Here is a 49373-nt window from a genome sequence, read left to right as displayed (position 1 = left end):
CTGCCGGCCGCCGGGCCGACCCGCAGCCGTCTCACCCAATCCAGTCCCCGCAGGTCAACACGATCCGGCCCGACTATCTTCGCTGCGACAGGTCAGCGGCCTGTCGTTATTCACGGACCGAGGGTGTCCGCCGGCACTGAACCCTGAGCGCCGAGTACCACCCCGCCGTTTCCACGGTCTGCGCCGCGCCCACGAAGGGCTGACTGGCGCGGTCGCTGCGCTCTGGACCGGGATGCTGTGTGCCGCATGCATGTTCTGCCCACCCGAAGGAGTACCCGTGCGATTCCGCACCTTCGCCGTCGCGACCCTGCTCGCCGCCGCCTCGTTCACCCAAACCGGCGCGGCCACGGCCGCTACCCCTGTCCCCACGGCGTCGCAGCGCGACGTGTCCGACGACGAAGAATGCCCCTTCCCCGGGGCCCAGCAGAAGAACGGCACGGGGTTCGACACCTGCGTCCCCGGCGGCGAATGGGTCTACCAGGACTGCCCTCCGGGAACCGCTTCCGTCCAGGGCTGGGGCGCGGCCAAATGGCACATCTGGTGCATCGTTCCCGAATGACGGGTGGTCACTCCGAGGACGCGCGGAGCCGCCGCTCACCGTTGCGGTGTTTCCCGAGGCCGGCCACCTCCGGTTCAAGCGCCCAGCATCGTCCGTAGCCGCCGCTGGGCGCCGAACCAGCTCTGCCGATACGTGCCCGAGCGTGAGCAGGAACGCCGTGGAAATCTCTGATCGATGCCAGGGGTGACGACGACGGGGAATCACGACGGGCGGGCCGGATCTTCCGGCCCGCCCGTCGCGGTTGTCGTATGCGCTCAGGGAAGCCGCTTGGCCTCCGCGACGAAGGCGGCCCAGGCCCGGTCGCTGAGGACGAGAGCCGGGCCGGTGGGGTTCTTGCTGTCGCGGACGGCGGTGCGGGTGGTGAGGCCCGCGACCTCTATGCAGTCGCCGCCTTGGCCGCTGTAGCTGCTCTTGCGCCAGGTGGTACTGGCGAGTTCGGGAGCGAGCATGGTGGATGGCTCTCTTTCTGGCGGCTACAGCCTGACTCCGATCCGGTGGATGAGGTCGTGACTGGCCACGGGCGCAATAACGGTAGGCCGCCGGAGTAGGAGGACGCGTTCTCCGTCGGCGATGATCGCGGCGACGACGAATCGGGCAATCCCGGCCTCCTGGGCGTCGAGGAGCAGGCATCGGGCGAACGAGGGGTCGGCGAAGGGGGCAGTCACGTCAGCAGCTCCTTGTGGTGGTCGCCCACCTTGCCGGCCGCTCGGACGTACTGCTCGGTGCTGGCTTCAGATCCTGGTCATGATGCCAGACGGGGAGTTTGATCGTGGGCGCGTGGGTGTGCTCGGCGACCGGGAAGCCCACGGCCCTGTAGCGGCGGTGGGCGTGCGGGTTGCCGGGGGCACCTGCGCCGGGTGCTGGTACTCCGCTGCCGCTGTAGCTTCTTTTGCGATGATCGCTGCGGTCGGTGTTGAACGCACATCACAACCCGGCCGTACGCGCGGGGTCAGGAGTCACAGCTGCCGCGCTTGCATCCGTTGCGGCCGGGTCTCCTGCAGCCACGTCAGGTCATCGAGCACGCTGTCCACTCGTCCGCGCAGGCCCCGCAGATGCGCCGGGCACCCGTGCCCGCCGCCCGTGAACCGGCGTGTGATCGGCGCCAAGTCCCGGTCTGTACCGCAGGTGACGCAACTCGGAGTCTGCGTCATCGGCATTCCTCGCGCAGCGGGTTGCCGGGGGCGGGAGTGACACGGAGGAGAGACGTGGTGATCGCGCGATAGCCACGGTGGTCCGGGTTGCGCCCGGTGTGGCGCAGTGCCCAGTCCTCCGGCGAGGTCCGGTTTTCGGACGCCTCCGACGATTCGTGGCACGTGGTGCATTCGGTCTCGTGCACCGGGTCCGACGCGCCGGGCTCGCGGTCGACAGTGATCGCCCAGTCCGCCAGACGGAGCACGGAACGGGGGCTCATGCGGGCCGCTCCGTCCTCGGCCCGAGGATGACTGCGGTCGATGCCACCAGGGCTGCACGCAGTTTCACAGGGTCGGTGACGACGCGCTCGGCTGTGGGTTCCCGCAGCCAGTGCAGGCCACCGTTGTTGGCGTTCAGGGGCGGCACGGTCACGTACGTCGTGACCCCGCAGGGGACCGTGCCCTGGACGGCCCAGCCGTCCGACGTGCCGACAGTGGTGAGGAAGTACAGGATCCGGGACCAGGAGTCACTGATCACGGCACCGCAGCCGTCGCTCATTGCCTCCACGGCCGACCGGCCGAGGCTGTAGGGGACGCGCACCGCATCCCAGTGCTCTCCGGCTCCGACCGTCCACACCGTGCCGTCCGGCGGGAGCCAGGGCAGGCCGGCTGCAGCCGTGACGTCAGGCAGGCAGCCGCAGGTGACGATTGGCCAGACACGGTTCCTCCCGGCCAGAGTCACCGTGCCGGCGGCGTACAGCGCCGAAGCCACGGACCCGCAGCCGAAACACGCCTCGCCGTGTAACCGGGCCAGGCTGATCGACTCGTTGATGACGGTGGAGGGCTTGGCTTCCGACTCGCTCACGACTGGTCCCATCTGCTCGTTTCGTCGACAGGGCAGATCATGGGCTGCTGCACGCGGCACAAGTACCCCGACGAGGGGTACCTCGCATCAGTCGGCGTGGCACCACTCCGCGAAGTTCGTCAGCGTCTCCGAGTCCGCGCGCTTCAGGCGCCGCAGGGTGGCCGCGTCTTCCCGCACCCAGGGGTGTTCCCGCGTGTGCTGCGGGGCGATCCGGCGTGCGACCTTCAGGGACTCGAAGGCATCGTCGCCGCGCCCGCCCCACAACTGTGCGCGGGCGAGTTCGATCCAGAAGCCGGACCGGCGCTCAGCCGGAAGCGTCGCGGGCGGCGTCCATTCGCGGGCCACGTCGAAGGCTCGCTGAACGTGTCCGTCGCCGAGGCTGACGGCGACGGACACCTCGTGAATGCGGACACTGTCCGGCCCGAACGCCGTGCCCTGGTAAACGCCCTCCCGTACGCGGTCGCCGAGAGCGCGGGCTTCCTTGAGGTGTTTGTCAGCGGTGTCTCCCTGGCAGGCGCGGCCGGCGATGACGGCAGCCCGCATGTGCAGTGCCCCGCGGGCAGCGATGGCCGGAGGTCCCGAGGCCGGTGGGCAGGCGTCGATGGCCTGCTCCAGGGCGTGAAGCCCGGCCGTGTGGGCGCGGGCGGCGAAGAACGTCTCGGTGCGCACGTACCCCACCGCGGCCGCGAGCAGCGGATCCTGAGCGCCAGGTGCAGTCCATCGCATGAGTTCGACCAAACGAGCGGACAAGTCCCGGGCCTGGTACTTGTAGGCGACGGCGTCAGCTGAGCGGTACGCGGTGACGAGCAGTCCTGCCATCTCCTGAGCCTCCAAGAGCGGTGCGGAGGCGGTGGCGCGGGAGAGTTCGGCCAGCAGGTCCGGTACTTCGCGGGCGATCTGCAAGTACTGGGCGGACAGGCGCCACGCTGTCGTCCGGGCGACTGAAGTGCGCAGCTCCGCCAGGGAGCGAACCGGTCCGTCGTCCGGCATGTCGTAGGTCGCGATCGACGCCGACAGCGCGGGCAGCGCGTCCCGGATGCGGGTGGAGACATGCTCGCGGTCCGCGACGAGGCGCGACGGGTCGACGCCGAGTGCCGCAGCGATGGAGTCGAGGGTGTCGTCGGTGACGCCTCGTTCTCCACGCTCGATCTTACGGATGGTGCCGAGGGCGACGTTGGCGCGGTCAGCGAGTTGCTGCTGCGTCATTTTCGGGCGGGCGATCCTGCGGTAGTAGGCGATGCGTCGGCCTACCGCGGCCGGTGAAATGGACGGCACAAGGCGAACCTACTCGTCGATTCCCGGCTTGGCGGACGGACTGCCCTCTCTGAACTCTCAGGTGGAGCAGTTGGTTTGCATCACTCGGTCACGAGGTCTGCGAGCTTGGTGAGCGAGGAGATCGACCAGTCTGCCGCCGCGCGCACCTCAGGGTCGTCGGCCCACCAGTACCCCCAGGGGCCACGCCGCAGGTGGGCAGTTCGCAGGCCGGCCGCCTTGGCCGGGAAGACGTCGTTCGCGGGGTGGTCGCCGACGTACAGGGTGTTCCCTGCGGGGGCGCCGGACACGTCGAGGACGCGGGCGAAGAATTCCTTCGACGGTTTGGCGCAGCCCCACTGCTCGGACGTTGCGATGAGGTCCACGGGCAGGTCCAGCGACTGGAGCAACTCGCCCGCGCGAAGGGTCTGGTTGCCCGCGATGACGACCCTGAGGCCGAGCTCGCGCAGCGCGGCGAGCCCAGGCCGTACGTCTGCGTAGAGGTCGGTCTCGTCCAGGAACTCGCCCTTGCCGGCGGCCTCGCGGGCGGCGTACTCGGCGGCGATGTCGATTCCCGGCTTCAGGAGGCGGAGAGCGCCGGCGTTGTCGTAGCCCTGGCTGACAACCGCGCCTACGAGTGCGGAAAGGGTGTGTCCGGGTACGCCCAGCCAGCCGGCCCAGGAGGCCCAGTAACGGTCATCTCGTACGAGGGTCTCGCCGATGTCGAACACGATCGTCTCAATCACGGCGCGACCCTACGGCCGGCGCGCCGCGCCGGAAGAACGCCGACCACGCCGTACGCGGATATGCCCCCAACTGCTCCGGCGCCTGGAAGCCGTCGAGGCAGGTCTGAATCATCCAGTCCCGGCCGATCACCTCGTGCGACCAATCCGCGGCGAGCACCCGCGGCATCAGCGGTGCGATCAACGCGAGCCAGGGCTGGCTGGCGTACTCGTTCCGCATCAGGTGCCGCTCGCTGCGGAACTGGCGGCCTTCCTCCGGCGCGACCCGCAGGACCACCGGTTCCGCCCGCCCGGCCAGCGTCACGCGGTAGACATTGTTGTACATCCCTGTGCCCAGCTCGGCTGCCGAGGCAGCCACGGCCGCTGGCCCGAAGACACGGCGACAGGTCTGCCCAATCTCCCGAGCGGTCAGTGACTGCTTGAACGCTCCCGAGGCGCGCTCAATCGGCTGGAAATCCATGCCGCTCAGAATGCTCTGCTCGGCGGCCGCTCGTCACATCCATCGCGTACAACGACACGGCGGATACGAGTCCGTCTTCGACGTCCTCGACGGGCCGACGAGCAAGGGGGCCTGCATAGCCTCACCGGCGACGGCATCCTTCATGTCAGCTCCTGCTCGACTGCGGTGCTTGAATGGACCGTCGTTCCTGATCCGGCAAGGAGATGCACTGTGCCCCTGGTGTCTGTCGTGATGCCCGTGTACAACTCGGCCGCGACGTTGAGCGCAGCGGTCCGGTCGGTGCTCACACAGACCCATAGCGATCTGGAACTGCTGGTCACCGACGACCAGTCCTCCGATGGCTCCATGGACCTGCTCCGCCAGTTTGCCGCCCAGGACAAGCGTGTCCTGCCGGAGTCGGCGCCCGAGCGGGGTGGTGCAGGCCGGGCCCGCAACCTCGCGATCGAGCGGGCCCGCGGGGACTACATCGCCTTCCTCGACAGCGACGACATGTGGCTGCCGGAGAAGACCGAGAAACAGCTCGCCTTCGCTGCCGAGGCGACTGCGCCTTTGACGTTCACCTCGTACTTCAAGATGGACGCCGACTACGACGGCGAGAGCACCGACTGGGTTCCGAACGGGCGGGTGGTCCGTGCGCGGGCGCACGTGGACTACCGCGCGATGCTGATCCAGGACCACATCGGTGCTCTCACCGCCATGTACGACCGCAAAGCCCTGGGCACGAGGCTGATGCCGGAGATGCGCAAGCGCCAGGACTACGCCCTGTGGCTGTCGATCATGCGGGACGGCGCTGACGCCCGGGGCCTTGCCGAGCCGCTTGCGGTGTACAGGGCCCACCAAGCAGGGTCGCTGTCCTCCAACAAGCTGTCGCTCGTCCCGTACAACTGGAACTTGTACCGCGAGCACGAGCATCTGTCGGTCCCACGGTCGACGCGGGCACTGGCCGGCGCCGTGTGGCAGTCGCTGCGCAACTCGCGCATCTGACTCCGAGCACGGGCCCGGGAGCCGGGTGCGCGGCAACCTCTGAGCGATGCCGGGATACGAAGACGGGCGGACCGGATTCTTCCGGCCCGCCCGTCGCGGTTGTCACGGCCGGCGTGCGCTCAGCGGAGCCGCTTGGCCTCCGCGACGAAGGCGGCCCAGGCCCGGTCGCTGAGGACGAGAGCCGGGCCGGTGGGGTTCTTGCTGTCGCGGACGGCGGTGCGGGTGGTGAGGCCCGCGACCTCTATGCAGTCGCCGCCTTGGCCGCTGTAGCTGCTCTTGCGCCAGGTGGTACTGGCGAGTTCGGGAGCGAGCATGGTGGATACCTCTTTCTGTCGGCTACAGCTTGAGTCTGATCCGGTGGATGAGGTCACGGCTCTCCACGGGGCTCAGCGCGGCCGATCTCAATGAGTCGAACGCGAGCGTATATCGGCCCGTTTCGTCGGGTGCCTGCCGATCACCTGGTCACTGTGCCGGCGCCCGAGCCGTCGGCGCCGCCGGACCGGGTGCTCGTAGAGGACGCGTCCGACTGCCCGGCGGTGCACGAAACGGAGTGCACCACGTGCGGCGAGGGCCCGGAACCCACCGTGTGCCAGGACGTTGCCGTACGGCACCTGTGGTGCGCCGAGCACGTGGTCCGTGCGGGGCACACCGGGTTCCTGGCCCTGCGCGTGGGGCTGCTGCGCGCGGTCGCGGTGTACGAGGTCCGCCGCTGACGCGCCGTTCGCCAAGCCATGAGGGCGGCTGGTCAGCCGAGCACACCCGCGTCGATGCCCGTCCTTTTCACGCATGCGTCTTCGGTGGCCAGCAGGGTGACCACGCCCTTCTGGATGTCCATGTGCGACGCCACCATGGACCAGCCGCGCTGTTTGAGGACCACCCGGGTCTCGCCGACGGCGTCCGCGCCTTTGAGGTCCTTCCGGGGCGGCCGCCAGTCGCGCTCGCGGAGCTCGCTCACCAGCTTTTCGAATCGGGTGAGGTCAACGGGCGTAGTTTTGGTACCGAAGCCCTTGAACGCGACGGCGCACGACATCAGCGAGTCGTCCGTCCGTTCCTCGGCCGAGCGGGCGAAATCCGGAGCGTTGTTCGGAACGCCCGCGTTCGCGGCCGAGGAGTCGAGGTCCGCGCGCACGACCTTCTCGGGGAGAGGGCCCGTGCCCTTGGGGCGGGGCGCCGCCGGCGCCGAAGCGGCGGCCGCTCCGGTGCCGGTGTCGCTCGTGCCGCAGCCGGTGACCCCGAGTGCGATGACCGCTATCGCCATGGCAGCCCACTTCGTCGTGCTCACAGTCGTCCGATCCCCAAGTCGCGGGGACGGATGGGCCCCTGCGTTCGAGGGAGGAGTGTGTCACGGCGTACCGGCGAGTGGCCTCAGGCCTGCGCCAGCGTTCCTCCCCTCCGCCACCCCTGTGCCGCAGGTCTCTATGAGGCCGTGCAGCAGGCCGGGCTCCTTCGCCGTCAAGAGGGGGACAGGAAGGGAGGAGTGCTGTGGGTCTGGCAACCCAATGAAGTGCGCTGCTGTCCGAGGCGGCCCGGCCCGACGTGCCTGACCGGTCGGCCCCGGCGCGGGCGCCCACGGATCCGGGGACGGGTTTTCACGCCTTCGTCGCCGCCCGCTCGGGCGCCTTGTTCTGGGGCGCGCTGGTCCTGACCGGGAGCCGGGAGGCGGCCGAGGATCTGGTCCAGGAGACGCTGGAACGTACCTGCCGTCGCTGGCGCACCATCGCCGACAAGGACGCGCCGGACGCGTACGTGCGGCGCATCATGGTCAATGTCATTCTCGTTCGCTGCGGCAATCGCTGCCTTCCGCCGCGTAGCGGAGGAAAACGCTTGTGTCGACGGTCCATTCGCCGACCGTGACGATATCGCCGAACGCGTACTCCATCGTGTTGGCGTAACGGGCGTCGTCTCCGCTGCCGGTCGGCTTCCAGTGGTGCAGGACGATTCCGGCGCGCGGGTCGACGATCAGATAGTGGGGAATGCCCATGGCGGGGTAGTCGCGCATCTTGCCCACGTAGTCGTTCTCGGGGTTGGAGCGCGAGACGATCTCGGCGGCAAGGAGAACGTCCGCCGGGTCGATGCCCTGCTCGTCCCCCTCCTCAAGCACCGATTCAGGGATCACGATCACATCGGGGCGTCGCAGAATCCCGAGCACTTGCTCCTCGACGTCTCCGCCGGTGTGAGCGACCACGCCATCGGGCAGTTGGGCGTCGAGCTGTCTGCGCAGACGCAGCGCGGCGAGCTCGTGTCGCTTCACGGGCGACATCATCATGACGATCTCGCCGTGGCTGATCTCCGGGTACTCCAGACCGGGAGGCACGGTGATTTCTGCGGCGAATTTGCGCAAATGACCGTACACGGTGTCGTTCATGCATTTGATGATAGGGGCCGTGAGGGTCTCAGCGGCCGGGGCGAGGCGGGCGGACGGATGGGAGGGCCGAACCATCCGCGCCGCCTTGGGCGGGGCGACCTTCCCGGACGTCAGTGGCCGGCCGAGGCCCCCGCGGCGGACGGCTTGGCCGCGGAAGCCGTCGATGACGCGGTTGCCGCCGGTGCACCCGCCGCGCCCGCCGCCCCCTGCTCCCGGGGAGTGGGGGACGGGGCCGGTGCCTGCGGAGGGTCGGCCCGCGGCGGTGCCGGAGCCTGTGGGGGTGCCGGCGGCGGTGCGGGCCGCATGTCCTGCGGGCCGCCCGCCGGCGGCAGGCCGATGGTGTCCAGGGCCTCCTGCGACCTCGGGGCGTCCAGCGGCGAGAACTGCGGGTTGGTGCGCAGCGCCTCCTCCAGATTGCGGCGGGCCGGACCGAAGTCGCGCAACGCGCGCTGGACCATGCCCAGGTGGTACGCGTACGACGCGTTCCGGCCGCCCGAGTCGACCGCCTTCCGCGCGTACTCCAGGGCCGAGTCCGAGTCGCCCGAGCGGTGCAGCGCCCAGCCCAGCGCATCGGCCACCGCCGCGCTGTGGTGCCCCCGGTCCCACTCCGCCCGCAGCTGCTCCGCCGCCGCGTCCGCGTCGCCGTGGGCGGCCTCGAAGCGGCCGAGGAGCAGGGTCTCGTCCACGCCCTGGGTCCCGGCGCGGGACAGCGCCTTGCGCAGCCGCGTGTACTGGTTGACGGAGTCGCCGTCCAGGCCGAGTGACTCGTACAGCTCGCCCAGCTCCAGCATGTACTCCGGCCGGGGGGACTTCGCCAGCGCCGCCTGGTAGTCCCGCTGGGCCTCGTCGGTGCGGCCGAGGGCCGCCAGCGCACGGGCCCGGCCGGCGAGGGAGGCGTGGTGGGCGCGGTCGGTGCGCAGCGCCGCCCCGTACTGGGCGACGGCCTCCTCCGGCTCGCCCCGCTCCCAGGCCAGCTCGCCCAGCCGGGAGAGGCAGGCCGCCTTCTCCGCTGGTGTCTTCGCCCGGTTCGCGGCGTCCTGGGCGGTGGCGAGCGCGTCCTCGCGCCAGCCCCGGTCGCGGTACATCTCCGCGGTCCGGCCCAGCGACGGGACGCCCGCCCGCAGCGCCGCGTACTTCTCCACCGCCGCGGTCGACGACTTGAGGTCGCCGAGGCCGTTGTACGCGTCGATCAGCTCCGGGTACACCGTCCACTGCTTCGGCTGCCGGCGCCGTACCGTCTCGCCCCACTTCTTCGCCGTCACGAAGTCGTGCCGGGCGTTGGCGAGCGAGGCGAGGCCGACCCAGGCCGCCTCGTTCCCCCGGTCGCCCGGCTGCACGTTCAGCGACCGCTTCAGCGCCTGCTCGGCCCGGGTGTAGTACGCCGCGTCCGCCGCCCGCCGCCCCCACTCCACGTACGCGGAGCCCAGCACCGCCCACGACTGCGCGTCCGACGGGTGGGTGCCCACCCACGCCTGCCGGTCCCCGATGAGCGCCGTCAGATCGGAGAGCGAGGCGGGGGAGCCTGCCGCCGTCGCGGTCATCGCCCGGGACACCGGACCGGACACCGGCGGCGCCGCGTCCTTGTCCTCGTCGGGCACGGCGACCACCGCACCCGTCACCAGTACCGCACCCGCCACCACACCGAACGCGGCCCGGCGCAGGGACGTGCGCAGCGAGGCGGGCGGCGGCTCGGCCAGGGAGGCGGGGTCCGGCGGCAGGCGCGGAGGGGATTCGCAGGGCGGGGCGTAGTCGGTGTCGGGGGAGTGGTCCGGCCCGGGGGCCGCCGGGGTCTGCTGCGGAGTGACGTCCATGCCGATCACTCTGCGTCAGTATGAAGATCGCACCGCGTCTTGGGATGGCTGGCGCATACGGGTTCACACCAATGGGCCCGGGTGCCAGTCTTGGATCATGGACGATCTTCGCGAACTACTGCGTGCGGGGCTCCCGGCCGAGGCCCTGATCACCGACCCGGACATCACCGCCTCCTACGCCAACGACATGGCGAGCTTCTGCGACGCGGGCGCCCCGGCCGTCGTCGCACTCCCCCGCACCGTCGAACAGGTCCAGCACATCATGCGCACCGCCACGGCACTGCGCGTCCCGGTCGTCCCGCAGGGCGCCCGCACGGGTCTGTCGGGCGCCGCCAACGCCTCCGACGGCTGCATCGTGCTCTCCCTGATCAAGATGGACCGCATCCTGGAGATCAGCCCCGTCGACCGGATCGCCGTGGTGGAACCGGGCGTCATCAACGCGGTGCTGTCCCGCGCGGTCGACGAGCACGGGCTGTACTACCCGCCGGACCCCTCCAGCTGGGAGATGTGCACCATCGGCGGCAACATCGGGACCGCCTCCGGCGGCCTGTGCTGCGTCAAGTACGGGGTCACCGCCGAATACGTCCTCGGCCTCGACGTCGTCCTCGCGGACGGGCGCCTCCTCAGCACCGGCCGCCGCACCGCGAAGGGCGTCGCCGGCTACGACCTCACCCGGCTCCTCGTCGGCTCCGAGGGCAGCCTCGGGATCGTCGTCAAGGCCGTGCTCGCGCTCAAGCCGAAGCCGCCCCGGCAGCTCGCCCTGGCCGCCGAGTTCCCCAGCGCGGCCACTGCCTGCGACGCGGTCTGCGCGATCATGGAGCGGGGTCACACCCCGTCACTCCTCGAACTGATGGACCGTACGACAGTCCGTGCCGTCAACAGGATGGCGAACATGGGCCTCCCCGACTCCACCGAGGCACTCCTGCTCGCCGCCTTCGACACGCCGGACCCCGCAGCCGATCTCGCCGCCGTCGCCGAGCTGTGCACGGCCGCGGGCGCCACCGAGGTCGTCCCGGCCGAGGACGCGGCCGAGTCCGAGCTGCTGCTCCAGGCCCGGCGGATGTCGCTCACCGCCCTGGAGACCGTCAAGTCCGCCACGATGATCGACGACGTGTGCGTACCGCGCTCCAAGCTCGGCGCCATGCTGGAGGGCACCGCGGCCGTCGCGGAGAAGTACGACCTCACCATCGGCGTCTGCGCCCACGCGGGCGACGGCAACACCCACCCCGTCGTCTGCTTCGACCACACCGACGCCGACGAGTCCCGGCGGGCCCGCGAGTCCTTCGACGAGATCATGGCGCTCGGCCTCGAACTCGGCGGCACGATCACCGGCGAACACGGCGTGGGCGTACTCAAGAAGGAGTGGCTGGCCCGCGAACTCGGCGAGGTGAGCGTGGAACTGCACCGGGGCATCAAGCAGGCCTTCGACCCGCTGGGGCTGCTCAACCCGGGCAAGGTGTTCTGACCGCGGCGGGCCCTCCTGGACTCCCCACACGCGACGCCGCCTCCGCGCGCCACCGCGTTCACCGCCGCGCTCGCTCACTGCTCCCCGTCCTGCGACTCGTCCGACGGCCAGGGATCGCTCATCCACAGGTCGTCGGCCGGCAGCGGCGCCAGCAGCTCGGCGAGGCCCTCGTCGATGCCGAGCCGCTCGGACTCCGTGCCCGGCGGAACCACCCGCAGCGTCCGCTCCATCCAGGCGGCCACCGCGGCGGACGGCACCTCCAGCAGGGCGTTGCCGTCGGGCGAGGTCAGCGCCACGCAGATGATGCCGCGCCCGTCGACCTTGGTGGGCCAGATCCGCACGTCCCCGTGCCCGCACGGCCGGAACACGCCCTCCACCAGCAGATCGCGGGCGAACGTCCAGTACACGGGGGTGTCCGAGCCGATGTGGAAGGTGATGTGCACGGCGTACGGGTCCTGGGTGCGATACGTCAGCCGGGCCGGCACAGGGATGCTGCGCTCGGGCGACAGGACCAGCTTGAGCTCCAGTTCGCGTTCCACCACGGTGTGCATGAGGCGTCCTTTCGATGCCTGTGAGCCGGTCGCACGACCGGCCTTCACAGGGAGAGAGCGCCCTCCCCGTCATCCATTACGCGACTTCGGGGAAAAAAGTTTGGCGTGACCGGAAAGTGGCCCAAACCCCCGGACCGGCCCGGGGGTACGCGGGTGTCTGATAGATGTGGACCCTTGTATTGGGACCGCCCGCCCCCCATCGCCGGTCGGTCCAAGGCCTCGAAGAGATACGGGACCACGGTGATGAGCGCCCCAACCCCGGCACCCGGTGACGAACGCCCCCGCGAGGGGTACTACCCCGACCCGTCCATTCCCGGCTACGTCCGGTACTGGAACGGCGCTTCGTGGGTCCCCGGTACGAGCAGGCCCGCCCCGCAGAGAGGCGAGGCGATGCCGTCGGCGCCCGCCCCGGAGCCGGCCGAACCGCGACGGCCCGAACCGGCCCCGGTGGACGAGACCGGTCCGATGTTCTTCGACGAGGAGCCGCAGGGCGGCGGCCGCCCCGGACCGTCGCACGCCTGGCAGGCCGACGTCTCCCGGCAGAACGGCTTCGGCGGCGAGCGCGACCGCCGGGTCTCCTGGGGCGGCGGACAGCCCGCGCACCAGGGCGAACCGCCGGCGCCGAGCCCTGACCCGCGTACGCCCGCGGCCAGTTCCCCGGCAGCCGGTACGCCCGCGGACCGCTCCCCGGCGGTCCGCGCCTCCGGCGACCGTCTGCCGGCCGTCCGCCCCGGCGCCGACCTCGTTCCCGCGGACCCGCGCCGGCCCGTGCGGCCGGACCCGGACCGCGGTCCGGTGCCGGGCATGAGGGACGGCGGTGGCGACGGGGCCGAGAACACCGTCGCCATCCGGGCCGCCCGCCCCGACCGCTCCGGCGGCGACCGCGACGCGGGGCGTCCGCCCGCCGACGGCACGGTCTCGATCCGCGCCCTGGGGCCCGGCCGCCGGCCGCCCGCCCCGCGCGACGCGGAACAGCGGCCCGCCGAACAGCCGTCCGCCGACGGCACCCTGTCGATCCGCGCGATCGGGCCCGCCGTCTCCGCGTCGGCCCCGCAGGCCTCCGCGCCCGCCGCGCCGGCCCCGTCCCGGGCCTCCGCGCCCGCTCCGGGCCCCGCGCGACAGGATCCGGCCACCCAGGACCCGGCCCGGCTCAACGGCCCGCACACGCGCGGCCCCGGCGGCGGCACCTCCTGGGCCCAGCAGGCCCAGCAGGCCCAGCAGCCCCCGCAGCAGGCCAGGCCCGAACAGCCCGCCCTGCCGCAGGCGCCCGCGCGGCAGCAACAGGCCGCGTTCCCCCAGCAGTCCCGGGCACCCCAGCAGTCCCAGGCCCCTCACCAGCCCCAAGGGCCGCAGCAGTCCCAGGGAGCCCGGCCCGACCAGCCCGTCGTGCCCTGGAAGCCCCCGGTCACCGACCACTTCCAGCAGCTCGCGGCGGACCGGGCGGCAGCCCGGCCGGCCGCGCTCGGCAAGCGGTTCGCCGCCCGGCTCATCGACACCGCGGTGCTGGCCGCGCTCGTCGGCGCCGTCGCCCTCCCCCTCGCGACGCGGGCCACGGACCACCTCAACGAGAAGATCGACGCGGCCAGGCTGTCCGGCGAGACGGTCACCGTCTGGCTGCTGGACTCCACCACGGCCGGCCTGGCCGCCGGGGTCCTCGCCGCTTTCCTGGTGCTGGGCGTCCTCCTGGAGGCGCTGCCGACCGCGAAGTGGGGCCGTACGCTCGGCAAGAAGCTCTGCGGACTCGATGTACGGGACATCGAGTCCGGCTCGGCGCCCGCCTTCGGCGCCGCCCTGCGCCGCTGGCTGGTCTACGGCGTGCTGGGCGTCCTGGCGATCGGCGTGGTCAACGTGCTGTGGTGCCTGATCGACAAGCCGTGGCGCCAGTGCTGGCACGACAAGGCGGCCCGCACCTTCGTGGCCGGCTGAGCGGGACGTACTTCCTCGGCCGGCGGAGGAGGGCGGTGCGCTCGCGGCCGCCGGGGAGACCCGCACGGCTGACGGCTCATCGGGTGAGGGGCCGTCGGACGGTTTCCGTTCCCCCGAAAGCACCTCAGCCCTTGCGCGCGCCGGTGCGGCGGGGTGCACTGCCCCCATGAGCAACGATCAGCCGACGTCCGGTCAGCCGCCAGAGGACGACCCGTTCCTCAAGAAGCCGCACGAGCCCCAGCCGCCGTCATCGGGTTCGCCCTACGGAAGTGCGCCGCCGCCCCCGCCGTACGACCCCGGCCCCTACGGCGGAGGCCACTTCGGTGCGGCGGATCCGCTGGCGGGCATGCCGCCGCTCGCCGAGCCCGGCAAGCGCATCCTGGCCCGGCTGATCGACTTCCTGATCATCTCGATCCCGCTGTACCTGATCTCGCTGCCCTGGGGCGGCGCGGTGGAGGTCTCGAACGACAACAACGGCAACGACGGCGTCGGCGACCTCTTCGCCCAGACGTACAGCGGCCACCAGCTGCTCTGGTCGCTGATCGGCCTGGTGATCTACGTCGGGTACGACACGTACTTCACGCACAAGGACGGCCGCACGCCCGGCAAGCGGCTGCTGAAGCTGCGGGTCGCGATGCTCAACGACGGCAGTGTGCCGGACACCGGGAGTTCGTTCCTGCGGGCCGTGGTGCTGTGGCTGCCGGCGCTGCTGTGCTGCCCGTGCCTGTGGTGGCTGATCAACATCGTGCTGATGTTCACGGACAAGCCGTACCGGCAGGGCCTGCAGGACAAGGCGGCCAAGACGGTGGTGGTGACGACCGCCGACCGGAGCAGGGTCTGAGCGAGGCGCGGAGCGGTTCGCTCGGGCCGGGGCAGACCTGGTCCGGCCGGGAGGGCGTGTCGGCACTCTCCCGGCTCCGCCGGTCGCGTCGGCCGTCAGCGGCGCAGTGAGTGCTCGCCCGCTCGCGCGGAGGTGCGCGCGGCCGGGATCGTGCGCTGCACGTGGCCCCGAGGGCTTCCCTCGGGCTCGGTGGCGGGGCGGGTCTCCTGGGGTGTGGACACCGCGGCCCCCGTCGCCGTCCTCCGGCGCGCCGGTGCGGGCACGGTGACGGCCACCAGCAGGCCGAGCGCGAGCGCGGCCGTACAGACCGCGGCGATGCCGAGGCCCGAACTCGTCTGGGACAGCAGCAGCATGGCGAGGGTCGAGAAGACGACGGTGACCGAACCGTAGGAGAACTGTGCGGCAGTAGGACGCGGCATGGCGTTATCCGTCCTCGGGGCGTCGGATGGGCGGTCTCTCAACACGGGTCGCACTGTCAAGCGACTCTACGACGGTGGATGCCCTCGTGGAACGGGTAGTAAGCATGAGCTAACCCACAGTGCCGGTGCACGGGGGGCGCACGGAGTCATTCTCCGCGCCAAAGAACCCCTTCGGCGCGCCGGTTGGGTGGGGTGCGGTCGTCCGGATAGCGGAAAGATGCTCCTGCATAGTGCACTTGGTCTGTTCAAGTCAAGGTCTGTCTTTTCTCACGTAACTCCGGTCGAATGTCGTCACTTGTGACGCGTTTCCGCGCGCGGCCCTTCCACACCCCCAGGCCGCAGTCGCGGGCGCCGGGGAGGACTGCATCACGTGATCATTAAGAGACGGGCGCTTCGCACCGGAGCGGTTGTCGTGGCCATGGCCGCGACCGCCGCCACCGCATCCGCCTTCGCCACCGCCCAGGCCGATGACAAGGCGTCAGGCACCGCTGCCTCCGCTGTCGACCGCCGGGACCCGGGGTCGAACGAGGGCAACGCGCACAACCTGGAGGGCCCGTTCAGCAAGCAGCAGGACGCTCAGCGTCAGGCCGCCATGGAACAGGTCATATCCGGCGACAAGAAGGTCTCCGCGCGCGGCGGCTCCAATGTCGTCAAGCTGGACGACAAGAAGTACGTCGAGCTCGGCCGTGAGAAGACCGACAAGATCTTCACCATCCTGGTGGAGTTCGGCGACAAGGTCGACAGCACGACCACGTACGACCCGGACGGCGAGGGCCCCAAGCCCCCCGTCCCGAAGTACGGCGGCACGCCCGGACCGGCGCACAACAAGATAGCCAAGCCGGACCCGAAGAAGGACAACAGCACCGCCTGGCAGGCCGATTACAACCAGGCCCACTTCCAGGACCTGTACTTCGGCACGGGCGCCGGCAAGGACTCGCTCAAGACGTACTACGAGAAGACGTCCTCCGGGCGCTACTCGGTGGACGGCGAGGTCTCCGACTGGGTCAAGGTCCCGTACAACGAGGCGCGCTACGGTTCCAACTACTGCGGCTCGACCAACTGCGCCAACGCCTGGGACATGGTCAAGGACGGCGTGAACGCCTGGGCCGCCGACCAGAAGGCCAAGGGCCGTACGCCCGCGCAGATCAAGACCGATCTCGCCCAGTACGACCAGTGGGACCGCTACGACTACGACAACGACGGCGACTTCAACGAGCCGGACGGCTACATCGACCACTTCCAGGTCGTGCACGCCGGCGAGGACGAGTCGGCAGGCGGCGGCGTCGAGGGCACCAACGCCATCTGGGCGCACCGCTGGTACGCCTACGGCACGGACGCCGGCGCGACCGGACCGGCCCAGAACAAGGCCGGCGGCACCCAGATCGGTGACACCGGCATCTGGGTCGGCGACTACACCGCGCAGCCCGAGAACGGCGGCCTGGGCGTCTTCGCCCACGAGTACGGCCACGACCTCGGTCTGCCGGACCTCTACGACACCACCAACACCGCCGAGAACTCGGTCGGTTTCTGGTCCCTGATGTCGGCGGGTTCCTGGCTCGGCACCGGTAAGAACAGCATCGGTGACCTGCCCGGCGACATGACCGCCTGGGACAAGCTCCAGCTGGGCTGGCTCAACTACGCCGAGGCCAAGGCCGCGACGAAGTCGACCCACAAGCTGGGCGTCTCCGAGTACAACACCAAGGACAAGCAGGCGCTCGTCGTCACGCTGCCCGACAAGGCCGTCACCACCGCCGTCACGGAGCCCGCGGAGGGCACCAAGCAGTGGTGGAGCGACATGGGTGACAACCTCAGCAACACCCTGTCCCGCCCGGTCGACCTCACCGGCAAGTCCAAGGCCTCCCTCGACCTCGCCGGCTGGTGGGACATCGAGAAGGACTACGACTACCTGTACACCGAGGTCTCCGAGAACGGCGGCACCAGCTGGACCGCGCTCGACGGCACCGCCGACGGCAAGGCGATCCCGCGCGACGCCAGTGACAAGCCGGCCCTGACCGACGTCTCCGGCAAGTACCAGAAGCTCTCGTTCCCGCTGGACGCCTACGCGGGCAAGAAGATCGACATCCGCTTCCGCTACGCCACCGACGGCGGCGCGGGCGGCATCGGCTTCGCGGCCGACACCATCGCGGTCAACGCGGACGGTGCCGCGCTCTTCACGGACAACGCCGAGGGTGACGACAACGGCTGGACCGCCAAGGGCTTCTCGCGGGTCGGCAAGTCGTTCACCAAGGACTACCCGCAGTACTACCTCGCGGAGAACCGCCAGTACGTCAGCTACGACAAGACCCTCAAGGTCGGCCCGTACAACTTCGGGTTCTCCAAAACCCGTCCGGACTGGGTCGAGCACTTCCCGTACCAGAACGGTCTGCTCGTCTGGCTCTGGGACACCTCCCAGAAGGACAACAACGTCTCGGTCCACCCGGGCCAGGGCCTGATCCTGCCGGTCGACGCGCACGCCAAGCCGCTGAAGTGGTCTGACGGCACCGTCATCCGCAACAAGATCCAGCCCTTCGACGCCCCGTTCAGCTGGTACCCCACCGACGGATTCACGCTCCACCTCGGTGACGTGGCCACGAAGATCAAGCCGCAGCTCGGCGTGCCGGTCTTCGACGACCACAAGGGAACCTACTGGTACAAGGAGAACAAGACCGGAAGCGTGCAGGTCGCTGACACCAACACCAGGATTTCGATCATCAGCGAGCCGCTCAGCGGCTCCACGATGACCGTCCAGGTTGGCGCCTCGCACAAGTAATTCGGTATCACCGCAGGTCAGAGCATGATCGGCCGTCGCCCTCTAGCGGGCGGCGGCCGATCGTGTTTAGGTGCCTCTTGTTCCGATTCTTATTGACACAACGTCTCACGGGGGAGCGCGGAGTATGGCAGGCGGAGGATTCAGCAAGTTGCCGAACGGGAGTGTGGTCGTCGCGATCACGCTGCCGAGTCCGGCGCAGAGCGTGGGGCCGGACACACCGGTCCGCGTCCTGGTGCACGCGGCCAACCGGGCCCGCGCACTGACCCGGCTGCGCAATCTGGGACTGCGTGCCGTGTACCTCCGCGGCAACGCCGAGCCACCCACCCCGGACGAGATCACCGCCGTCCTGCACCACCCGGACGGCGTGCTGTGGCGCGCGAGACCCGAGCGGGCCCAGGAACTCTGGCACCCGATCCGGGCGCTCCTGAGGCCCGCCCTGCCGGCCCGGCAGAGCTGACCCGGCCCCGCTTACGCCACGGGCTTGCCGGCGAGCGTCACGCCCGCCTCACGGAGCTCCGTGAGCGCCCGCTCCGTGGTCGCCTCGGCGACGCCCGCGGTCAGATCCAGCAGTACGTGCGTGGCGAAGCCCTCGCGGACCGCGTCCAGCGCGGTGGCCCGGACGCAGTGGTCGGTCGCGATACCGACGACGTCGACCGCGGTCACCCCGCGGTCGCGCAGCCACTCGGCCAGCCCCACACCGTTCTCGTCCAGGCCCTCGAAGCCGCTGTACGCGGCGGCGTACGCACCCTTGTCGAAGACCGTGTCGATGGCGCCGGAGGCGACCGCGGGCGCGAAATTGGGGTGGAAGCCCACACCCTCCGTACCGGCCACACAGTGCGGCGGCCAGGAGTGCTCGAAGTCCGGCGCCGACGAGAAGTGGCCGCCGGGGTCGATGTGGTGGTCACGGGTGGCCACCACGTGCCGGTAGCCGGGCTGGGCCTCGCCGATCAGGTCCGTGATGGCGGCGGCGACATCGGCACCCCCCGCCACCGCGAGGCTCCCGCCCTCACAGAAGTCGTTCTGAACGTCCACGACGATCAACGCGCGGTGCATGGCGGGTGTCCTTCGGTGGGGGAGGGAACAGCGGAACGGCGGTTACGGGGGTGACAGCGAGCCTAAGGGCTGTCCCGAACCGGCCTTAGGGAGAGTGTGGCCCCATCCGGGCCGGCGCGTCCCGGTCGACCTCACCGTCAGGCCCGTCCGGCGATGGAGGACAGAGCGGCCACCGGGCGCCCCCGCATCCCCGCACCGCCCCGGAACCCGCCTCCTCACACGTACTCCGTGGGAATCACCGGCTCGCCCCGCGACAGCTGCATCGCGGACATCGGCAGCCCCGCCCGCGACGCGATGTGCCGCTCCCGGGCCGCGTCCAGCGGCTCCCGCGCGACCACCTCACCGGCCCTGACCAGCTCCACCAGCAGCTGCCGGCCGGCCAGCTCCGGCGGCACCGGACCGGTCCCGATCACCTCGGCCTCGGCCACCCCGTCCTCGTCCAGCCGGCGCGCCGCCCACTTGCGGCCGCCGATCGAGGTCTTCGCGCCCAGCGACTTCTTGGCCACCGGCCGCAGCGGGTCCGCCGGATCGGCGGACGCGGCCCGCGCCACCAGCTTGTAGACCATCGAGCAGGTGGGCTGCCCGCTGCCGGTCACCAGCTGCGTGCCCACCCCGTACGCGTCCACCGGCGCGGCGGCCAGCGAGGCGATGGCGTACTCGTCCAGGTCCGAGGTCACCACGATCTTCGTGCCCGTCGCGCCCAGCTCGTCGAGCTGCTGGCGCACCCGGTGCGCGACCAGCAGCAGGTCGCCGGAGTCGATCCGGACCGCCCCCAGCTCGGTCCCGGCCACCTCGACGGCCGTACGGACCGCCGCCGTCACGTCGTACGTGTCGACCAGCAGCGTCGTGTCGCGCCCCAGCGAGTCGACCTGGGCCCGGAACGCGTCGCGCTCGGAGTCGTGCAGCAGGGTGAAGGCGTGGGCGCTCGTCCCGACGGTCGGGATGTTGTAGCGGAAGCCCGCGGCGAGGTCGGACGTGGTGTCGAAACCGCCGATGTACGCGGCACGGGCCGAGGCCACCGCCGACAGCTCATGGGTGCGCCGCGCACCCATCTCGATCAGCCCGCGCCCGCCCGCCGCCGACGACATCCGCGAGGCGGCGGCGGCGATCGCCGAGTCGTGGTTGAGGATCGACAGGATCACCGTCTCCAGCAGCACGCACTCGGCGAAGGAGCCCTCGACCCGCAGGATCGGCGAGCCGGGGAAGTACACCTCGCCCTCCGGATAACCCCAGACGTCCCCGCTGAAGCGGTAATCGGCCAGATAGTCGAGCGTCGGCCCGTCGACGACGTTCTGGTCGCGCAGGAAGGCGAGCATCTCGTCGTCGAAGTGGAAGTTCTCGACCGCGTCCAGCACCCGCCCGATGCCCGCGACGACGCCGTAGCGCCGCCCCTCGGGCAGCCGGCGGGTGAACGCCTCGAAGACCGAGCGCCGGTCGGCGGTGCCGGCCTTCAGCGCGGCCTGCACCATCGTGAGCTCGTACTGGTCGGTGAAGAGCGCTGTCGAGGGCACACCGACCCGTCGCCCAAGGTCCGCAGAGTTCATGCCGGGGATGCTACCCCTATTTCGTCAAAGTGACGAGATGGGGGTGCCGTGCCCGGCGCGGTGCCGGGGTCGTTTGTGCGATGCCCCCTCCCAAGTGGCAGCATGGGGTAGGTGAGCGTCGCCCCCGTAGAGATCGAACGTCCCGAATCGGCCGAGGAGAACCTCGTTGTCCCCGAGCCCGACGTCCCCTGGGTGACGCTGGTCCACAACGACCCGGTCAACCTCATGAGCTATGTGACCTATGTCTTCCAGGCCTACTTCGGCTATTCCAAGGACAAGGCCCACAAGCTCATGCTCGACGTCCATCAGAAGGGCCGCGCCGTCGTCTCCAGCGGAAGCCGCGAGGAGATGGAACGCGACGTCCAGGCGATGCACGGCTACGGGCTGTGGGCCACACTCACCCAGGACCGCAACTAGCACCCCACCCCCGCCCCGCCCGACCACCATCGGAGAGAACCCATGGCCGGCCACTTCGAGGCCACCCCCGGCGGCGGCGCGGCCGTCGCGCTCGACGAGGTGGAGATCGCGATCCTGCGCTCCCTCGCCGTCCAGCTGCTGGAGCTCATCGGCCCCGGCGACGAACCCGCCGAGGGCGAGGACCCGCTCGCCGCGCTCTTCGCCGAGGGCCCCAGCGAACCGCCCGCCGACCCCGCCCTGGCCCGCCTCTTCCCCGAGGCCTACGGCGACAAGGACGACGAACTGCGCGCCGCTTCCGCCGAGTTCCGCCGCTTCACCGAGAACGACCTGCGCACCCGCAAGCGCGACGACGCCCTCGTCGTCGTACGCACCCTGGACGGGCTCACTCCCGCCGGGGACGGCGCCGTGCTCCGGCTCACCGCCGAGGAGTGCCGCAGCTGGCTGGGGTCCCTCAACGACCTGCGGCTGACCATCGGCGCCCGGCTGGAGGTCTCCGACGAGGACGGCGGCGAGGAGGGTTCCCTCTACCGGCTCCCCGACAGCGATCCGCGCAAGCCCATGGTCATGGCCTATCTCTGGCTGGGCGCGCTCCAGGAAACGCTCATCGAGACCCTGATGCCGTAACGCGGCTCCGCCGCGTGGCCGCTCAGGAGCCGCACTCCGTGTTCGCTCAATGGACGCTCAAATCCGAATAACGATCACGTCACCTGATCGGCCTTCTTTGCAGTGAGCTGAACCCCTTGTCCACTTTTTCCTGTGGTGTGCGCCACGAACTTCCCGTTTGATCGTCGTTGTGACCGTGATAAATCTTCACGACCACTCGGGCACGCCACCCCTGTTCCCGAGGGCGCTATCGGCCGGTGACCACCGGCGGCACTCCATCCGTATCCGGGGGGATCAGGACCTGATCCGCGGCCGCAAGGCGCGGATCAGCGTGGAGAAAGGCGCACCACATGACATCGGCGAAGGTCGAAGAAGGACAGGAAGAACCGCAGGCCGCAGCAGCGGACGCACGCGCGGCCGAGGGCTACCAGCGCGCCCTTGGGGCACGCCAGATCCAGATGATCGCGATCGGCGGCGCCATTGGCACCGGCCTCTTCCTCGGCGCCGGCAAGGCCATCTCCAAGGCCGGCCCCAGCCTCGTCCTGGCCTATGCCATCGCGGGCCTGGTGATCTTCTTCATCATGCGGGCCCTGGGCGAACTCCTCATGTACCGCCCGGTCTCGGGCTCCTTCTCGGAGTACGCCCGCGAATTCATCGGGCCCTTCGCCGGCTTTGTCACCGGCTGGACGTACTGGCTGTTCTGGGTCGTCACCGGAATCACCGAAGTCACCGCGGCAGCCCAGTACATGACCTTCTGGTTCGACATTCCGCAATGGGTGTCCGCACTGATCTTCACGATCATTCTGTACGGCGTGAACCTGATCTCCGTGAAGGTCTTCGGCGAACTCGAATTCTGGTTCTCGATGGTCAAGGTCACCGCCATCGTCGGCATGATCCTCATCTGCGCCGGAATCCTCACCCTCGGCTTCTCCGACGCCGGTGACTCCGCGTCCGTCACCCACCTCTGGGCCGACGGCGGCTTCTTCCCGCACGGCATCTCGGGCACCCTGATGACCCTGCAGATCGTGATGTTCGCCTTCCTCGCCGTCGAACTCGTCGGCGTCACCGCGGGCGAGTCCAAGGACCCGAAGAGCGTCCTGCCCAAGGCGATCAACACCGTGCCGTGGCGCATCGCCGTCTTCTACGTCGGCGCCCTCGTCATGATCCTCTCGGTGGTCCCCTGGACCGAGTTCCAGCCGGGCGTCTCGCCCTTCGTCGCCGCGTTCCAGAAGATGGGCCTCGGCCTCGGCGCGGGCATCGTCAACTTCGTCGTCCTCACCGCGGCGCTCTCCTCCTGCAACTCCGGCATGTACTCCACCGGCCGCATGCTGCGCGACCTCGCGCTCAACGGACAGGGCCCGAAGGCCTTCACCCGGCTGACCAGGAGCGGCACCCCGCTCGTCGGCACCACCGTCTCGGCCGCCCTCATGCTCGTCGGCGTCTGGATCAACTACCAGTGGCCCGGGGACGCCTTCACCTACGTCGTCTCCTTCGCCACCATCTCCGGCATGTGGGCCTGGATCATGATCCTGATCAGCCAGCTCCGCTACCGCCGGCTGGCCGACCGCGGAGTCCTCCCGCAGTCCGCCTTCCGGGCCCCCGGAGCCCCGTACACCAGCGTCTTCGCCCTCGCCTTCATCGGCATGGTCATCGTGATGATGGGCATCGACAAGGAGGCCAGGATCTCGCTGTACTGCGCGCCCCTGTGGGCCCTGATCCTCGGCGTCTCGTACGTGGTGCTCAAGGCCCGCAACCCTGGGAACAAGGCCTTCGCCGGCCGCTGAGACCACCGGCGCCTCCCCTGCCGGGCAGCCGCCCCAAGGGTCGCGTCCACGATACGGGCCCCCGCGTACCGCTCCTCGGTACGCGGGGGCCCGTCGTCCTATCCTGGGCGCCATGCTGACCATCACCCAGGCGCTGTACGACCAGATCGTCGCGCACTCCCGCGCCGACCACCCCGACGAGGCGTGCGGCGTGGTCGCCGGGCCGGCCGGAACGGACCGCGCCGAACGCTTCATCCCCATGCTCAACGCGGCCCGCTCGCCCACGTTCTACGAATTCGACTCCGCCGATCTCCTCAAGCTCTACCGCGACATGGACGACCGCGACGAGGAACCCGTGATCGTCTACCACTCGCACACGGCGACCGAGGCCTACCCCTCCCGCACCGACGTCACGTACGCCAACGAACCCGGCGCCCACTACGTCCTCGTGTCGACCGCCGACGCGGACGACGCGGGCCCCTTCCAGTTCCGCTCGTACCGCATCGTGGACGGCGAGATCACCGAGGAGGACGTCGAGATCGTCGACGCCCACAGCGCCGCCTGACCCCGGCCACCGGGACCCGCTTCAGCGGCCGGACAGGGCCGCCACCGCGGCCCTGTCCACCTGTCGAACGCCCACCATCCATCAGCTGAGATCACATTCCGGATTCCGGACCGGGAATCGATACGATGAGCGCATGGTTCTCCATGACGTGAGCGACAAGACGCCGGGCACGCTGCTCGTGGCGCGCCTGCACGTCGATCTGTGCCGGCTCTCCAGTGCGATCTGTACGAACCATCGGACCGCCGGCCGCGAGGCCTGAGCCGGGCCGAGGCCCGGCGCCGCCCCGGCCGGGCGCCACCCACTCACGTACCACCCTGCGCGGGGGCACAGCCGCGCGTCCCACGCCCACCGCCACCACTCCGCTTCGACAGGAGCCCACGCCATGGCCATCGAGGTCCGCATCCCGACCATCCTCCGCACCTACACCGACGGCGCCAAGGCCGTCGAGGCCAACGGAGAGACCCTCGCCGACCTCTTCAAGGACCTGGAGACCCGCCACGCGGGCATCCGTGAGCGCATCGTCGACGGCGAGGAGCTCCGCCGCTTCGTGAACGTGTACCTCAACGACGAGGACGTCCGCTTCCTCGACGGCATCTCCACCAAGCTCAGCGACGGCGACAGCATCACCATCCTCCCGGCCGTCGCCGGCGGCATGAACTGATGCGCTACGACAGCCCGCTCGCCGCAGTGGGCAACACCCCGCTCGTCCGCCTGCCGCGGCTGTCACCGTCGGACGACGTGCGCATCTGGGCCAAGCTGGAGGACCGCAACCCCACCGGCTCGATCAAGGACCGCCCCGCGCTCCACATGGTCGAGCAGGCGGAGAAGGACGGCCGGCTCACCCCCGGCTGCACCATCCTCGAACCCACCAGCGGCAACACCGGCATCTCGCTCGCCATGGCGGCCACGCTCAAGGGCTACCGCATCGTCTGCGTCATGCCGGAGAACACCTCGCAGGAACGGCGCGACCTGCTCACCATGTGGGGCGCAGAGATCATCTCCTCCCCGGCGGCCGGCGGCTCCAACACCGCCGTCCGCGTCGCCAAGGAGCTGTCGGCGCAGCACCCCGACTGGGTGATGCTCTACCAGTACGGCAACCCGGACAACGCGGGCGCCCACTACGCCACCACCGGCCCGGAGATCCTCGCCGACCTCCCGTCGATCACCCACTTCGTGGCGGGCCTCGGCACGACGGGCACGCTCATGGGCGTGGGCCGCTATCTGCGCGAGAACGTCGACGGCATCAAGATCGTCGCGGCCGAGCCGCGCTACGACGACCTGGTCTACGGCCTGCGCAACCTCGACGAGGGCTTCGTCCCCGAGCTCTACGACGCCTCGGTCCTCACGACCCGCTTCTCCGTCGGCTCCGCCGACGCCGTCACCCGCACCCGCGAGCTCCTCCAGCAGGAGGGCATCTTCGCGGGCGTCTCCACCGGCGCCGCGCTGCACGCCGCGATCGGCGTCGGCAACAAGGCGGTCAAGGCCGCCGGCGCACCGGCCGACATCGTCTTCGTCGTCGCCGACGGCGGCTGGAAGTACCTGTCCACGGGCGTGTACACGGCGCCCACGACGGAGGCCGCGATCGAGACCCTGCAGGGCCAGCTCTGGGCGTAGGCCCGCCCGCCGCACCCACCCCGGACGCCGGGGGCCCGGACCACACTGGTCCCGGCCCCCGGCGTCCGTCGTTCCCGGGGGCGCCGCCCGCCGCGGGCGACCCACTCGGCGCCCCCTTCCATCGAACCGGTGACAGCGCAGGTGAGTTCCCCCACAACGGCAGGCCCCGGAGGAGCGACCAGGTCTTTCGCGCCTTACGCTCAACAAACCGCTCCACGAACCGCACGAACCCTCCCCGTTCCCACGCCTCGGAGGTTCACGCTCCATGAAGCTCACCGTCGTCGGATGCTCCGGCTCGTTCCCGTCCGCGGGATCGGCATGCTCGAGCTACCTCGTAGAGGCCGACGGCTTCCGGCTGCTCCTCGACATGGGCAACGGCGCCCTCGGCGAGCTGCAGCGCCATGTCGGTCTCTACGACCTCGACGCCATTTTCCTCAGCCACCTCCATGCCGATCACTGCATCGACATGTGCGCGTACTTCGTCGTCCGCTACTACCCGCACGACGGCGGACGCCCGGCGCCCATCCCGGTCTACGGTCCCGACGGCACGGAGCAGCGGCTCACCACCGCCCACGCCGACACCCCGTCCGACCACGCGATGGGCGAGGTCTTCGACTTCCACACGCTGAAGCCCGGTTCGTTCGAGATCGGCCCCTTCTCCGTCCGTACGGAGAAGCTCCGCCACCCCGTCGAGACGTTCGGCATCCGCATCGAGCACGGCGGCAGGTCGCTCACGTACTCGGGGGACACCGGCATCTGCGAGGCCCTGGACGAGCTGGCCGAGGGCGTCGACCTCTTCCTCTGCGAGGCGTCGTTCGTCCACGGCAAGGAGGACATCCCGGACCTCCACCTCAACGGCCGCGAGGCAGGCGAGCTCGCCGCCCGCGCCGGGGTGGGGCGCCTGGTCCTCACCCACATCCCGCCGTGGACCGACGCCGGCCGCAACCTGTGCGACGCCCGCGAGGTCTTCGACGGCCCGACGGAGCTGGCGGTCCCGGGCGCGGTCTACGAGATCTGACGCGTCCCGCGTACCTACCTCACGTACGACGGAGCCCTCACCTTCCCGGCGGGAAGGTGAGGGCTCCGTCATGTGTACGGGACGGGCCGACGGCTTACGCCTTCGTCAGGTCCTCGACCTCTTCCTCGGGCTCACGGCCCGGGGTGGTGAGGTTGAACTTGCTGATGGCGAAGCGGAAGAGCACGTAGTAGAGCGCTCCGAAGACGAGACCGATCGGGATGATCAGCCACGGCTTCGTCGCCAGGTTCCAGTTCAGCGCGTAGTCGATGAAGCCCGCCGAGAACGTGAACCCGGCGTGCACGCCGAGCGCCCAGGTGACGGCCATCGAGATGGCGGTCAGGACGGCGTGGATCGCGTAGAGCAGCGGCGCGATGAACATGAACGAGAACTCGATCGGCTCGGTCACACCGGTGACGAACGAGGTCAGCGCGAGGGAGACCATCATGCCCATCACGGCCTTGCGGCGCTCGGGGCGAGCGGCGTGGGCGATGGCGATGGCGGCGGCCGGGAGGCCGAACATCATGATCGGGAAGAAGCCCGACATGAACTGACCGGCGGTCGGGTCACCGGCGAAGAACCGGTTCAGGTCACCGTGCACGACGGCGCCCGTGGCGTCGGTGAAGTCACCCAGCTGGAACCAGGAGACGGTGTTGACGAACTGGTGCATGCCGACGGGGATCAGCGCGCGGTTGATCAGGCCGAACAGGCCGGCGCCGAAGGAGCCGAGGCCGGTCATCCACTCGCCGAAGTTGGCTATGCCGTCACCGATGGGCTCCCAGACCAGGCCGAAGAACACACCGAAGATCACGCCGACGAAGGCCATGATGATCGGGACGAGGCGGCGGCCGTTGAAGAAGCCGAGCCAGTCGACCAGCTTGGTGCGGTGGAACTTCTGCCACAGGATCGCCGTGACGAGACCCATCAGGATGCCGCCGAGGACACCTGGGTTGTTGTAGGTCGCCGCGGTGTCCGCGCCCTTCTGGATCACCGCTTCGGTGACCGGGAAGGCCTTCAGGACGTTGCTGTAGACCAGGAAGCCGACGAGGCCGGCCAGCGCGGTGGAGCCGTCCGACTTCTTGGCGAAGCCGATGGCGACACCGATGCAGAAGAGCATCGGAAGGTTGTCGAAGACCGCGCTGCCCGCGGTGGCGAACACGGAGGCGACTTTGTGCCAGCCGAGGCCGTCGTCACCGAAGACGTCGGGCTGGCCGAGACGGAGCAGAATGCCCGCGGCCGGCAGCACGGCGATCGGCAGCTGGAGGCTGCGTCCCACCTTCTGCAGGCCCTGGAACAGGCCGGAGCCCCGCTTCTTCGCGGGGGCCGCCGTGGCGGTGGCCGTACTCATCAACTTCCTCCAGTAGGCAAGGCGCCGCCAGGGACAGATTTTTTGGTGGGCGACGACTCGAGAAACGTGGCAGAACGCCACGTGGTCTGGACCACTCAGTGGTGTAGACCAGTTTTAGCACGGTGAGGGTTAGATAAGGAACCTGCAATTTCCGACTACTTCGCAGTAGCCATCGCCCACGCACGGTGACATGCCGAAGGCCCCCGGACCGAGTGGTCCGAGGGCCTTGGCCGGCCGGGGATATGACCCCGTTCGACGGCTACTTCGTGAGGTTGCTCTCGATTTCTTCCTCCATCTCGTCGGGCTCACGGCCCGGGGTCTGGAGGTTGAACCTGGTGATCGCGAACCGGAAGATCACGTAGTACAGCGCGGCGAACGCCAGGCCGATCGGGATGATCAGCCAGGGTTTGGTGGCCAGGCTCCAGTTGATGACGTAGTCGATCAGGCCCGCCGAGAAGCTGAAGCCGTCCTTCACGCCGAGCGCCCACGAGAGCGCCATCGACACACCCGTCAGCACCGCGTGGATCGCGTACAGCACGGGCGCGACGAACAGGAACGAGTACTCGAGCGGCTCCGTGATCCCCGTCACGAACGACGTCAGGCCGACCGACACCATCAACCCGCCGACCGCCTTGCGGCGATGCGGCTTCGCGCAGTGGTAGATCGCCAGCGCCGCCGCCGGCAGGGCGAACATCATGATCGGGAAGAAGCCCGTGGTGAACTGACCGGCCGTCGGGTCACCCGCCAGGAACCGGTTGATGTCACCGTGCACGACCGTACCGTCCGCCTTGGTGAAGTCGCCGAACTGGAACCAGACGAACGTGTTCAGGAACTGGTGCATACCGATCACCAGCAAGGCGCGGTTGGCCACACCGAAGATGCCCGACCCCAGCCAGTTCAGGTCCACCAGCCACTTCGAGAAGCTCGTCAGACCGTCACCGATCGGCTGCCACAGCCACGCGCACAACGCCGCGAAGAGCAGGGCCACGAACGCCATGATGATCGGGACGAGCCGCCGGCCGTTGAAGAACCCCAGCCAGTCCACCAGCTTGACCCGGTGGAACCGCTGCCAGAACCAGGCCGACATCAGCCCCATCACGATCCCGCCGAACACCCCCGGGTTCTGGTACGCGGCCGCCGTCACCTCCGCGCCTTCCGTGACACACGTACCGAACCAGGTGCCGCCCGACACGAACGTCGAACCGCCTTCGCAGTCCACCGGGAAGGCGTGCAGCACCGCGTAGTAGACGAGGAACCCCGTCACCGCCGCCAGAGCGGTCGAACCGTCCGACTTCTTCGCCATACCGATCGCGACACCGACACAGAACAACAGGGGAAGACCGAGCCCCGAGTCGAGCAGCGCACCACCGGCGGCCGCGAACACCTTCGCGACATTGGTCCAGCCCAGGCCGTCGTCACCGAAGACGTCCGGCTGGCCGAGCCGGTTGAGAATGCCCGCCGCCGGCAGCACGGCGATCGGCAGCTGAAGACTTCGCCCCATCTTCTGGAGGCCCTGGAACAGGCCGTTCCACCACTGCTTCTGTGGGATCGCTGCGCTGCTGGAGCTCATCGGCGTCCTCCCGGAACAAAGCGCAATTGGGGGTCGTTGCAGACTGGTGTAGACCAGTTGCGGTACGGTGCGGAGCCCGCCCGGAAGACAGGGCGCCGGTGATCGTCATCATTGGTGACGGCTCGGCTGCTCGCTCGCGAAGTTGGGCCAACCGTGCGTTACCGTGACGAAACGGACCCATGGTGGGCCGTCACATGTACGTGAAGAACCAGGGAGAAGGCCATGGCCAGCAAGGCTGAGAAGATCGTCGCCGGGCTCGGCGGAATCGACAACATCGAAGAGGTCGAAGGCTGCATCACCCGCCTCCGTACCGAGGTCATCGACCCGAGCAAGGTCGACGAAGCCGCGCTCAAGGCCGCCGGCGCCCACGGCGTCGTCAAGATGGGCACCGCGATCCAGGTCGTCATCGGCACCGACGCCGACCCCATCGCCGCGGACATCGAAGACATGATGTGACCCACCGCTGAACCCGTACGGGCCCACCGGCCCGGACACCCCGCAGGCCCCGCCCCCACCAGGACGGGGCCTGCGGCGCGCCCACCGGCAGACCCCCCCCGCGCGCACCGGAACAGCCCACTCCCCGCACCGCGACGGCCCACTCCCCGCACCCGATAAAGTCGACGCCATGTCTCGTATCGACGGCCGCACCCCCGACCAGCTCCGCCCCGTCACCATCGAACGCGGATGGAGCAAGCACGCCGAAGGATCCGTACTCGTCTCCTTCGGCGACACCAAAGTCTTCTGCACCGCCTCCGTCGCCGAAGGCGTCCCGCGCTGGCGCAAGGGCAGCGGTGAAGGCTGGGTCACCGCCGAGTACTCCATGCTGCCCCGCTCCACCAACACCCGCGGCGACCGCGAATCCGTACGCGGCAAGATCGGCGGCCGCACGCACGAGATCAGCCGCCTCATCGGCCGCTCCCTGCGCGCCGTCATCGACTACAAGGCCCTCGGCGAGAACACCATCGTCCTGGACTGCGACGTCCTCCAGGCCGACGGCGGCACCCGCACCGCCGCCATCACCGGCGCCTACGTCGCCCTCGCCGACGCCGTCGCCTGGGGCCAGGCCAAGAAGATCATCAAGCACGGCCGCAAGCCGCTGACCGGCACCGTCTCCGCCATCAGCGTCGGCATCGTCGACGGCACCCCCCTCCTCGACCTCTGCTACGAGGAGGACGTCCGCGCCGAGACCGACATGAACGTCGTCTGCACCGGCGACGGCCGCTTCGTCGAGATCCAGGGAACCGCCGAGGCCGAACCCTTCGACCGCGACGAACTCAACGCCCTCCTCGACCTCGCCACCGCGGGCTGCGTCGACCTCACCGCGTTCCAGAACGACGCCCTCACCCGCACCCTCGGCGCCTGACGCGCGCGTCGGCCACGGACGCGGGTCCGGGTAAAGAAGCAACCAAGTACCCACTCCACAGCGTCGATACGAGTACGGGCGCACGGGTCGAACCGTGCGCCCGTCCGCGTATCCGCACCCGGGGAGGGCACACCATGGCCGCGCGACACCGACGCCACCGCACCGCACTGGCCATCACCACCGCACTGCTCACCGCCACCGCCGCAGCCGGCTGCGGCGCCCTCGACAAGGCGATCGACTGCGTGCAGACCGCCGACGCCATCGCCACCAGCGTGGACAACCTCCAGCAGGCCGTCTCCAACGCCTCGAACGACCCCAGCCAGGCATCCGAAGCCCTCGACGACATCGAGAAGGAACTCGGGGACCTCGGCGACAAGACCGACAACGCCGACCTCGGCAAGGCCGTCGGCGACCTCAGGGACGGCGTCGGCAACGTCCGCGACTCCATCGACAAGGGCGACGAGACCCCCGACATCACCCCGGTCACCGACGCGGCCAAGGAGATCGGCAAGGTCTGCACCCCGTAACCCCCGACGGCACGGGCGGCGATAATCGAGACATGACCCGCCTCATCCTCGCCACCCGCAACGCCGGGAAGATCACCGAACTCCACGCGATCCTCGCCGACGCAGGCCTCACCCACGAACTCGTCGGCGCGGACGCGTACCCGGAGATCCCCGACGTCAAGGAAACCGGCGTCACCTTCGCCGAGAACGCCCTCCTCAAGGCCCACGCCCTCGCACGGGCCACCGGCCACCCCGCCATCGCCGACGACTCCGGCCTCTGCGTCGACGTGCTCGGCGGCGCCCCCGGCATCTTCTCGGCCCGCTGGGCCGGCACCCACGGCGACGACCGGGCCAACCTGGACCTGCTCCTGGCCCAGCTCTCCGACATCGACGCCCCCCACCGCGCCGCCCACTTCGCCTGCGCCGCCGCCCTCGCGCTCCCCGACGGCACGGAACGCGTGGTCGAGGGCCGCCTCCTGGGCACCCTGCGCCACACCCCGTCCGGCACCCACGGCTTCGGCTACGACCCGATCCTCCAGCCGGAGGGCGAGACCCGGACCTGCGCGGAACTGACCCCGGCGGAGAAGAACGCGATCAGCCACCGCGGACTGGCGTTCCGGGCACTGGTGCCGGTGGTGCGGGCGCTTGTGGGGTGACCTCGCTGAAACGCTGAGGGCCCGGTTCGCGTCAACGCGAACCGGGCCCTCAGATATGGATCCGTGCGGCCGGTGGGATTCGAACCCACACAGGATTTCTCCCAGATGCCCCTAAAACACCCGCCGATACCAGTTGGGCTACGGCCGCATACCCGCATCCATCGTAGCGGGCCGGGGTGTTCGTGGCATAGAGAGGTCGCCGCGCGGCGACTCGGAGCCGGCGGTCTTCTTCCGGCACCAGGTTTCTGTGAGCGCGTGGCAGTTGGGGCAGAGGTAGCGAAGGTTCTCGGCTCGGTTGTCGAGCCAGTCACCGTTGATGTGATCGATCTGAAGCGTGAAGGACTGCCTCAGCCACTTGCCCCGGTTGCCGCAGGACTCGCAGCGGTACGCGACGCCGATCTCCTGCAGGGCGCGGTGAAGCCTCTCCCGGTTCGTGCGTACCGACCCCCGCGGTCTGATCACCAAGGTCGTCGGTGCGATTGCCCTGGGCTCACGCACCTGAGCCGAAGCCCAAGGGCGTCGTGTGAAGTGGCTCGTGTCGAGCTTCAGCTGAAGAATCTTGCGCCGTACGCGTCGGTGGTTCGTGTCCTTGACCTCAAGACCGAGTGCGCGCATGACGTCCGCGTAACTGGTGGCTCGCGGAACGGCGTCCCGCAGGGCGTCCTCCGGGACCGCGAGGCGTGCGTTGCGGAAGTGTCCGGTATCGATCCCTCTCCTGCGTAGCAGGCTCGCCAGTGCTGAGCGTGACTGACTGTCGTCGCCCATTCCAAGGTCGCGTGCCACTCCGCGGATGCTGTCGGCGGTGCGCGTGGCCGTCTCCAGCTCCGCCGGGGTGAACATCAGATCCATGTGCGGACGGTTCATGCCAGGGAAGTGGCTGACATCGATTCCCGCGGCTGTGATGCGGCGGCTCAGGTGCGAGAGCGTGCCACTGGCTGGGGCTGCACCGAGCTTGGTGACGACCTCGCGCAGTGACGAGGACGACGCGACGGCGGCGGCAATGGCCGCGTCCGGGTACTTTCGCCACGGACTGCGCTGCTTGAAGTGGGATGTGTCCAGGCGGTGCAGGGCTACCTTCTCCTGCAGTACGCGCCGCTGGCCGCCGTTCTTCTTGAGCCCGAGCCGACGCATCAGATCTGTCCAGTTCTCGGACTCGGCGACGGCAGGGGCGAGCCTCCCCGGTTCGTAGACGTCAGACATGACCCTCCCCTGCGAACGGGTGGCCGAAGCCTTGGTGCCCGACGGTGCGCTCGGCACCCTCCGGCAGCTCACGCGTATACCGAACCGACACGTCCCCTCCGCGTCCGGCCGCGCGTTCGCGGCCTCGTACGGGACAACGAACCGTTTATCGGAGGGACACGTCCGATATCCGACAAGATGCGGAATGGCCCGCCCCGCTTCAGCGACGGCTGAAGCGAAGCGGGCCATCCGTGCGCCGCACTCCCCGAGGAACGGGATCAGAACTTCGGGTCGGGTGTCTGGTTCGCGACCAGTTCCTCCGCTTCCTCGGTCGTCTCCACCGAGGGCGGCGAGCCGTCCAGGGGCTTGTTCGCCGTCTCCTTCATGCAGGCCACGGCGATCACGCCGACCACGGCCGCGCCCATCGCGTAGTACGCCGGCATCAGGTTGGTGCCGGACACGCTGATCAGGGCCGTGATGACGAACGGGGTCGTACCGCCGAAGATCGACGCCGACAGGTTGTAGCCCACCGACAGGGAGCCGTAGCGGACCTGGGTGGGGAACAGGGCCGGGAGGGCGGCGGACATGGTGCCGAGCATGCAGACCAGGGAGAGGCCCAGCATCAGCATGCCGATGGTGACGGCCGGGATGCTGCCCTGCCGGATGAGCAGGAACGCGGGGAGGGAGAGGACCAGGAAGCCGAGCATGCCGGTCATCAGGAGCGGCTTGCGGCCGAAGCGGTCGGAGAGCTTGCCGACCTGGCTGATGATCAGCATCAGGAAGAGCATGACGCCGAGCAGGATGAGCAGTCCGTGGGTCTCGCTGTAGCCGAGCTCGTCGGAGAGGTACGTCGGCATGTACGACAGCAGCATGTAGTCGGTGATGTTGTACGCGCCGACCAGGCAGATGCAGAGGATCAGCGTCGGCCAGTAGTCGCGGAAGATCTTGCCGAGGTCGCCCTTGGCGCTCGTCTCGACGCCGTCCGCCGCCTCGGAGGCGTGTGCCGTGCCGCCCTCCAGCTTCTGGAAGGCCGGGGTCTCGTCGAGGCGCAGCCGCAGGTAGAGGCCGACGAGGCCGAGCGGGCCGGCGACGAGGAAGGGGATGCGCCAGCCCCAGGTCTCCATCTGGCCGGTGTCCAGGAGCGCGTAGAGCAGGGTGACCAGTCCCGAGGCCCCGACGTAGCCGGCGAGGGTGCCGAATTCGAGGAAGCTGCCGAAGTAGCCGCGTCGCTTGTCGGGGGCGTACTCGGCGATGAAGGTGGAGGCGCCGCCGTACTCGCCGCCGGTGGAGAAGCCCTGGAGCATCCGGAAGAAGATGAGCAGGACCGGGGCCCATACGCCGATGGTGCCGTGGGAGGGGATGAGCCCGATCGCGAAGGTGCCGATCGCCATCATGATCATGGTGAGGGCGAGGATCTTCTTGCGGCCGACCTTGTCGCCCATGGGGCCGAAGAACATGCCACCGAGGGGGCGGACGAGGAAGGCGACGGCGAAGGTCGCGAAGGAGGAGAGGAGCTGGGTGGTGTCGTTCCCGGACGGGAAGAAGACGTGCCCCAGGGTGGCGGCCATGTAGGAGTAGATGCCGAAGTCGAACCACTCCATGGCGTTGCCGAGCGAGGCCGCTTTGACGGCTCGCTTGACGGCCTGGTCGTCCGTGACGGTGATGTCCGTCCGGCGCAGCTTGGGGTTCTTGCGCTTGCGGATGGCCCGGAAGAGAGCGGGGTGGCGTTTGACCGCTTCGGGATCGGCCGCCTGGTGGGGGTCGGAGGCCGCCATGGCCGGGTCCTTTCCTCGGTGGGTGTTCCAGGGAAGGCTTCTGCGCGGTCATGGCGGTCGCAAACCGAATCGGCGAGAGATTGGGATGTCCATCACATTTTTTCGGCCGTTCGGCCTAATCCGCGGTGGTCAGATGCCGAGGTCCCTGATGATCTTGGCGACGTGGCCGGTGGCCTTGACGTTGTAGAACGCGTGCTCGACCTTGCCCTGTTCGTCCACGACGATCGTGGAGCGGATGACTCCCGTCACCGTTTTGCCGTAGAGCTTCTTCTCGCCGAAGGCGCCGTAGGCCTCCAGGGTTTCCTTGGACGGGTCGCCGACGAGGGTGACCTTGAGGTTCTCCTTCTCGCGGAACTTGGCGAGCTTCTCGGGCTTGTCGGGGGAGACGCCGATGACGTCGTATCCGGCGCCGGCCAGGAGGTCGAGGTTGTCGGTGAAGTCGCAGGCCTGCTTGGTGCAGCCGGGGGTGAGGGCGGCGGGGTAGAAGTAGACGATGACTTTGCGGCCCTTGTGGTCGGCGAGCGCGATGTCCTTGCCGTCGGCGTCGGGAAGGGTGAAGGCGGGGGCGGTGTCGCCGGGCTGGAGTCGCTCGCTCATGGTTCTCCTCGTTGGTACGTGGGGTCTACGGGACCGAGAGTAATGGGGGTGCCGCCGGGTGCGGGAGCGGCTGAGCTGACAGACTGTCGATGAAGGTTTACCGGACGAGGACCACGGAGGCGGCGCAGTGTCGGATGCCAGGAGCCCTGCGCAGATCGAGGCGGACATCATCACCAGGCGTGAGCAGCTCGCGGTGGTGCTCGATGAGATCGGGGTGCGGGTGCACCCGAAGACGATCATTGGTGATGTGAAGGCGAAGGCCGCGGAGGCCGTGGACCGGACGGCCGGGCGGGCGTTCGTCGCGGTGAACCGGACGGTGTCGGACGTGCGGGCCCAGTTCGTGACGGAGGACGGCGCGCCGCGGCTGGAGCGGGTGATCCCGGTGGCGCTGCTCGCGGTGGGCGTGGTGGGTCTGCTCACCGTGTCGGCGCGGCGGCGGGGGAAGTAGTCGTCGCGCGTCGCGGGGTGCCCCCTCGGGCGTGCGGTGGTGGGTCGGCCAGGTAGGTTGCGGGGCGTGAGCGAGAACGCGGACGACAAGCTGCCCATCCGGATGCTGCATGACCGTGTGCTGGTCCGGTCCGATTCGCCCGAGGGCGAGCGGCGTTCCGGCGGGGGCATTCTGATCCCGGCGACGGCTGCGGTCGGTCGCCGGCTGGCGTGGGCCGTGGTGGTCGCGGTGGGTCAGAACGTGCGGTCGGTGGAGCCGGGGGACCGGGTGCTGTACGACCCGGAGGACCGTGCCGAGGTCGAGGTGCGGGGGGTGGCGTACGTGCTGATGCGGGAGCGGGATCTGCATGCGGTGGCCGCGGACCGGTTCGAGGGCTCGGTGGATTCGACGGGTCTGTACTTGTAGTCCGTCGGTGCCGGCGCCCTGTGGTCCGTCGGCGCCTGTCGTTCGTTGGCGTGACCGTGGTGGCGTGGCCTGGTGACCGTTGTCACCAGGCCTTTTGCACGTTCTTTGCTACGGTGGTGGGACCCCGACGAGACGCGCCGTACCGGGCTTCCGCAAAGACGACGCACCCCGTTTTTTCACGTGTTCTGTGTCGTCGGAGGTGCTGTCATGGCGTGGGTTCTGTTGCTGGTCGCCGGTCTGCTGGAAGTGGCCTGGTCGATCGGGATGAAGTACACCGAGGGGTTCACCCGGCTGTGGCCGAGTGTGTTCACGGGTCTCGGGATCGTCGCGAGCATGGTGTTGCTGTCCCAGGCGGCGCGGACGCTGCCCATCGGTACGGCCTACGGCGTGTGGGTGGGCATCGGTGCGGCGGGTGCGGCGGTGCTGGGCATGGTGGTGCTGCACGAGCCGGTGACGGCGGCCCGGATCTTCTTCGTGTGTCTGCTGCTGGTGGCCGTCGTGGGTCTGAAGGCGACGTCGGGTCACTGACGGGCCGGGGCGGCCGTGCCCGCCCCGGGCCGCTTTCGGGGGTGCGCCTCTGCAGGCGGCTACGGACGGCCCGGGGCGCGGGTGCCGCGGGCGCCTTCGAGGACGCCGCCGTTGGTGCCGCCGTTGTCCCCTCCTCCGCTGTCGCCGCCCCCGGTGTCGGTACCGCCGTCCGTGCCGCCGTTCGTGTCCCCGCCCGTGTCCCCGCCCGTGCCGCCGTCGGCGCTGCCCCCGGTGTCGGTGCCGCCGGTGGGGGTGCCGGTGGTGGCGGGCGGGCTGTCCGGGGCGGACGGGGTGGTGGGCGGCGTGGTGGAGGGGGTGCCCGGGGCGGTGCTGGAGGGTGACCGGGTCGGCTGCCCGGTGCTGTTGCCGGGTGCGGTGCTCTCCTCGCCGGGGAGTTCGGTGTCGTCGGCGCCGCTCTCCAGGTCGAGGTCGAATTTCTTGACGGGGGTGCCGCGCAGGGCGGCGCCGGTGTACTGGGCCCAGGTCTGCGCGGGAGCGCCGCCGCCGTTGATGCGGGGCAGTCCGAGGGTGTTGTAGAGCGGTTTCTGTACGCCGGTGGTGGGGTCCTGGCCCATGACGGCGATGACGGTGGCGAGGTTCGGGGTGTAGCCGGCGAACCAGGCGGCCTTGTCCTCCTCCGCGGTGCCGGTCTTGCCGGCGGCGGGGCGGCCGGCGGCCTGGGCGGCGGTTCCGGTGCCGCCGTCGACGACGCTCTGGAGGATCGAGGTGGTGGTGTCGGCCGCCTGGCGGTCGACGGCCTGCTTGGTGCCGCGGCCGGGGAGCTTGACGGCCGTGCCGTCCTTGGTGACCTTGACGACGAGGGTGTGGGCGCCGTGCTTGCCGTGGGCGGCGAGGGTGGCGTAGGCGTCGGTCATGTCGAGGACGCTGGCGGTGGCGGGGCCGAGCGCGATCGAGGGGGACGCCGTGAGGTCGGGGGTGTTCTTGGGGATGCCGAGGTCCACGGCGGTCTGCCGGACCTTGCCGGGGCCGACGTCCTCGGCCATCTGGGCGTAGACGGCGTTGATGGACTTGTCGGTGGCGGTGCGGACGGTGACGGGCCCGTAGCTGACGTCGTCCTCGTTGGCCGGGGCGTATCCGGTGGGTCCGTCGGGGCCCTGGACCATGCGTTTGTTGGTGCCGTCGTAGATGGTGCCGGGGGTGATGCGCCGGCCGTCCCGGGTGGTGGAGTCGTTGGTGACGGCGGAGGTGAAGACGAACGGCTTGAAGGTGGAGCCGACCTGGTAGTCGGTGCGGGTCGCGTTGTTCACGTACTGCTTGGTGTAGTCGATGCCGCCGTACATGGCGACGACGTGGCCGGTCGCGGGGTCGATGGAGGCGCCGCCGACGCGGACGTTGCGGTCGCCCGCGCGCTGCTCGCTCGTCTTGGACATGACGTTGTCGTCGACGGCTTCGACGAGGGCGTCCTGCTTCTTCCGCTGCAGTGTGGTGGTGATCCGGTAGCCGCGGGTGGCGAGGGTCTTCTCGTCGAGGATGTCGTTCTGGACGAGGTAGTCCTCGACGGCCTGGACGATGTAGCCGCGTTGGCCGGAGAGGCTGTTGGCGGGCTTGACCCGGCCGGGGACGGGGAAGGTCATGGCGGCGCGTTGGCCGGCGCCGAGCCAGTCCTCCTTGACCATGCCGTCGAGTACGTAGTTCCAGCGGGCGACGGCCGCGCTCTTGTTCTCGGGGCGGGTGACGACGTCGTAGGCGCTGGGCGCGTTGAGCAGGGAGGCGAGGTAGGCGCCCTCGGCGGTGGTGATGTCGCCGACGTCCTTGCTGTAGTAGGCCTGGGCGGCGGCCTGGATGCCGTAGGCGTTGCGGCCGAAGTAGCTGGTGTTGAGGTACCCCTCGAAGATCTGGTCCTTGGATTCCTCGCGGTTGAGCTTGATCGCGATGAAGAATTCCTTGATCTTGCGGCCGACGGTCTGTTCCTGGCCCAGGTAGTAGTTCTTGACGTACTGCTGGGTGATCGTCGAGCCGCCCTGTGTGCCCTTGCCGGTGAGGGTGTTCCAGCCGGCCCGGAACATCGCCTTGATGTCGACGGCGCGTTCGGAGTAGAAGTCGCGGTCCTCCGCGGCGAGGACCGCGTGCTGGACGGTGCGGGGGACCTGGGCGAGTCTGATGCTCTCCCGGTTGATCTCGCCGTCGCGGGCGATGACGCCGCCGTCCTCGTAGAGGTAGACGTTGGACTGGGCGGTGGCGCTGGCGTTGGCGGAGGGGATGTCGACGAGCTGGTAGCCGGCGATGAAGCCGCCGATCAGGACCAGGGCGAGGAGGAGGATGCCGCCGAGCACCATCCGCCAGGTGGGCAGGGCGCGGCGCCAGCCCTTGCGCTTGGGGCGTTTGGGCTTCTTCTGCTTCTTGCCGGTGGTGGTGTCGGTGGCCGGGGCGCCCTGTTCTCCGGCGGCGGCGTCGGCAGGCAGGTCTCTGGGGTTCCAGCCCCGGGGGTCGGGGTCCCCGCTCCGCTGCTGTGGCTCGTCGCTCATGTCGGTGCAGACTCCTCGGCCGCGGTCAGTTCCCCCATAGTGCACTTTTCTCCGGAATAAGCACCGGATCGACCCCCGAAAAGCGGTCGCGGCGGCCGCCCCGGCTGCACTAGGCTCGTGCGCTTTGGTGTCCACGGCCGATGTGGCGCCCGAGTGCCGGGGGGTGGAATGCTGTGCGGCTCTATGCGGTGGTGGCGGCGGGCGGGTTCCGGCGCTATGCCACGTACCGGATCGCGACGGTTGCGGGGGTGTTCACCAACACCGTCTTCGGTTTCATCATGGCGTACACGTACACCGCGCTGTGGGACGAGCGTCCGCAGCTCGGTGGCTACGACATGGCGCAGGCGCTCACGTACGTGTGGCTGGGGCAGGCGCTGCTGATGACGTGCTCGATGATGGGCGGCGGTTTCGAGGACGAGCTGATCGAGCGGATCCGTACCGGGGATGTCGCGGTCGATCTCTACCGGCCGATCGATCTCCAACTGTGGTGGATGGCGGGGGATCTGGGGCGTGCGGCGTTCCATCTGCTGGGGCGCGGGATCGTGCCGATGCTGCTGGGTTCGCTCGCGTTCGATCTGGCGCTGCCCACGTCGCCGGGGATCTGGCCGGCGTTCCTGGTCGCGGTGGCGCTGGGGGTCGTGGTGAGTTTCGCGATCCGCTATCTGGTCGCGCTGTCCGCGTTCTGGCTGATGGACGGGGCGGGTGCGGCGCAGATCGCGTTCCTGGCGGGGATGTTCTTCTCGGGGCTGCTGCTGCCGCTGAACCTGTTCCCGGGGCTGCTGGGCGAGGTGGCGCGGGCGTTGCCGTGGTCGGCGCTGCTCCAGGTGCCGGCCGATGTGTTCCTGGGCAAGCACACGGGGTGGGGGCTGGTGCGGGCGTACGGCTTCCAGGCCGGCTGGGCGCTGGTGTTGCTGCTGGCGGGGCGGCTGTTGCAGTCGGCGGCGACGCGGAGGGTGGTGGTCCAGGGTGGCTGAGCCGGTGGCGGTGGACGTGGAGGGCGGGCCCGCGGTGGTGTTCGCGCCGCGCTCGCGGGTGGTCGAGGGGTTCCGGGCGTACGGGCTGATCGCGGCGATGTGGCTGCGCTCGACGATGGCGTACCGGGCGTCGTTCGTGATGACGGCGGTCGGTAATTTCGCGGCGACGGCGTTCGACTTCGTCGCGATCATGCTGATGTTCTCGCACGTGGACGTGCTGGGTGGTTACACGCTGGCGGAGATCGCCCTGCTGTACGGGGCCGCGGGGACGGCGTTCGGCCTGGCGGATCTGGCGATGGGGTCGATGGACCGGCTGGGCCGGCGGGTGCGGGACGGGACGCTGGACACGCTGCTGGTGCGGCCGGTTCCGGTGATCGCGCAGGTGGCGGCGGACCGGTTCGCGCTGCGCAGGCTCGGGCGGATCACGCAGGGGCTGCTGGTGCTCGGCTACGCGCTGGTGACCCTGGACATCGAGTGGACGGTTCTGAAGGTGGTGATGGTGCCGCTGATGCTGCTGAGCGGGGCGGCGATCTTCGGGGCGGTGTTCGTGGTCGGGGCGGCGTTCCAGTTCTTCGCGCAGGACGCCTCTGAGGTGCAGAACTCCTTCACGTACGGGGGCAACACGCTGCTCCAGTACCCGCCGACGGTCTTCGCCAAGGATCTGGTGCGCGGGGTGACGTTCGTCGTGCCGCTGGCGTTCGTGAACTGGCTGCCGGCGCTGTACGTGCTGGGCCGGGAGTATCCGCTGGGCCTGCCGCAGTGGGTGGCGTTCCTGCCGCCGGTGGTGGCGGCCGGGTGCTGGGCGGTCGCGGGTCTGGCGTGGCGCGCGGGTCTGCGGTCGTACCGGAGTACGGGAAGTTGACGGACAGCGAGCGGGACGGGGCAACGGACATGGGCGCGGGCAAGGGCAGCGGAAGCGGCAGCGGGAGTGACGCCGACTCCAGCACCGACAGCGACAGCGGTTTCATCGAGCTGAACGGGCTGGAGAAGGTCTTCGACGTCCGCCGCCGGACGGGCTTCATGCGCAGCGAGCGCCGTGAGGTGCGGGCCGTCGACGGCATCAGCTTCCGGGTGGCGCGCGGTGAGATGGTCGGCTACATCGGCCCGAACGGGGCGGGGAAGTCGACGACGATCAAGATGCTGACGGGCATCCTCACCCCGAGCGGCGGTTCGCTGCGGGTGGCGGGCATCGATCCCTCCCGGGAGCGTACGAGGCTGGCGCACCGGATCGGTGTGGTCTTCGGGCAGCGCACCACGCTCTGGTGGGACCTGCCGCTGCGCGACTCGTACCGGCTGGTCCACCGGATGTACCGGGTCCCCGACGCCCGCTTCCGGGCCAACATGGACCGTTGTATCGAACTCCTCGATCTGAAGGACCTGTTGGACGTCCCGGTGCGTCAGCTCTCGCTGGGGCAGCGGATGCGCGGGGACATCGCGGCGGCGCTGCTGCACGATCCGGAGGTGCTGTACCTCGACGAGCCGACGATCGGCCTCGATGTGGTGTCGAAGGCCAAGGTGCGTGGATTCCTGCGGGACTTGAACGCGGAGCACGGTACGACAGTGCTGCTCACGACCCATGATCTGACGGACATCGAGCAGTTGTGCAAGCGGGTGATGGTGATCGACCACGGCCGTCTGATGTACGACGGGGCACTGTCCGGTCTGCACGAGGTGGGGGAGAGCGAGCGGACGCTGGTGGTCGATCTGGAGCGTGAACTCCCGCCGATCCGGCTGGAGTCGGATCCCGGGGTGCGTACGGTGAAGGTGGAGGGGCCGCGGCAGTGGCTGGCGTTCCCGGCGTCCGCGTCGGCGGCGCCGCTGGTGGCGCGGATCGCCGCGGAGTACCCGATGGTGGATCTTTCGGTGCGGGAGCCGGACATCGAGGCCGTGATCGCGAAGATGTACGCGTCGGGCACGGGCACATGGGTCGGTGACGGAGGCCCGCGCGTTCAATAGGCTGCGCGGTATGACTAGTGAACTTCCCGACATGCGTGCCTCCGACGCCGAGCGTGAACGCATCGCCGAGATTCTGCGCGAGGCGGTGGCGGAGGGCCGGCTGGAGATGGAGGAGTTCGACCAGCGTCTCGACGCCACCTACAAGGCCCGCACGCACGGGGAGCTGGAACCGATCGTCCGCGACCTTCCGGCCGTCGGTGCGGCGGTGGCGCCGGTGGCCGCGGGGCAGGCCCGGACCGGTTCGCTGGCCCGCTGGTCGGAGCGGGTGGGCAAGCCCGCGACGTCGGGCGGCGCCTTCGCGTTCTGGGGCGGGTTCCGCCGCCGGGGCAACTGGACGGTGGGCCGGAAGTTCACCGCGTTCGCGATGTGGGGCGGCGGTGAGATCGATCTGCGCGAGGCGGACTTCGAGGACCGCGAGGTGGTCATCCGCTGCTTCGCGATCATGGGCGGCATGCAGGTGACGGTCCCGCCGGACCTGAACGTCGAGGTCCGGGGCGTCGGCATCATGGGCGGATTCGGGGAGAACACGAAGGACGAGGGCATCCCGGCACCGGATTCCCCCCGGGTCCGGATCACCGGTTTCGCGCTGATGGGCGGCGTCGGTGTGGAGCGCAAGCGGAGCAAGGCGGAGAAGCAGCGGCTGCGGGAGGCGGAGCGCTCGCGCGGCCGGCTGGAGAAGGGCGACCGGCTGAAAAAAGGCAACCCCGGCAAGTGACGGAGCGCCCGCCCCCGACGAGGCGTCCGCCCCGCCCGACAGTCCCTCAGAGCGCGTCGGACGAAGGCCGGACGCGTACCAGGTCGGCCAGGTCCACCAGGGAGCCCAGCCGCTGGTAGCCCGCGTCGTTCAGGTGGAGGTGGTCACCGGAGTCGTAGGCGGGGTGCAGCCGGTCCGGGTGGGCCGGGTCGCGCATGTCGCGGTCGAAGTCGAGGACCCGGTCGAAGACCCCGCCGGCCCGGATCGTCTCGTTGACCCGGTCGCGTACGGCGTTCTGTGCGGGGGTCCAGCTGCGGTAGCCGTCGTACGGCATCAGGGTGGCGCCGATGACCCGCAGTCCGCGTGCGTGCGCCCGCTCCGTCAGGGTGCGCAGGGCGTCGGTGATCCGCTGCGGGTCCTTCTCCTGGGGGAAGCCCTGCACGTCGTTGATGCCGAGGGCGATGATGACGGTCTTCGCGCCGGTGACGCCGAGCACATCGCGCTCGAAGCGGTCGAGCGCGCGCGGCCCGATGCCGTGGCGCAGGATGCGGTTGCCGCCGATGCCCTGGTTCACCACCGCGTACCGGCCGTTCAGCCGGTCGGAGAGGACGTCGGGCCAGCGGCTGTTCGCGTCGGTGGTGGAGCCGGTGCCCGCGGTCAGCGAGTCGCCGAGCGCGACGACGGTCCCGGTGGCGGTCGGGCTGTGCACGTCCACGCCGGTGAGGTAGCGCCAGGCGGTGCTGCGCCAGGTGCCGCGACCGGTCTCCACGTAGGAGCTCTGGTGGCTGTTGGGGTGCACGGTGACCGGGCCGCGGGCGGTGGGGGTGCGCAGGGTGACGACGAGGTCGGCGTCGGCGGCGACCGGGACGACGACGGGGTCGCTGACGATGCTCCGGCCCGCGCCGACGGTGGTGGCCGGGGCGCCGCCGAACGTCACCGGGCGGGTGTTCACGGTGACGTTGTCGATCAGCAGCGGCCGCGTACCGAAGAGGTTGGAGAGGGTGACGCGGGCCGCGTTGCCGCCGATGCTGGTGTGCACGACGTTGCGGATGGTGCGGTGGATCAGGTCCTCGCCGTGGTTCGGGTCGGCCGCTCCGAGGACGGGTGCGGCCGCCCAGGTGGCGAGCCAGAGCCCGGAGGAGTGGGCCGGTGCCGCGGGCGTCCTGGCCGTGCCCTGCGGCCCGGTGGCGGCGGCGGACGCCTTCGCCCGGGACCCGGAGAACAGCAGCGAGCCGGTGAACGCCACGACGGCGGCGAGCGCGGCGGTGCCGGCCACGAGAGCGATGAGCAGGGCGTACCCCTGGCGCCTGGGCATGGGCGGTGTGTCTCCTCTGTTCGTGGACCGGTTCCATGATGCGGCAGGGCGCGGGGAACTCAACGTGCGGCCCGGGAGTAGGTCAGGCAAGGACAATGCGTACGGGGTGTCGGGGGGCGATGCGTACGCGGACGGGTGGAGCGGATGGAACCGATCGAAGGCAGCGGACCCGGCGAGCGGGGAGCCGGTGCGCAGGCACGCGAGGGCGCGGGGGGCGGCGGCGCGGGTAGCCGCCGCTCCGCCTCCCTGGCCTCGTTCTCGTACACCGCCGCGGACGAGGAGAAGCGTCGCGGCGTACGCCGTATGAAGACCACGGCCACCGGCCTCCTTCTGCTGGTCGCGCTCGTGTACGTCCTCGCCACCTGGGCGAAGAACGAGGGGGTGGGCGGCTGGCCGGGCTTCGTCGCCGCGGCCGCCGAGGCGGGCATGGTGGGTGCGCTGGCCGACTGGTTCGCCGTCACGGCGCTCTTCAAGCGTCCGCTCGGTCTGCCGATTCCGCACACCGCCATCATTCCCACCAAGAAGGACCAGCTCGGGGCCTCACTCGGTTCCTTTGTCGGCGAGAACTTTCTGTCGGGCGGTGTCGTACGGGACCGGATCCACTCCCTCGGCATCGGCGGCAGGCTCGGTGCGTGGCTCGCCGAACCGGAGCACGCGGACCGGGTCACCGCCGAGCTCTCGACCGCGCTGCGCGGTGCGCTGACGGTGCTGCGCGACTCGGATGTGCAGGCCGTGGTGGGTGAGGCGATCACCCGGCGGGCGAACGCGGCGGAGATCGGCCCGAGCCTCGGCAAGATGCTGGAGAAGGTCGTCTCCGACGGCGGCCACCGCAAGGTGGTGGACCTGGTCTGTGTCCGGGCTCACGACTGGCTGGTGCTGCACGGCGACTCCGTGATGGACGCGGTGCAGGGCGGTGCGCCGGGCTGGACCCCGCGGTTCGTCGACAAGCGGGTGGGAGAGCGGGTCTACAAGGAGCTGCTGCGCTTCATTACGGAGATGCGCGACATGCCGGGGCACCCGGCGCGCGGCTCGATCGACACGTTCCTGACGGACTTCGCGGCCGACCTCCAGACGGACTCGGAGACCCGGGCCCGGGTGGAACGGCTGAAGTCGGAGGTCCTGGGGCGCGGCGAGGTCCAGGACGTCATCGCGTCCGCCTGGTCCTCGGTCCGCACGATGGTCATCGCGGCGGCCGAGGACGAGCAGAGCGAACTGCGCCTGCGCGCCCGTGCCTCCCTGATGTCCCTGGGCGCCCGCCTGGCGACGGACGGCCGCCTCCAGGCGAAACTGGAGGGCTGGCTGGAGGACGCGGCGGTCTACGTCGTGACGACGTACCGGACGGAGATCACCTCGCTGATCAGCGACACGGTGGCCGGCTGGGACGCGGACCAGACATCAAAGAAGATCGAGGCGCACATCGGCCGCGACCTGCAGTTCATCCGTATCAACGGCACGGTGGTGGGCGCGCTGGCCGGGCTGGCGATCTACACGGTGTCCCGGGCACTGGGCGGGTAACCGGCGCATTCCCCCCGGGGCCGCGCCGGTACCGGAACGGCTCACCGGCCGGACCGGTGAGCCGTCAAGAAGGATCACGGCCAATTCCGGTGAGCCGCGCGCCCGAGGATCCGAATAATGTCGCCCATCGACGGGCAGGCGTCGTCGCGATCGTGCCAAACTGGGAATGCACAGGGGGTCGCCGACGGCTCCGGCATTCCCCCGCGAACACGGCGTGCCGGTAACGGGTACGGGGGTACCGTCATTTTGTCATTGTTCTCGGAAGGGATCTTCACTCCGCACGCACTTCTCGACGAACGCGCTATCGATATTCTCTCGGCGGCGACACAGCGCTGCGCGGGCACGGTCCGTCCGAGTGACATCCTCCACGCCGCGATCGAATCCGGCGACCAGGGCGTTCTGTCGGTCCTCGCGCTCACGCTCGACGAGGGCGCCCGGCCGCGCCATCTGCTGGAGACCATCGCGGTGTACAACCCGGGGAGCCGGGGCGGCGGAGACTTCGATTTCGACGGACGGCGTGAACGGTTCGCGGCCCAGACGCTGGCCGCTCTGGACGGCTTCGCCGCGGAGTTCGCGCAGGACGAGGACCGGCTGCGCCCGGTCTGCCTCGAACTGCTCATCGCCTGGGTGCTGGACCATCCCGACCCCGGCGACCAGCAGTTCCTGCGGATCCTCGACACGGCGGCCGCCGCCCGGACCCTGCGCGACCAGGTCCGCGTCAGCACCGAACCGCCCCCCGCCCTCCTGGACGACACCGGCCGGCTGCGCTCCGAGGAGTTCTCTGCGGACGCCTGGGCGGTTCTGGAGCAGGCGGCGGCCCGCGCGGGCGAGCTGGGGTACGACCGGCTGCTGCCGCCGCACTGCTTCCTCGCCCTGCTCGGCGAGACGGAGGGGCTGACCGAGCGGCTCGTCCGGCTCCAGATCCCCCCGCAGCTCGGCCTGGCGAAGGTCGCGGAGCTGCTGAGCGGCGCCTTCCGGCTGTCCCAGCACGGCAAGGACGCGCCACCGCTGCACCGTGACGGCCTCGGGGAGCCGCAGCTCGACCTGCTCCGGCGCGCCCAGCGGGCGGCCGTGGTGTGGGGCGCCGAGCTGGTCGACACCCCGCATCTGCTCGACGCCCTGCTGGAGGACCCACCGCCCAGGCTGGCCTCGGTGTTCGAGGCCGAACCGCTCCGGGTGGACCTCGCCCGGATGCGCGAGCTGCTCGCCCAGGCCGTCAGGGAGGCACGCGCCACGGGCCCCCGCGAGGTCTCCTTCCGCCTCCCGCCGGAGTTACCGCCCGCCGAGGACCTGACCTGGCTGGCGCGGACCCGGGGGATCGCCCCCGCCCGGCACCTGGACCGCTACTTCGACACGCTGGGCCGGGCCCTGCACCGTACGACCGGCAACCACGTGCTGATCACCGGGGCCACCGGGGTCGGCACCACCACCCTGGTGCGCGAACTGGCCAGGCGCGCGGCGGCCGGAGAGCTGCCCTTCCTGCGGCGCAAACGCCTGCTGCACGTCGACTGCCGCGACGTGCCGGACACCGAGAGCGGCGCCAGACTCGCCCGGATCATCGCCCACGTGGCCGGGCGCACCGATCTCATCGTGTGCCTGGACGGACTGGGAGCCATGCTCCGCGGACCCGGTGGCACCGACCACGTACCCGCCCTGCGCAGCGCGCTGAAGGAGCGCCGGATCCACCTCGTCGGGGTGCTGTCCGGCCAGGAGTACGACGACCTGCTGGCCGCCGACCACGCCCTGCGTGAACTCACCACCCGTATCGACGTGACCGAGCCGGACCGTGCCTGCGCGCGGGACATGGTCCGCCAGGCGGCGGACGCGCTGGAGGCCGAGTTCAGGACCGAGGTCGAGGACCGCGCCGTCGACCGGGCGGTCGTGATGTCCGGGGACTACATCCTCAACCAGCGGCTGCCGCTCGCCGCCGTCAAGGTGCTCCGCCGGGCCTGCGAGGACCTGGACTACCGCCGTACGCAGCTCGGCGACACCCGGGCCGCGGTGAACACCGAGGACGTGGTGCGGGTCATCGCCGAGGTGTCGGGCGTGCCGGCCGGGCAGATCGCCGGCACGGGCGGCGAACGGACCGACTTCGCCCAGGCGCTGGGCGGTTCCGTCTTCGGGCAGCGGGAAGCGGTCGAGGTGGTCGCGAGCGAGCTGCGCCGGATCAAGTCGGGCCTGGCCGGGGCGAGCGGCGGCCCCGCCTCCGTGATGCTGTTCGCCGGGCTGACCGGGACGGGCAAGACCGAACTGGCGAAGACCGTCGCCAGCTTCTACTCCTCCTCCAAACGCCTGCAGACCTACCCCATGGAGAACTTCTCCGAGGCGCACAGCGTGTCGGGCATCATCGGCTCCCCGCCGGGATACATCGGCTACGAGCGCGGCGGCCGCCTCATCAACGAGCTGAACGCCGACCCGTACTGCGTCTTCCTGCTCGACGAGGCGGAGAAGGCGCACCCCGAGGTCTGGCGGCCCTTCCTCAACCTCTTCGACGAGGGCTGGATCGTCGACCAGCGCGGCGTCAAGGCCCACGGCGACCGGGCGATATTCATCCTCACCAGCAATGCGGGCCAGGAGATCATTTCCCGGATGACCAGGGAGGGGCGGTCCGACGAGGAGATCGTCGCCCGGGTGAAGGAGACATTGCCGCAGATCGGGAACCGCTCGCAGGGCGGGCCTGTCTTCTCTCCCGAGTTCCTGGCGCGTATCCGCCGGATCATCGTGTTCCGCCCGCTCGATCTGGACGCGATGACCGGAATCTGCCGCAGGCTGGTCGACCGGCAGCGTGAATTCTGGCTGGACAAAAGGGAGAAGGAGTTGATCGTCCCCGATTCGCTGATCCTCTACACCGCCGATCGCGGACATCTGATGAACGAGAGATCGGGCGGCAAGGAGGGCGGCCGCATCATCGCGAAGATCCTTTCCGACCTGGTCGAGAATCCCATTCTTCTCGAACAGGAGCGCCGGGAAGAGGAGTTCCGGACGTGCGCCCGCATCGAGCTCGACTTCCGCCCCGTCGGCCCCGACGGCGGACCCCGGACCGACGTCCGCTTCACCCCCGCCGCCGCCCCCGGGACGGGGCCGGATCATGAGTGACGGAGCCGGGACCGATCTGCGGTCCTTCGAGGGCCGGGTGATCAACGACCGCTATCTGCTGACCAAATGGATCGGCGGCGGCGCGTTCGGCGCGGTCTTCCTCAGCGAGCAGCGCATCCTCGGCCTCCCCGTCCGGCGGGTCGCCTGCAAGATCTCCCGGGACGCGGGGATGACCGAGACCGACGCCCAGGAGAAGTTCGCCGACATCCTGCGGCTCGCCGAGGCGATGGACGGCATGACCGACTCCG

53 protein-coding genes, 1 tRNA gene and 1 riboswitch (1 of these 55 running past the window's edge) are annotated in these 49373 nt (G+C 69.9%); of the genes, 31 read left to right on the top strand and 23 right to left on the bottom strand.

Going from position 1 to position 49373, the window contains the following annotated elements; genetic code table 11:
- The first annotated feature begins 277 nt into the window (after positions 1–277).
- Positions 278–559 (top strand): hypothetical protein, encoded by a 282-nt coding sequence (locus ACIQM0_RS04245; protein ID WP_401283336.1) that lies wholly within the window; start codon positions 278–280, stop codon positions 557–559.
- 254 nt (positions 560–813) lie between these two features.
- Here the strand turns inward: ACIQM0_RS04245 and ACIQM0_RS04240 are convergent, their stop codons facing one another.
- The 7 genes from ACIQM0_RS04240 to ACIQM0_RS04210 form a co-directional block, all read right to left on the bottom strand.
- Entirely contained in the window at positions 814–1008 is a 195-nt protein-coding gene (locus tag ACIQM0_RS04240; RefSeq protein WP_401283334.1) for a DUF397 domain-containing protein, read from the bottom strand.
- A gap of 24 nt (positions 1009–1032) precedes the next feature.
- Positions 1033–1224 (bottom strand): hypothetical protein, encoded by a 192-nt coding sequence (locus ACIQM0_RS04235; RefSeq protein ID WP_401283332.1) that lies wholly within the window; start codon positions 1222–1224, stop codon positions 1033–1035.
- A gap of 482 nt (positions 1225–1706) precedes the next feature.
- Positions 1707–1970 carry a hypothetical protein gene (locus ACIQM0_RS04230; protein ID WP_401283330.1) on the bottom strand — a complete coding sequence of 88 codons (264 nt, stop codon included), beginning with the start codon at positions 1968–1970 and terminating at the stop codon, positions 1707–1709.
- Positions 1967–2554 carry a hypothetical protein gene (locus tag ACIQM0_RS04225; RefSeq protein ID WP_401283328.1) on the bottom strand — a complete coding sequence of 196 codons (588 nt, stop codon included), beginning with the start codon at positions 2552–2554 and terminating at the stop codon, positions 1967–1969. Before ACIQM0_RS04225 ends, ACIQM0_RS04230 begins: the two co-directional genes overlap by 4 nt.
- 87 nt (positions 2555–2641) lie before the next feature.
- The gene (locus ACIQM0_RS04220; RefSeq protein WP_401283327.1) at positions 2642–3829 is read right to left on the bottom strand and encodes a helix-turn-helix domain-containing protein; all 1188 of its coding nucleotides are present in this window, start codon (positions 3827–3829) and stop codon (positions 2642–2644) included.
- Positions 3830–3909: 80 nt separating this feature from the next.
- The gene (locus ACIQM0_RS04215; RefSeq protein WP_401283418.1) at positions 3910–4548 is read right to left on the bottom strand and encodes an HAD family hydrolase; all 639 of its coding nucleotides are present in this window, start codon (positions 4546–4548) and stop codon (positions 3910–3912) included.
- Complete coding sequence (locus ACIQM0_RS04210; RefSeq protein ID WP_401283325.1) at positions 4544–5008, bottom strand: phosphotransferase family protein; 465 nt, start codon at positions 5006–5008, stop codon at positions 4544–4546. The genes ACIQM0_RS04215 and ACIQM0_RS04210 overlap by 5 nt, the downstream gene beginning before the upstream one ends.
- A gap of 210 nt (positions 5009–5218) precedes the next feature.
- Here ACIQM0_RS04210 and ACIQM0_RS04205 point away from each other — a divergent pair, with 210 nt between their 5' ends.
- Positions 5219–5992: a glycosyltransferase family 2 protein gene (locus ACIQM0_RS04205; RefSeq protein WP_401283323.1), complete on the top strand. Its 774-nt coding sequence runs from the start codon at positions 5219–5221 to the stop codon at positions 5990–5992.
- 119 nt (positions 5993–6111) lie between these two features.
- On the opposite strand, the gene ACIQM0_RS04200 is transcribed toward ACIQM0_RS04205, so the two are convergent.
- Complete coding sequence (locus ACIQM0_RS04200; RefSeq protein WP_401283321.1) at positions 6112–6306, bottom strand: DUF397 domain-containing protein; 195 nt, start codon at positions 6304–6306, stop codon at positions 6112–6114.
- 129 nt (positions 6307–6435) lie between these two features.
- On the opposite strand from ACIQM0_RS04200, the gene ACIQM0_RS04195 reads away from it, so the two are divergent.
- A complete protein-coding gene (locus ACIQM0_RS04195) occupies positions 6436–6705 on the top strand; it encodes a hypothetical protein (RefSeq protein ID WP_401283319.1) in 270 nt (89 codons plus the stop codon).
- Between the two features lie 32 nt (positions 6706–6737).
- Here ACIQM0_RS04195 and ACIQM0_RS04190 read toward each other — a convergent pair whose 3' ends face one another.
- Positions 6738–7274, bottom strand: coding sequence for a hypothetical protein (locus tag ACIQM0_RS04190; RefSeq protein WP_401283317.1), 537 nt, complete (start codon positions 7272–7274; stop codon positions 6738–6740).
- A 254-nt stretch (positions 7275–7528) separates the two neighbouring features.
- Here ACIQM0_RS04190 and ACIQM0_RS04185 point away from each other — a divergent pair, with 254 nt between their 5' ends.
- Positions 7529–7846: a sigma factor gene (locus ACIQM0_RS04185; RefSeq protein ID WP_401283315.1), complete on the top strand. Its 318-nt coding sequence runs from the start codon at positions 7529–7531 to the stop codon at positions 7844–7846.
- On the opposite strand, the gene ACIQM0_RS04180 is transcribed toward ACIQM0_RS04185, so the two are convergent.
- Both ACIQM0_RS04180 and ACIQM0_RS04175 read right to left on the bottom strand, forming a co-directional pair.
- Positions 7761–8357: a Uma2 family endonuclease gene (locus tag ACIQM0_RS04180; protein WP_401283313.1), complete on the bottom strand. Its 597-nt coding sequence runs from the start codon at positions 8355–8357 to the stop codon at positions 7761–7763. The two genes, ACIQM0_RS04185 and ACIQM0_RS04180, sit on opposite strands and share 86 nt — an antisense overlap.
- A gap of 110 nt (positions 8358–8467) precedes the next feature.
- Positions 8468–10168, bottom strand: coding sequence for a tetratricopeptide repeat protein (locus tag ACIQM0_RS04175; protein WP_401283311.1), 1701 nt, complete (start codon positions 10166–10168; stop codon positions 8468–8470).
- Between the two features lie 97 nt (positions 10169–10265).
- Here ACIQM0_RS04175 and ACIQM0_RS04170 point away from each other — a divergent pair, with 97 nt between their 5' ends.
- Positions 10266–11633 carry an FAD-binding oxidoreductase gene (locus ACIQM0_RS04170; RefSeq protein WP_401283309.1) on the top strand — a complete coding sequence of 456 codons (1368 nt, stop codon included), beginning with the start codon at positions 10266–10268 and terminating at the stop codon, positions 11631–11633.
- Between the two features lie 74 nt (positions 11634–11707).
- Here ACIQM0_RS04170 and ACIQM0_RS04165 read toward each other — a convergent pair whose 3' ends face one another.
- On the bottom strand, positions 11708–12184 hold the full coding sequence (locus ACIQM0_RS04165; protein WP_401283307.1) for an SsgA family sporulation/cell division regulator: 477 nt from the start codon (positions 12182–12184) through the stop codon (positions 11708–11710).
- Positions 12185–12427: 243 nt separating this feature from the next.
- Here ACIQM0_RS04165 and ACIQM0_RS04160 point away from each other — a divergent pair, with 243 nt between their 5' ends.
- Both ACIQM0_RS04160 and ACIQM0_RS04155 read left to right on the top strand, forming a co-directional pair.
- Positions 12428–14110, top strand: coding sequence for an RDD family protein (locus tag ACIQM0_RS04160; RefSeq protein ID WP_401283305.1), 1683 nt, complete (start codon positions 12428–12430; stop codon positions 14108–14110).
- A 166-nt stretch (positions 14111–14276) separates the two neighbouring features.
- Positions 14277–14951, top strand: a complete 675-nt coding sequence (locus tag ACIQM0_RS04155; protein ID WP_401283303.1) for an RDD family protein — start codon at positions 14277–14279, stop codon at positions 14949–14951.
- Positions 14952–15046: 95 nt separating this feature from the next.
- Here the strand turns inward: ACIQM0_RS04155 and ACIQM0_RS04150 are convergent, their stop codons facing one another.
- A complete protein-coding gene (locus ACIQM0_RS04150) occupies positions 15047–15370 on the bottom strand; it encodes a hypothetical protein (RefSeq protein ID WP_401283301.1) in 324 nt (107 codons plus the stop codon).
- Between the two features lie 370 nt (positions 15371–15740).
- On the opposite strand from ACIQM0_RS04150, the gene ACIQM0_RS04145 reads away from it, so the two are divergent.
- Both ACIQM0_RS04145 and ACIQM0_RS04140 read left to right on the top strand, forming a co-directional pair.
- Positions 15741–18140: an immune inhibitor A domain-containing protein gene (locus tag ACIQM0_RS04145; protein WP_401283299.1), complete on the top strand. Its 2400-nt coding sequence runs from the start codon at positions 15741–15743 to the stop codon at positions 18138–18140.
- Positions 18141–18264: 124 nt separating this feature from the next.
- A complete protein-coding gene (locus ACIQM0_RS04140; RefSeq protein WP_363073393.1) occupies positions 18265–18597 on the top strand; it encodes a hypothetical protein in 333 nt (110 codons plus the stop codon).
- Positions 18598–18608: 11 nt separating this feature from the next.
- Here the strand turns inward: ACIQM0_RS04140 and ACIQM0_RS04135 are convergent, their stop codons facing one another.
- Positions 18609–19193 carry an isochorismatase family protein gene (locus ACIQM0_RS04135; RefSeq protein WP_363030247.1) on the bottom strand — a complete coding sequence of 195 codons (585 nt, stop codon included), beginning with the start codon at positions 19191–19193 and terminating at the stop codon, positions 18609–18611.
- A gap of 215 nt (positions 19194–19408) precedes the next feature.
- On the bottom strand, positions 19409–20737 hold the full coding sequence (locus tag ACIQM0_RS04130; RefSeq protein ID WP_401283297.1) for a nicotinate phosphoribosyltransferase: 1329 nt from the start codon (positions 20735–20737) through the stop codon (positions 19409–19411).
- Between the two features lie 111 nt (positions 20738–20848).
- Here ACIQM0_RS04130 and clpS point away from each other — a divergent pair, with 111 nt between their 5' ends.
- From clpS to ACIQM0_RS04090, 8 genes are all read left to right on the top strand, one after another.
- Positions 20849–21154, top strand: coding sequence for an ATP-dependent Clp protease adapter ClpS (clpS, locus tag ACIQM0_RS04125; RefSeq protein WP_018555894.1), 306 nt, complete (start codon positions 20849–20851; stop codon positions 21152–21154).
- 42 nt (positions 21155–21196) lie between these two features.
- Positions 21197–21778: a DUF2017 domain-containing protein gene (locus tag ACIQM0_RS04120; RefSeq protein WP_363030242.1), complete on the top strand. Its 582-nt coding sequence runs from the start codon at positions 21197–21199 to the stop codon at positions 21776–21778.
- 329 nt (positions 21779–22107) lie between these two features.
- The gene (locus ACIQM0_RS04115; protein WP_401283294.1) at positions 22108–23541 is read left to right on the top strand and encodes an amino acid permease; all 1434 of its coding nucleotides are present in this window, start codon (positions 22108–22110) and stop codon (positions 23539–23541) included.
- Positions 23542–23653: 112 nt separating this feature from the next.
- Entirely contained in the window at positions 23654–24085 is a 432-nt protein-coding gene (locus ACIQM0_RS04110) for a M67 family metallopeptidase (protein WP_363030239.1), read from the top strand.
- A 133-nt stretch (positions 24086–24218) separates the two neighbouring features.
- Positions 24219–24344 (top strand): putative leader peptide, encoded by a 126-nt coding sequence (locus tag ACIQM0_RS04105; RefSeq protein ID WP_311305474.1) that lies wholly within the window; start codon positions 24219–24221, stop codon positions 24342–24344.
- Between the two features lie 123 nt (positions 24345–24467).
- On the top strand, positions 24468–24746 hold the full coding sequence (locus ACIQM0_RS04100; protein WP_363030237.1) for a MoaD/ThiS family protein: 279 nt from the start codon (positions 24468–24470) through the stop codon (positions 24744–24746).
- Positions 24746–25699, top strand: coding sequence for a PLP-dependent cysteine synthase family protein (locus ACIQM0_RS04095; RefSeq protein WP_401283291.1), 954 nt, complete (start codon positions 24746–24748; stop codon positions 25697–25699). Before ACIQM0_RS04100 ends, ACIQM0_RS04095 begins: the two co-directional genes overlap by 1 nt.
- A gap of 265 nt (positions 25700–25964) precedes the next feature.
- A complete protein-coding gene (locus tag ACIQM0_RS04090; RefSeq protein ID WP_385041415.1) occupies positions 25965–26717 on the top strand; it encodes an MBL fold metallo-hydrolase in 753 nt (250 codons plus the stop codon).
- A 94-nt stretch (positions 26718–26811) separates the two neighbouring features.
- Here the strand turns inward: ACIQM0_RS04090 and ACIQM0_RS04085 are convergent, their stop codons facing one another.
- Together ACIQM0_RS04085 and ACIQM0_RS04080 are read right to left on the bottom strand one after the other, a co-directional pair.
- Positions 26812–28062, bottom strand: a complete 1251-nt coding sequence (locus ACIQM0_RS04085; RefSeq protein ID WP_401283288.1) for a PTS transporter subunit EIIC — start codon at positions 28060–28062, stop codon at positions 26812–26814.
- Between the two features lie 259 nt (positions 28063–28321).
- Positions 28322–29632, bottom strand: a complete 1311-nt coding sequence (locus ACIQM0_RS04080; protein ID WP_401283286.1) for a PTS transporter subunit EIIC — start codon at positions 29630–29632, stop codon at positions 28322–28324.
- Between the two features lie 222 nt (positions 29633–29854).
- Between ACIQM0_RS04080 and ACIQM0_RS04075 the strand changes: the two genes are divergently transcribed.
- The 4 genes from ACIQM0_RS04075 to rdgB all read left to right on the top strand — a co-directional run bounded on the left by ACIQM0_RS04075 (position 29855) and on the right by rdgB (position 32157).
- The gene (locus tag ACIQM0_RS04075) at positions 29855–30088 is read left to right on the top strand and encodes a glucose PTS transporter subunit EIIB (RefSeq protein WP_019886687.1); all 234 of its coding nucleotides are present in this window, start codon (positions 29855–29857) and stop codon (positions 30086–30088) included.
- A gap of 169 nt (positions 30089–30257) precedes the next feature.
- Positions 30258–30995: a ribonuclease PH gene (gene rph / locus ACIQM0_RS04070; RefSeq protein WP_401283284.1), complete on the top strand. Its 738-nt coding sequence runs from the start codon at positions 30258–30260 to the stop codon at positions 30993–30995.
- Between the two features lie 134 nt (positions 30996–31129).
- Positions 31130–31522, top strand: coding sequence for a hypothetical protein (locus ACIQM0_RS04065; RefSeq protein WP_401283282.1), 393 nt, complete (start codon positions 31130–31132; stop codon positions 31520–31522).
- 32 nt (positions 31523–31554) lie between these two features.
- Positions 31555–32157 (top strand): RdgB/HAM1 family non-canonical purine NTP pyrophosphatase, encoded by a 603-nt coding sequence (gene rdgB / locus ACIQM0_RS04060; protein WP_401283280.1) that lies wholly within the window; start codon positions 31555–31557, stop codon positions 32155–32157.
- A gap of 64 nt (positions 32158–32221) precedes the next feature.
- Here rdgB and ACIQM0_RS04055 read toward each other — a convergent pair.
- From ACIQM0_RS04055 to bcp, 4 genes are all read right to left on the bottom strand, one after another.
- Positions 32222–32305 (bottom strand) — tRNA-Leu (locus tag ACIQM0_RS04055).
- Complete coding sequence (locus ACIQM0_RS04050) at positions 32296–33357, bottom strand: HNH endonuclease signature motif containing protein (RefSeq protein ID WP_401283278.1); 1062 nt, start codon at positions 33355–33357, stop codon at positions 32296–32298. Before ACIQM0_RS04050 ends, ACIQM0_RS04055 begins: the two co-directional genes overlap by 10 nt.
- Positions 33358–33614: 257 nt before the next feature.
- Positions 33615–35111 (bottom strand): glycine betaine/L-proline transporter ProP, encoded by a 1497-nt coding sequence (gene proP, locus ACIQM0_RS04045; RefSeq protein WP_401283276.1) that lies wholly within the window; start codon positions 35109–35111, stop codon positions 33615–33617.
- A gap of 129 nt (positions 35112–35240) precedes the next feature.
- Positions 35241–35708, bottom strand: coding sequence for a thioredoxin-dependent thiol peroxidase (gene bcp, locus ACIQM0_RS04040; RefSeq protein WP_363023154.1), 468 nt, complete (start codon positions 35706–35708; stop codon positions 35241–35243).
- Positions 35709–35835: 127 nt separating this feature from the next.
- On the opposite strand from bcp, the gene ACIQM0_RS04035 reads away from it, so the two are divergent.
- The 3 genes from ACIQM0_RS04035 (at position 35836) to ACIQM0_RS04025 (ending at position 37089) form a co-directional block, all read left to right on the top strand.
- Positions 35836–36156, top strand: coding sequence for a DUF3618 domain-containing protein (locus tag ACIQM0_RS04035; RefSeq protein ID WP_401283274.1), 321 nt, complete (start codon positions 35836–35838; stop codon positions 36154–36156).
- Between the two features lie 66 nt (positions 36157–36222).
- Positions 36223–36561 carry a co-chaperone GroES gene (locus ACIQM0_RS04030; RefSeq protein ID WP_123525782.1) on the top strand — a complete coding sequence of 113 codons (339 nt, stop codon included), beginning with the start codon at positions 36223–36225 and terminating at the stop codon, positions 36559–36561.
- Positions 36562–36663: 102 nt separating this feature from the next.
- Positions 36664–36729, top strand: a riboswitch (guanidine-III (ykkC-III) riboswitch).
- 39 nt (positions 36730–36768) lie between these two features.
- Positions 36769–37089: a multidrug efflux SMR transporter gene (locus ACIQM0_RS04025; protein WP_362965010.1), complete on the top strand. Its 321-nt coding sequence runs from the start codon at positions 36769–36771 to the stop codon at positions 37087–37089.
- A gap of 59 nt (positions 37090–37148) precedes the next feature.
- On the opposite strand, the gene ACIQM0_RS04020 is transcribed toward ACIQM0_RS04025, so the two are convergent.
- Entirely contained in the window at positions 37149–39575 is a 2427-nt protein-coding gene (locus tag ACIQM0_RS04020; RefSeq protein ID WP_401283272.1) for a transglycosylase domain-containing protein, read from the bottom strand.
- Positions 39576–39748: 173 nt separating this feature from the next.
- Here ACIQM0_RS04020 and ACIQM0_RS04015 point away from each other — a divergent pair, with 173 nt between their 5' ends.
- Genes ACIQM0_RS04015 through ACIQM0_RS04000 form a run of 4 tightly spaced genes read left to right on the top strand, consistent with a single transcriptional unit; the run spans position 39749 to position 43220 of the window.
- Complete coding sequence (locus ACIQM0_RS04015) at positions 39749–40549, top strand: ABC transporter permease (RefSeq protein WP_401283270.1); 801 nt, start codon at positions 39749–39751, stop codon at positions 40547–40549.
- The gene (locus ACIQM0_RS04010) at positions 40542–41411 is read left to right on the top strand and encodes an ABC transporter permease (protein ID WP_401283268.1); all 870 of its coding nucleotides are present in this window, start codon (positions 40542–40544) and stop codon (positions 41409–41411) included. Before ACIQM0_RS04015 ends, ACIQM0_RS04010 begins: the two co-directional genes overlap by 8 nt.
- A gap of 29 nt (positions 41412–41440) precedes the next feature.
- Entirely contained in the window at positions 41441–42505 is a 1065-nt protein-coding gene (locus ACIQM0_RS04005) for an ATP-binding cassette domain-containing protein (protein ID WP_401283416.1), read from the top strand.
- A 10-nt stretch (positions 42506–42515) separates the two neighbouring features.
- On the top strand, positions 42516–43220 hold the full coding sequence (locus ACIQM0_RS04000) for a DUF1707 domain-containing protein (RefSeq protein ID WP_401283266.1): 705 nt from the start codon (positions 42516–42518) through the stop codon (positions 43218–43220).
- A gap of 46 nt (positions 43221–43266) precedes the next feature.
- On the opposite strand, the gene ACIQM0_RS03995 is transcribed toward ACIQM0_RS04000, so the two are convergent.
- The gene (locus tag ACIQM0_RS03995; RefSeq protein ID WP_401283264.1) at positions 43267–44514 is read right to left on the bottom strand and encodes an SGNH/GDSL hydrolase family protein; all 1248 of its coding nucleotides are present in this window, start codon (positions 44512–44514) and stop codon (positions 43267–43269) included.
- Between the two features lie 144 nt (positions 44515–44658).
- Here ACIQM0_RS03995 and ACIQM0_RS03990 point away from each other — a divergent pair, with 144 nt between their 5' ends.
- The 3 genes from ACIQM0_RS03990 to ACIQM0_RS03980 form a co-directional block, all read left to right on the top strand.
- A complete protein-coding gene (locus tag ACIQM0_RS03990) occupies positions 44659–46029 on the top strand; it encodes a DUF445 domain-containing protein (protein ID WP_401283262.1) in 1371 nt (456 codons plus the stop codon).
- Positions 46030–46281: 252 nt separating this feature from the next.
- Positions 46282–49125: an AAA family ATPase gene (locus ACIQM0_RS03985; protein WP_401283260.1), complete on the top strand. Its 2844-nt coding sequence runs from the start codon at positions 46282–46284 to the stop codon at positions 49123–49125.
- Positions 49118–49373, top strand: partial view of a protein kinase gene (locus tag ACIQM0_RS03980; protein WP_401283258.1) — the 5' portion only. The gene runs 1034 nt beyond the window's last position; only the first 256 of its 1290 coding nucleotides appear in the window; the start codon lies at positions 49118–49120; the stop codon falls past the right edge of the window. Before ACIQM0_RS03985 ends, ACIQM0_RS03980 begins: the two co-directional genes overlap by 8 nt.

This window comes from Streptomyces sp. NPDC091387, from assembly GCF_044756945.1.
GTDB lineage: Bacteria > Actinomycetota > Actinomycetes > Streptomycetales > Streptomycetaceae > Streptomyces.
The sequence above is the reverse complement of the archived record's forward strand: the minus strand, read 5'-3'. Positions and strand labels throughout refer to the sequence as shown.

Bases quoted from the DNA above. Each gene is read 5' to 3' on its own strand.
- ACIQM0_RS04240 (WP_401283334.1), bottom strand. From the start codon at position 1,008: ATGCTCGCTCCCGAACTCGCCAGTACCACCTGGCGCAAGAGCAGCTAC.
- ACIQM0_RS04230 (WP_401283330.1), bottom strand. From the start codon at position 1,970: ATGAGCCCCCGTTCCGTGCTCCGTCTGGCGGACTGGGCGATCACTGTC.
- ACIQM0_RS04210 (WP_401283325.1), bottom strand. From the start codon at position 5,008: ATGGATTTCCAGCCGATTGAGCGCGCCTCGGGAGCGTTCAAGCAGTCA.
- ACIQM0_RS04200 (WP_401283321.1), bottom strand. From the start codon at position 6,306: ATGCTCGCTCCCGAACTCGCCAGTACCACCTGGCGCAAGAGCAGCTAC.
- ACIQM0_RS04180 (WP_401283313.1), bottom strand. From the start codon at position 8,357: ATGAACGACACCGTGTACGGTCATTTGCGCAAATTCGCCGCAGAAATC.
- ACIQM0_RS04175 (WP_401283311.1), bottom strand. From the start codon at position 10,168: ATGGACGTCACTCCGCAGCAGACCCCGGCGGCCCCCGGGCCGGACCAC.
- ACIQM0_RS04170 (WP_401283309.1), top strand. From the start codon at position 10,266: ATGGACGATCTTCGCGAACTACTGCGTGCGGGGCTCCCGGCCGAGGCC.
- ACIQM0_RS04165 (WP_401283307.1), bottom strand. From the start codon at position 12,184: ATGCACACCGTGGTGGAACGCGAACTGGAGCTCAAGCTGGTCCTGTCG.
- ACIQM0_RS04160 (WP_401283305.1), top strand. From the start codon at position 12,428: ATGAGCGCCCCAACCCCGGCACCCGGTGACGAACGCCCCCGCGAGGGG.
- ACIQM0_RS04155 (WP_401283303.1), top strand. From the start codon at position 14,277: ATGAGCAACGATCAGCCGACGTCCGGTCAGCCGCCAGAGGACGACCCG.
- ACIQM0_RS04150 (WP_401283301.1), bottom strand. From the start codon at position 15,370: ATGCCGCGTCCTACTGCCGCACAGTTCTCCTACGGTTCGGTCACCGTC.
- ACIQM0_RS04140 (WP_363073393.1), top strand. From the start codon at position 18,265: ATGGCAGGCGGAGGATTCAGCAAGTTGCCGAACGGGAGTGTGGTCGTC.
- ACIQM0_RS04135 (WP_363030247.1), bottom strand. From the start codon at position 19,193: ATGCACCGCGCGTTGATCGTCGTGGACGTTCAGAACGACTTCTGTGAG.
- ACIQM0_RS04130 (WP_401283297.1), bottom strand. From the start codon at position 20,737: ATGAACTCTGCGGACCTTGGGCGACGGGTCGGTGTGCCCTCGACAGCG.
- ACIQM0_RS04120 (WP_363030242.1), top strand. From the start codon at position 21,197: ATGGCCGGCCACTTCGAGGCCACCCCCGGCGGCGGCGCGGCCGTCGCG.
- ACIQM0_RS04115 (WP_401283294.1), top strand. From the start codon at position 22,108: ATGACATCGGCGAAGGTCGAAGAAGGACAGGAAGAACCGCAGGCCGCA.
- ACIQM0_RS04110 (WP_363030239.1), top strand. From the start codon at position 23,654: ATGCTGACCATCACCCAGGCGCTGTACGACCAGATCGTCGCGCACTCC.
- ACIQM0_RS04105 (WP_311305474.1), top strand. From the start codon at position 24,219: ATGGTTCTCCATGACGTGAGCGACAAGACGCCGGGCACGCTGCTCGTG.
- ACIQM0_RS04100 (WP_363030237.1), top strand. From the start codon at position 24,468: ATGGCCATCGAGGTCCGCATCCCGACCATCCTCCGCACCTACACCGAC.
- ACIQM0_RS04095 (WP_401283291.1), top strand. From the start codon at position 24,746: ATGCGCTACGACAGCCCGCTCGCCGCAGTGGGCAACACCCCGCTCGTC.
- ACIQM0_RS04090 (WP_385041415.1), top strand. From the start codon at position 25,965: ATGAAGCTCACCGTCGTCGGATGCTCCGGCTCGTTCCCGTCCGCGGGA.
- ACIQM0_RS04085 (WP_401283288.1), bottom strand. From the start codon at position 28,062: ATGAGTACGGCCACCGCCACGGCGGCCCCCGCGAAGAAGCGGGGCTCC.
- ACIQM0_RS04080 (WP_401283286.1), bottom strand. From the start codon at position 29,632: ATGAGCTCCAGCAGCGCAGCGATCCCACAGAAGCAGTGGTGGAACGGC.
- ACIQM0_RS04075 (WP_019886687.1), top strand. From the start codon at position 29,855: ATGGCCAGCAAGGCTGAGAAGATCGTCGCCGGGCTCGGCGGAATCGAC.
- rph (WP_401283284.1), top strand. From the start codon at position 30,258: ATGTCTCGTATCGACGGCCGCACCCCCGACCAGCTCCGCCCCGTCACC.
- ACIQM0_RS04065 (WP_401283282.1), top strand. From the start codon at position 31,130: ATGGCCGCGCGACACCGACGCCACCGCACCGCACTGGCCATCACCACC.
- rdgB (WP_401283280.1), top strand. From the start codon at position 31,555: ATGACCCGCCTCATCCTCGCCACCCGCAACGCCGGGAAGATCACCGAA.
- ACIQM0_RS04050 (WP_401283278.1), bottom strand. From the start codon at position 33,357: ATGTCTGACGTCTACGAACCGGGGAGGCTCGCCCCTGCCGTCGCCGAG.
- proP (WP_401283276.1), bottom strand. From the start codon at position 35,111: ATGGCGGCCTCCGACCCCCACCAGGCGGCCGATCCCGAAGCGGTCAAA.
- bcp (WP_363023154.1), bottom strand. From the start codon at position 35,708: ATGAGCGAGCGACTCCAGCCCGGCGACACCGCCCCCGCCTTCACCCTT.
- ACIQM0_RS04025 (WP_362965010.1), top strand. From the start codon at position 36,769: ATGGCGTGGGTTCTGTTGCTGGTCGCCGGTCTGCTGGAAGTGGCCTGG.
- ACIQM0_RS04020 (WP_401283272.1), bottom strand. From the start codon at position 39,575: ATGAGCGACGAGCCACAGCAGCGGAGCGGGGACCCCGACCCCCGGGGC.
- ACIQM0_RS04005 (WP_401283416.1), top strand. From the start codon at position 41,441: ATGGGCGCGGGCAAGGGCAGCGGAAGCGGCAGCGGGAGTGACGCCGAC.
- ACIQM0_RS04000 (WP_401283266.1), top strand. From the start codon at position 42,516: ATGACTAGTGAACTTCCCGACATGCGTGCCTCCGACGCCGAGCGTGAA.
- ACIQM0_RS03995 (WP_401283264.1), bottom strand. From the start codon at position 44,514: ATGCCCAGGCGCCAGGGGTACGCCCTGCTCATCGCTCTCGTGGCCGGC.
- ACIQM0_RS03990 (WP_401283262.1), top strand. From the start codon at position 44,659: ATGGAACCGATCGAAGGCAGCGGACCCGGCGAGCGGGGAGCCGGTGCG.